At 56.9% G+C, this 54,689-nt stretch carries 49 protein-coding genes and 2 pseudogenes; 28 read left to right on the top strand and 23 right to left on the bottom strand.

What is annotated here, in order from left to right; genetic code table 11:
- From ACMWLG_RS21680 to ACMWLG_RS21695, 4 genes and pseudogenes are all read left to right on the top strand, one after another.
- Window positions 1-334: pseudogene (locus tag ACMWLG_RS21680) on the top strand (hypothetical protein); the annotation flags it as partial.
- 33 nt (window positions 335-367) lie between these two features.
- Complete coding sequence (locus ACMWLG_RS21685; protein WP_045620183.1) at window positions 368-607, top strand: hypothetical protein; 240 nt, start codon at window positions 368-370, stop codon at window positions 605-607.
- Window positions 608-855: 248 nt separating this feature from the next.
- Window positions 856-1,887 (top strand): annotated as a pseudogene (locus tag ACMWLG_RS21690) (IS630 family transposase).
- 244 nt (window positions 1,888-2,131) lie between these two features.
- A complete protein-coding gene (locus tag ACMWLG_RS21695) occupies window positions 2,132-2,587 on the top strand; it encodes a SymE family type I addiction module toxin (RefSeq protein WP_080338432.1) in 456 nt (151 codons plus the stop codon).
- A gap of 44 nt (window positions 2,588-2,631) precedes the next feature.
- Here ACMWLG_RS21695 and trpS read toward each other — a convergent pair whose 3' ends face one another.
- Window positions 2,632-3,633 carry a tryptophan--tRNA ligase gene (gene trpS / locus ACMWLG_RS21700; protein ID WP_045620184.1) on the bottom strand — a complete coding sequence of 334 codons (1,002 nt, stop codon included), beginning with the start codon at window positions 3,631-3,633 and terminating at the stop codon, window positions 2,632-2,634.
- Between the two features lie 199 nt (window positions 3,634-3,832).
- Between trpS and fosA the strand changes: the two genes are divergently transcribed.
- A complete protein-coding gene (gene fosA / locus ACMWLG_RS21705; protein WP_045620185.1) occupies window positions 3,833-4,258 on the top strand; it encodes a FosA/FosA2 family fosfomycin resistance glutathione transferase in 426 nt (141 codons plus the stop codon).
- Here fosA and ACMWLG_RS21710 read toward each other — a convergent pair.
- On the bottom strand, window positions 4,244-5,251 hold the full coding sequence (locus ACMWLG_RS21710) for a LacI family DNA-binding transcriptional regulator (protein WP_045620187.1): 1,008 nt from the start codon (window positions 5,249-5,251) through the stop codon (window positions 4,244-4,246). The genes fosA and ACMWLG_RS21710 overlap by 15 nt on opposite strands.
- A 185-nt stretch (window positions 5,252-5,436) precedes the next feature.
- Between ACMWLG_RS21710 and ACMWLG_RS21715 the strand changes: the two genes are divergently transcribed.
- Both ACMWLG_RS21715 and ACMWLG_RS21720 read left to right on the top strand, forming a co-directional pair.
- Window positions 5,437-6,525 (top strand): cellulase family glycosylhydrolase, encoded by a 1,089-nt coding sequence (locus ACMWLG_RS21715; RefSeq protein ID WP_045620188.1) that lies wholly within the window; start codon window positions 5,437-5,439, stop codon window positions 6,523-6,525.
- 50 nt (window positions 6,526-6,575) lie between these two features.
- A complete protein-coding gene (locus ACMWLG_RS21720; protein WP_045620189.1) occupies window positions 6,576-7,970 on the top strand; it encodes an MFS transporter in 1,395 nt (464 codons plus the stop codon).
- A 40-nt stretch (window positions 7,971-8,010) separates the two neighbouring features.
- On the opposite strand, the gene ACMWLG_RS21725 is transcribed toward ACMWLG_RS21720, so the two are convergent.
- The 6 genes from ACMWLG_RS21725 to ACMWLG_RS21750 form a co-directional block, all read right to left on the bottom strand.
- The gene (locus tag ACMWLG_RS21725; RefSeq protein WP_028015355.1) at window positions 8,011-9,309 is read right to left on the bottom strand and encodes an McrC family protein; all 1,299 of its coding nucleotides are present in this window, start codon (window positions 9,307-9,309) and stop codon (window positions 8,011-8,013) included.
- A complete protein-coding gene (locus tag ACMWLG_RS21730; RefSeq protein ID WP_045620191.1) occupies window positions 9,306-11,366 on the bottom strand; it encodes an McrB family protein in 2,061 nt (686 codons plus the stop codon). Before ACMWLG_RS21730 ends, ACMWLG_RS21725 begins: the two co-directional genes overlap by 4 nt.
- Before the next feature lie 129 nt (window positions 11,367-11,495).
- Complete coding sequence (locus ACMWLG_RS21735; RefSeq protein WP_045620193.1) at window positions 11,496-12,317, bottom strand: alpha/beta fold hydrolase; 822 nt, start codon at window positions 12,315-12,317, stop codon at window positions 11,496-11,498.
- A 36-nt stretch (window positions 12,318-12,353) separates the two neighbouring features.
- Window positions 12,354-13,973, bottom strand: a complete 1,620-nt coding sequence (locus tag ACMWLG_RS21740) for an MFS transporter (protein WP_045404555.1) — start codon at window positions 13,971-13,973, stop codon at window positions 12,354-12,356.
- Window positions 13,970-14,377 carry a DoxX family protein gene (locus ACMWLG_RS21745; protein WP_045404554.1) on the bottom strand — a complete coding sequence of 136 codons (408 nt, stop codon included), beginning with the start codon at window positions 14,375-14,377 and terminating at the stop codon, window positions 13,970-13,972. Before ACMWLG_RS21745 ends, ACMWLG_RS21740 begins: the two co-directional genes overlap by 4 nt.
- The gene (locus ACMWLG_RS21750) at window positions 14,377-16,248 is read right to left on the bottom strand and encodes an amidohydrolase (RefSeq protein WP_414763029.1); all 1,872 of its coding nucleotides are present in this window, start codon (window positions 16,246-16,248) and stop codon (window positions 14,377-14,379) included. Before ACMWLG_RS21750 ends, ACMWLG_RS21745 begins: the two co-directional genes overlap by 1 nt.
- A gap of 218 nt (window positions 16,249-16,466) precedes the next feature.
- On the opposite strand from ACMWLG_RS21750, the gene ACMWLG_RS21755 reads away from it, so the two are divergent.
- From ACMWLG_RS21755 to ACMWLG_RS21775, 5 genes are all read left to right on the top strand, one after another.
- Window positions 16,467-17,153: a hydrolase gene (locus ACMWLG_RS21755; RefSeq protein WP_045404549.1), complete on the top strand. Its 687-nt coding sequence runs from the start codon at window positions 16,467-16,469 to the stop codon at window positions 17,151-17,153.
- A gap of 61 nt (window positions 17,154-17,214) precedes the next feature.
- A complete protein-coding gene (locus ACMWLG_RS21760) occupies window positions 17,215-17,436 on the top strand; it encodes a DUF1427 family protein (RefSeq protein WP_024909508.1) in 222 nt (73 codons plus the stop codon).
- Window positions 17,433-17,696 carry a XapX domain-containing protein gene (locus ACMWLG_RS21765; RefSeq protein ID WP_024909507.1) on the top strand — a complete coding sequence of 88 codons (264 nt, stop codon included), beginning with the start codon at window positions 17,433-17,435 and terminating at the stop codon, window positions 17,694-17,696. Before ACMWLG_RS21760 ends, ACMWLG_RS21765 begins: the two co-directional genes overlap by 4 nt.
- Before the next feature lie 20 nt (window positions 17,697-17,716).
- Complete coding sequence (locus ACMWLG_RS21770) at window positions 17,717-18,097, top strand: response regulator transcription factor (RefSeq protein WP_041911343.1); 381 nt, start codon at window positions 17,717-17,719, stop codon at window positions 18,095-18,097.
- Window positions 18,098-18,106: 9 nt separating this feature from the next.
- The gene (locus ACMWLG_RS21775) at window positions 18,107-23,689 is read left to right on the top strand and encodes an ATP-binding protein (protein WP_045404546.1); all 5,583 of its coding nucleotides are present in this window, start codon (window positions 18,107-18,109) and stop codon (window positions 23,687-23,689) included.
- 3 nt (window positions 23,690-23,692) lie between these two features.
- Here the strand turns inward: ACMWLG_RS21775 and ACMWLG_RS21780 are convergent, their stop codons facing one another.
- Window positions 23,693-24,310 (bottom strand): response regulator transcription factor, encoded by a 618-nt coding sequence (locus ACMWLG_RS21780; protein WP_045357388.1) that lies wholly within the window; start codon window positions 24,308-24,310, stop codon window positions 23,693-23,695.
- Between the two features lie 185 nt (window positions 24,311-24,495).
- Window positions 24,496-24,882: a VOC family protein gene (locus ACMWLG_RS21785; protein ID WP_023310242.1), complete on the bottom strand. Its 387-nt coding sequence runs from the start codon at window positions 24,880-24,882 to the stop codon at window positions 24,496-24,498.
- Window positions 24,883-24,970: 88 nt separating this feature from the next.
- Here ACMWLG_RS21785 and ACMWLG_RS21790 point away from each other — a divergent pair, with 88 nt between their 5' ends.
- Both ACMWLG_RS21790 and ACMWLG_RS21795 read left to right on the top strand, forming a co-directional pair.
- Window positions 24,971-25,573: an ATP-dependent Clp protease proteolytic subunit gene (locus ACMWLG_RS21790; RefSeq protein WP_023310243.1), complete on the top strand. Its 603-nt coding sequence runs from the start codon at window positions 24,971-24,973 to the stop codon at window positions 25,571-25,573.
- Between the two features lie 135 nt (window positions 25,574-25,708).
- Window positions 25,709-26,830 (top strand): cupin domain-containing protein, encoded by a 1,122-nt coding sequence (locus tag ACMWLG_RS21795; RefSeq protein ID WP_045357385.1) that lies wholly within the window; start codon window positions 25,709-25,711, stop codon window positions 26,828-26,830.
- Between the two features lie 61 nt (window positions 26,831-26,891).
- On the opposite strand, the gene ACMWLG_RS21800 is transcribed toward ACMWLG_RS21795, so the two are convergent.
- Window positions 26,892-28,310, bottom strand: coding sequence for a PLP-dependent aminotransferase family protein (locus tag ACMWLG_RS21800; RefSeq protein ID WP_045404543.1), 1,419 nt, complete (start codon window positions 28,308-28,310; stop codon window positions 26,892-26,894).
- Window positions 28,311-28,486: 176 nt separating this feature from the next.
- Here ACMWLG_RS21800 and ACMWLG_RS21805 point away from each other — a divergent pair, with 176 nt between their 5' ends.
- The gene (locus tag ACMWLG_RS21805) at window positions 28,487-28,648 is read left to right on the top strand and encodes a DUF1127 domain-containing protein (protein ID WP_045404540.1); all 162 of its coding nucleotides are present in this window, start codon (window positions 28,487-28,489) and stop codon (window positions 28,646-28,648) included.
- Between the two features lie 41 nt (window positions 28,649-28,689).
- Here ACMWLG_RS21805 and ACMWLG_RS21810 read toward each other — a convergent pair whose 3' ends face one another.
- Window positions 28,690-30,078: a PLP-dependent aminotransferase family protein gene (locus tag ACMWLG_RS21810; RefSeq protein ID WP_045404538.1), complete on the bottom strand. Its 1,389-nt coding sequence runs from the start codon at window positions 30,076-30,078 to the stop codon at window positions 28,690-28,692.
- Between the two features lie 101 nt (window positions 30,079-30,179).
- On the opposite strand from ACMWLG_RS21810, the gene ACMWLG_RS21815 reads away from it, so the two are divergent.
- Window positions 30,180-30,659 (top strand): carboxymuconolactone decarboxylase family protein, encoded by a 480-nt coding sequence (locus tag ACMWLG_RS21815; protein ID WP_014882392.1) that lies wholly within the window; start codon window positions 30,180-30,182, stop codon window positions 30,657-30,659.
- Here ACMWLG_RS21815 and ACMWLG_RS21820 read toward each other — a convergent pair.
- Window positions 30,646-31,548 carry a LysR family transcriptional regulator gene (locus ACMWLG_RS21820; protein ID WP_045404537.1) on the bottom strand — a complete coding sequence of 301 codons (903 nt, stop codon included), beginning with the start codon at window positions 31,546-31,548 and terminating at the stop codon, window positions 30,646-30,648. The genes ACMWLG_RS21815 and ACMWLG_RS21820 overlap by 14 nt on opposite strands.
- Window positions 31,549-31,648: 100 nt before the next feature.
- Here ACMWLG_RS21820 and ACMWLG_RS21825 point away from each other — a divergent pair, with 100 nt between their 5' ends.
- The 7 genes from ACMWLG_RS21825 to ACMWLG_RS21855 all read left to right on the top strand — a co-directional run bounded on the left by ACMWLG_RS21825 (window position 31,649) and on the right by ACMWLG_RS21855 (window position 37,347).
- A complete protein-coding gene (locus ACMWLG_RS21825; RefSeq protein ID WP_045404536.1) occupies window positions 31,649-33,064 on the top strand; it encodes an aldehyde dehydrogenase family protein in 1,416 nt (471 codons plus the stop codon).
- Between the two features lie 152 nt (window positions 33,065-33,216).
- Window positions 33,217-33,540, top strand: a complete 324-nt coding sequence (locus tag ACMWLG_RS21830; protein ID WP_023310251.1) for an antibiotic biosynthesis monooxygenase family protein — start codon at window positions 33,217-33,219, stop codon at window positions 33,538-33,540.
- Window positions 33,533-33,928: an amino acid-binding protein gene (locus tag ACMWLG_RS21835; RefSeq protein ID WP_045404534.1), complete on the top strand. Its 396-nt coding sequence runs from the start codon at window positions 33,533-33,535 to the stop codon at window positions 33,926-33,928. The genes ACMWLG_RS21830 and ACMWLG_RS21835 overlap by 8 nt, the downstream gene beginning before the upstream one ends.
- The gene (locus ACMWLG_RS21840; protein WP_045404530.1) at window positions 33,903-34,598 is read left to right on the top strand and encodes an ArsR/SmtB family transcription factor; all 696 of its coding nucleotides are present in this window, start codon (window positions 33,903-33,905) and stop codon (window positions 34,596-34,598) included. Before ACMWLG_RS21835 ends, ACMWLG_RS21840 begins: the two co-directional genes overlap by 26 nt.
- 148 nt (window positions 34,599-34,746) lie before the next feature.
- Window positions 34,747-35,217, top strand: coding sequence for a MarR family winged helix-turn-helix transcriptional regulator (locus ACMWLG_RS21845; protein WP_023310254.1), 471 nt, complete (start codon window positions 34,747-34,749; stop codon window positions 35,215-35,217).
- Window positions 35,214-36,281, top strand: coding sequence for an HlyD family secretion protein (locus ACMWLG_RS21850; RefSeq protein ID WP_100245668.1), 1,068 nt, complete (start codon window positions 35,214-35,216; stop codon window positions 36,279-36,281). Before ACMWLG_RS21845 ends, ACMWLG_RS21850 begins: the two co-directional genes overlap by 4 nt.
- A complete protein-coding gene (locus ACMWLG_RS21855) occupies window positions 36,271-37,347 on the top strand; it encodes a DUF2955 domain-containing protein (protein WP_045404524.1) in 1,077 nt (358 codons plus the stop codon). Before ACMWLG_RS21850 ends, ACMWLG_RS21855 begins: the two co-directional genes overlap by 11 nt.
- Here ACMWLG_RS21855 and ACMWLG_RS21860 read toward each other — a convergent pair.
- Window positions 37,344-38,615 (bottom strand): DUF445 domain-containing protein, encoded by a 1,272-nt coding sequence (locus ACMWLG_RS21860; protein WP_045404523.1) that lies wholly within the window; start codon window positions 38,613-38,615, stop codon window positions 37,344-37,346. The two genes, ACMWLG_RS21855 and ACMWLG_RS21860, sit on opposite strands and share 4 nt — an antisense overlap.
- Window positions 38,616-38,857: 242 nt before the next feature.
- Between ACMWLG_RS21860 and ACMWLG_RS21865 the strand changes: the two genes are divergently transcribed.
- The 3 genes from ACMWLG_RS21865 to tssD are packed head-to-tail and all read left to right on the top strand — an operon-like array spanning window position 38,858 to window position 40,221.
- Window positions 38,858-39,223, top strand: a complete 366-nt coding sequence (locus ACMWLG_RS21865; RefSeq protein ID WP_045404521.1) for a tlde1 domain-containing protein — start codon at window positions 38,858-38,860, stop codon at window positions 39,221-39,223.
- Entirely contained in the window at window positions 39,220-39,729 is a 510-nt protein-coding gene (locus tag ACMWLG_RS21870) for a hypothetical protein (protein ID WP_023310259.1), read from the top strand. The genes ACMWLG_RS21865 and ACMWLG_RS21870 overlap by 4 nt, the downstream gene beginning before the upstream one ends.
- Entirely contained in the window at window positions 39,730-40,221 is a 492-nt protein-coding gene (gene tssD, locus ACMWLG_RS21875) for a type VI secretion system tube protein TssD (protein WP_045404518.1), read from the top strand. It begins immediately after the preceding gene.
- A gap of 59 nt (window positions 40,222-40,280) precedes the next feature.
- Here tssD and ACMWLG_RS21880 read toward each other — a convergent pair whose 3' ends face one another.
- The 7 genes from ACMWLG_RS21880 to ACMWLG_RS21910 all read right to left on the bottom strand — a co-directional run bounded on the left by ACMWLG_RS21880 (window position 40,281) and on the right by ACMWLG_RS21910 (window position 50,251).
- Window positions 40,281-41,213, bottom strand: coding sequence for a hypothetical protein (locus tag ACMWLG_RS21880; protein ID WP_045404516.1), 933 nt, complete (start codon window positions 41,211-41,213; stop codon window positions 40,281-40,283).
- Between the two features lie 63 nt (window positions 41,214-41,276).
- Window positions 41,277-44,540 (bottom strand): type I restriction endonuclease subunit R, encoded by a 3,264-nt coding sequence (locus tag ACMWLG_RS21885; protein WP_045404514.1) that lies wholly within the window; start codon window positions 44,538-44,540, stop codon window positions 41,277-41,279.
- 96 nt (window positions 44,541-44,636) lie between these two features.
- Window positions 44,637-45,923: a restriction endonuclease subunit S gene (locus ACMWLG_RS21890; RefSeq protein ID WP_045404512.1), complete on the bottom strand. Its 1,287-nt coding sequence runs from the start codon at window positions 45,921-45,923 to the stop codon at window positions 44,637-44,639.
- Window positions 45,913-47,532 carry a type I restriction-modification system subunit M gene (locus ACMWLG_RS21895; RefSeq protein WP_045404510.1) on the bottom strand — a complete coding sequence of 540 codons (1,620 nt, stop codon included), beginning with the start codon at window positions 47,530-47,532 and terminating at the stop codon, window positions 45,913-45,915. Before ACMWLG_RS21895 ends, ACMWLG_RS21890 begins: the two co-directional genes overlap by 11 nt.
- Window positions 47,533-47,581: 49 nt before the next feature.
- Window positions 47,582-48,763, bottom strand: coding sequence for a restriction endonuclease (locus ACMWLG_RS21900; protein WP_045404508.1), 1,182 nt, complete (start codon window positions 48,761-48,763; stop codon window positions 47,582-47,584).
- 121 nt (window positions 48,764-48,884) lie between these two features.
- Entirely contained in the window at window positions 48,885-49,460 is a 576-nt protein-coding gene (locus tag ACMWLG_RS21905; protein ID WP_414763030.1) for a LysE family translocator, read from the bottom strand.
- 47 nt (window positions 49,461-49,507) lie between these two features.
- Complete coding sequence (locus tag ACMWLG_RS21910; protein WP_045404504.1) at window positions 49,508-50,251, bottom strand: helix-turn-helix transcriptional regulator; 744 nt, start codon at window positions 50,249-50,251, stop codon at window positions 49,508-49,510.
- A gap of 151 nt (window positions 50,252-50,402) precedes the next feature.
- On the opposite strand from ACMWLG_RS21910, the gene ACMWLG_RS21915 reads away from it, so the two are divergent.
- Complete coding sequence (locus ACMWLG_RS21915) at window positions 50,403-51,773, top strand: NAD-dependent succinate-semialdehyde dehydrogenase (protein ID WP_045404502.1); 1,371 nt, start codon at window positions 50,403-50,405, stop codon at window positions 51,771-51,773.
- A gap of 43 nt (window positions 51,774-51,816) precedes the next feature.
- On the opposite strand, the gene ACMWLG_RS21920 is transcribed toward ACMWLG_RS21915, so the two are convergent.
- Window positions 51,817-52,137: a hypothetical protein gene (locus ACMWLG_RS21920; RefSeq protein ID WP_028015390.1), complete on the bottom strand. Its 321-nt coding sequence runs from the start codon at window positions 52,135-52,137 to the stop codon at window positions 51,817-51,819.
- Window positions 52,137-52,682 carry a YfaZ family outer membrane protein gene (locus ACMWLG_RS21925; protein ID WP_023310269.1) on the bottom strand — a complete coding sequence of 182 codons (546 nt, stop codon included), beginning with the start codon at window positions 52,680-52,682 and terminating at the stop codon, window positions 52,137-52,139. Before ACMWLG_RS21925 ends, ACMWLG_RS21920 begins: the two co-directional genes overlap by 1 nt.
- 411 nt (window positions 52,683-53,093) lie before the next feature.
- Between ACMWLG_RS21925 and ACMWLG_RS21930 the strand changes: the two genes are divergently transcribed.
- Window positions 53,094-54,452, top strand: a complete 1,359-nt coding sequence (locus ACMWLG_RS21930) for an esterase-like activity of phytase family protein (RefSeq protein WP_045404500.1) — start codon at window positions 53,094-53,096, stop codon at window positions 54,450-54,452.
- The last annotated feature ends 237 nt before the right edge of the window (window positions 54,453-54,689 follow it).

Here is a 54,689-nt window from a genome sequence, read left to right on the forward strand (position 1 = left end):
TCGATGTGTTTGCGGGAAAAAAATCGGCCCAGATCCGCGAAATTTTAATCAGCGAGTCAGCTTGGGAAGAAATGACCTGCTTATTCGCACCTTCCTTAGTGGAGATAGTTCTGAACTTAATGCTAAATCTTCCTGGATAAAGCAAGTAACACGCTATGCTGACTTCTATTCAAATCAATTAAATTTGGTTCGCGATGCCCTGAAATTACCAAAAAAATGGAAACCAAATGGTATACATAAAATGATTATAACAACTTCAGTCTTTGGTGATATTTACCATCAAAAAGATTGTTATGTTATTGATAAAAATTCATTTTACAGCTTTATTGAGTGACTATCGAGTACAACGATTGAGTTAAGGAATGGTATGAAAACAATGATCAAGCCCGAAAGTGCTCATCTTTATCATGGTGAGATCACTATAGATAAGATGATGGCTTTTTTAAATACATTACCTTCTATTTCTATCAAGCGTCGAAGAGTTCAACAGCTTACATATCATGTGCAATGCGGTACATTGAAACTAACTTACCCATTTTTTGATATATGGCCTTCTCATGAGGAAGTATTAAATGAAAATGGCAGCGAAGCCATCGTAATGTTATAGCAATGTGGGGCTTCTATAAACTTTGTAGCACTTTAGTATGACTAAAGTATAAAATAGAGTCCCCTTCTATAGTTTTATAGGATGAGTATAAGTAGTCTTGAGATTAATCTTTGTTGTTAAAGGTATATTTCAATCCGCCTACATGCTAAATAGCTGCGCGGAATAGTAGATCACTTTGAGGGAACTCAGCCCGGATTGTGCGATCTGATCAATCGCCAAAAATCACAAATCACCAACCGGACTGAGCGATGCCGATCATAGCACCAATTCCCCGTGACGAACGAGGCCTGATGCAGAAAGCCATCCATAAAACGCACGATAAAAATTATGCCCGCAGACTGACTACCATGCTGATGCTGCACCGGGGCGACCGCGTCAGCGACGTTGCCAGAACGCTCTGCTGCGCCCGTTCCTCTATTGGGCGCTGGATTAACTGGTTCACGCAGTCGGGTGTTGAAGGGCTGAAATCATTACCTGCCGGGCGTGCCCGCCGCTGGTCGTTTGAGCATATCTGCACACTGTTACGCGAGCTGGTAAAACACGCTCCCGGCGATTTTGGCTAGCAGCGTTCCCGCTGGAGTACAGAACTGCTAGCAATAAAAATCAATGAGATAACCGGATGCCAGTTACATGCCGGAACTGTGCGGCGCTGGTTGCCGTCTGCGGGACTTGTATGGCGCAGGGCTGCGCCAACCCTGCGTATCCGTGACCCGCATAAAGATGAAAAGATGGCAGCAATCCATAAAGCACTGGACGAATGCAGCGCAGAGCATCCGGTCTTTTATGAAGATGAAGTGGATATCCATCTTAATCCCAAAATTGGTGCGGACTGGCAACTGCGCGGACAACAAAAACGCGCGGTAACGCCGGGGCAGAATGAAAAATATTATCTGGCTGGCGCGCTGCACAGCGGAACAGGTAAAGTCAGTTATGTGGGTGGAAACAGTAAAAGTTCAGTGTTATTTATCAGTCTGTTAAAGCATCTGAAAGCGACGTACCGACGGGCGAAAAGCATCACGCTTATCGTGGACAACTACATTATTCATAAAAGCCAGGAAACACAGCGCTGGCTAAAGGAAAATCCGAAGTTCAGGGTAATTTATCAGCCGGTTTACTCGCCATGGGTGAATCACGTTGAGCGGTTATGGCAGGCGCTTCACGATACGATAACTCGCAACCATCAGTGCCGTTCGATGTGGCAACTGTAAAAAAAAGTTCATCATTTTATGGAAACGGTCAGCCCATTCCCCGGAGGTAAGCATGGGCTGGCGAAAGTGTAGCGGTATTCGGCGCAGCTATTTAGAATTAAAAATACCTACCGTTATTTCCTGAATCCCCCTCGCAAATTTCAAATTTACCCCACGCCAAACCGCTGTATTTATATTCAGCCCTGTATAATGAGCACCAGAAATTAAGCCGAACGGCGAAGGAAGTATTGAAGAATATTTAACGAGGAATTCGCGATATGAAGGTGCTGCAACACCCCCATACCGCTAACCACAAACAACTAGACAGGAGTTGAAAATGGCTGCGACGAATTTTAAGCCCGAGTTTACTGTTTGCAACACAGAATCAGACGCTTTCACCGGCATGATTGAAAACCGCGAGCTGGTACGCAAAAACAGCGCCCGCCGACTGCACGGCAACCAGCCTAACGTGGCACCCGTCCATCCCCGCGCGGAAACGCCACAGGACAGTGCCGCCTGCTGCGAATTGTATGCGCGCATCGACATGAAATACCTTCTGCTGGGCGGCGACTGGTTGAACCGTGCAGGTTTCATCAACGGTATGCCCGTAAAAATCCGCGCCATGAAAGACTGCATTGTGATTGCGCCGCAGCATACAAGAGAATTATGGGGATGCCTGGAAGGTATGAATGTGGTGAATATAAATAAGCAGAAAGTCGCGCAGTGGCTGAAAACATTTCCGGGTGCATTAAATGACACCGGCGATATTCCGGTGATTAAGCGTAACGCCTGATAAATATCCCGGCCCTGCGCCGGGATTATTATTTAAGCTGCGTTTTAAAACACCGGCACCCCCAGCCCAACCTTCACCTCCCTCAACGTCGCCTGCGTCACCCCCTGCGCCCGTTCCGTCCCGCGCTTCAGCATCGCCATCAACTCCCCCTTATCCCGCATATACATCGCCCTCCGCTCCCGCATTGGCGCAATCAATTCCTGCAAACACCCCTCCAGCTCGTTCTTACAAACCCGGTCCCCAAGCCCGCCCGCCTGATAGTGCGCCTTCATCGCCGCCACTTTGTCCTTATCAGGATGAAACGCGTCGAGATAAGTAAACACCACGTTCCCCTCAATCTGCCCCGGGTCGCTCACCTTCAGGTGGTTCGGGTCGGTGTACATCGCGCTGACCGCACGGTGGATGGACTCTTCGCTGGCCGAAAGGTGCAGCGTGTTACCGAGCGATTTCGACATCTTGGCGCTGCCGTCGATGCCGGGCAGGCGGCTGGTGTCGCTCAGCATCGCCTTGCAGTGGCGCAGCACCGGGGCGGGCAGCAGGCTGTTCATCTTGTGCACAATCTCGTTGGTCTGCTCAATCATCGGCAGCTGGTCGTCGCCGACGGGCACGCACTCGGCCTTAAACGCGGTGATGTCCGCCGCCTGGCTGATGGGGTAGGCCATAAACCCGACCGGCAGCGAGCGGGCGAAGCCCTTCTGCGCAATCTCGTTTTTCACCGTCGGGTTACGCTCCACGCGGGCGACGGTGACGATGTTCATATACAGCATCGTCAGCTCGGCGAGGGCGGGCAGGGCGGACTGCAGGCAGATCGTGGTCAGGTTCGGGTCGATGCCGGCAGCGAGGTAGTCGGCCAGCACTTCGGGGATGTTGTCGCGGATTTTTTGCGGGTTGCTGCCGTTGTCGGTCAGCCCCTGCAGGTCGGCAATCAGCACAAACTGGCTGTGCGTCTGCTGGAGCGCCACGCGCTGGCGCAGCGATCCGACGAAGTGGCCGAGGTGCAGCGGGCCGGTTGGGCGATCGCCGGTGAGGATAGTTGGTGCGTTCATAAAGACTCCTTAATGGGCAGTTGCCGAAAGGGGTCTTAGATGTGAGAAAGCCGCCTTTCGGCGGCTATCTGAAAATGGGGAAAACTACTCCGTGCCGCCTTTAAGAAGGCAGCCACCAGCGGTTTACGGTGAGCACGGCGTGGTTTATTTTCATGCTTTTACCGTATCACGTCCGGCGCGAAAAACAAAAGGGCACGTCATGCTGCAATCACTCAACCACCTGACCCTCGCGGTCAGCGACCTGCAAAAAAGCGTCACCTTCTGGCACGAACTGCTGGGGCTTGCGCTGCACGCCCGCTGGAATACCGGGGCCTATCTCACCTGCGGCGATCTGTGGGTCTGCCTGTCGTACGACGAGGCGCGCCGGTACGTGCCGCCGCAGGAGAGCGACTATACCCACTACGCGTTTACCGTCGCGGAGGCAGATTTTGAACCGTTCTCGCAAAGGCTGGAGCAGGCGGGCGTCACCGTCTGGAAGCAGAATAAAAGCGAGGGAGCGTCGTTCTATTTTCTCGACCCGGACGGGCACAAGCTGGAGCTGCACGTGGGCAGCCTCGCCGCGCGGCTGGCGGCGTGTCGCGAGAAACCCTACGCGGGCATGGTGTTTACCTCAGACGAGGCTTGAGGCGCGCACCTTCAGCCTGCCCGCCAGCGTCACGTGCGTGGCGGCATCTTCCTGATTGCACAGGTACTCCACCGCGAGGCGTCCCAGCTCGCTGTAGGGCAGCTGGATACTGGTCAGCGGCGGGGTGAGCTGCTCGGAGATCTTCTGGTCGTCGTAGCCCGCCAGCAGCATGTCCTGCGGGATGCGCACGCCGTTCACCGCCAGCGCCTGATAGCAGCCAATCGCCAGCCAGTCGCTGGCGCAGAAGATGGCGTCCGGGCGCTCGGCCAGTTCCAGCAGAGAGGTAGTGGCGGTAAAGGACTCGCTGAACTGCCAGTTGGTCTGGCGCACCAGTCCGTCGTCGCACGCGAGTCCGGCCTGCTGCAGCGCCGCCTGGTAGCCCGCCAGACGCTGGCGGGAGGCCTCCATCCAGCTCTCGCCGGTGATGTGAGCGATGCGCGTCGCCCCGCAGGCGATGAGGTGTTTAGTCACCTGGAAAGCGTTGGCGTAATCGTCCGGGATAAACGACGGCAGCAGCGGCGAGCCGGGGTCGCGCTGGTTGAGCAGCACCAGCGGGATGCGGGTGCAGTCCTGGAAGGCCGTCATGTCCACCAGCGTGGTGACCGGAGACGCGAGAATAATCCCGGTGCAGTTGCGCTTCTCCAGCTGGCGAATGATGTTCAGCGCCAGCTCGATGTCGTCGCCGTAGTCGTAGACGGTGAGCAGGGTTTCGTTGCGCCACGCGGCTTCCCGCGCCTGGCTGATGGCGTCGATAAACGGGTCGAAGCTCTGCATGGAGCTCACCAGCAGGGCAATCTCTTCCTGGTTGCGCGGGGCGTGAACGGCGGGGAGGCGGTCGTAGCCGAGCTCGGTCGCGACGCCAATCACCCGCTGGCGGGTGTCGTCGCTGAGCTTGATGTTGCGGGACTGGTTGAGCACCAGCGATACCGTTGCCTGCGACACCCCTGCCGCCCGCGCAATATCGTTCATCGTCACTTTTGTTTTTCGCTTCATCCGTCCTCTCCCTTTCGCGACTTCGCATCATACCCTAACCGCACGCTTTAGCGCCGTCGATCACGTTTCTCATTCATCGAAGCGTGAACTTTGTGAGGGGCATCGCTTTTCTAAACGCCGTAATTTGCGCATTTATCCTGCAACTAATATTTATTAGCTAAATATTATCAGTAAGAGGATGCGTAATGAAAGAGCAGTGGAGCAGGGAGCAGGCACAGGCGTGGTATGAGCAGAAAGGCTGGCTGTGCGGGTTTAACTATTTGCCGTCGACGGCGGTGAACTGGACCGATATCTGGCAGGCAGAGACCTTCGATGCCGCAACCATTGACCGCGAGCTGGGCTGGGCGGCGGAGGCGGGCTACAACACCCTGCGCATCAACCTGCCGTTTATCGTCTGGGAGCACGACCGCGACGGGCTGATGGCGCGCATCGACCGGTTTTTGACGATTGCCGACGGTCACGGGTTCAGCACCATGCTGACCCTGATGGACGACTGCGGCTTCTCCGGCGACGAGCCGTACCTCGGCCCGCAAAAGCCGCCGGTGCCGGGCAAGCACAACAGCCAGGCGGCGGCGAGCCCGGGGCGCGACAAGGTGTGCGATCCGGACTGCTGGGCAGACATTGAACGTTATATCCGCGACGTCGTGCGCCAGTTCCGCGACGATAAGCGCGTGCTGCTGTGGGATCTCTACAACGAGCCGGGTAACCGCGGCATTTTCGCGACCGGCACGCAGGAGGTGCAGTACGACGCGAAGCTGGAGACCTTCGCCCACGCGCTGATGAAGCTCGCATTCCAGTGGGTGCGTGAAGAAGACCCGACCCAGCCGCTCACCGTCTGCGCCTGGCGTCTGCCGCCGGAAGAGGAGGGCGAGACGTTCTTCCGGCATCCGCTGGACCAGACCGCGCTGGCGCTCTCGGACGTGGTGAGCTTCCACGCCTACACCCACACCGGGCGGATGACGGCGATTATCCAGCAGCTGCAGACGCTCGGTCGCCCGCTGTTCTGCACCGAATGGCTGGCGCGCCACGTGGGCAGCACCATCGAAGAGCAGCTCCCGCTGATGTACGCGGCGAAGGTCGCGCCGTACCAGTGGGGGCTGGTGCGCGGCAAAACCCAGACCTGGCTGCCGTGGCCGGTGGTGATGAAAGAGTCCACGGACTACTGCCGCCTCTGGTTCCACGACGTGTTCGAGGAGAACGGCATTCCGTTCTCGCGCCGTGAAATCGCATTAATGCAGCAGCTGCGCAAGATCGCCCCGAAAGTTAAGGGCTAATAATATCGACCCGGCGGACCACCGCCGGGCAACCAGGCAGGCATATAACAATGGCAACGACAATGAAAATACCGTCTCGCGAGTTGTGGTCTTATTTTGGCTATGGTTTAGGTCAGTGTTTTAGCTTTGGTTTAGTGGGTTCGTTTATTAACTATTTTTACACCGACGTGCTGGGGATTTCGGCGCTGGCGGCGAGCACTATCTTCCTGATTGCCCGCGCGTGGGACGCGGTTCACGATCCGCTGTTTGCCAGCATCATGGACACCATTAACAGCCGGTTTGGCAAGTTTCGCCACTTTTTGCTGATCGCCCCTTTGCTAATCACCGGCGTCACGCTGCTGTCGTTCTATAAAATCGAAGCGGACATGACCACCAAAATCCTCTACGCCGGGGTGACGTATATCCTGTGGGGGACGCTGTACGCCATCTCCGATATCCCGTTCTGGTCGATGTCGTCGGTGATGACCAACGACTCCGCCCAGCGCACCCGCGCGGTAACGGCGGCGATGCTCGGGGTGAACGCGGGGATTGCCTGCGCCAACATCTTCTTCCCGAAGCTGGCGGCGTTCTTCGCCCAGTACAGCAACGATAAAGGCTATTTTATGGCGGCGCTGGTGATGATGCTGGTGGGTCTGCCGCTGATGCTCAACGGCTTTATGCAGATCAAAGAGCGCGTGCCGCCGAGCCCGGAAAAGGTGACCATCCGAGACACCTTCCACAACCTGCGCCAGAACAAGCCGCTGTTTATCGTCCTGCTGTCGTTCTTTTTCTGCGTGTTTCATAACGTGGCGGGCGGGCTGTATATCTACTTCTTTATCAACAACCTGGGTGACGGCAGCCTGCAGATGGCGATTGGCGTGATGGGGATTGTCGCGGCGGTGCTGTGCCTGATCGCGCCGATGCTGACGCGCCGGATGCAGAAGCGGAAGCTGTTTATGATCCTCTGCGGGCTGGACGTGGCGGTGCGCGTGGTGATGTGGTTTGTCGGGTATCAGCAGGTAACGATGCTGTTTATTCTGCTCGGCCTGAGCACGCTGTTCGTGATGATGACCAACATCCTCACCTCGTCGATGATTGCCGACACCATCGAGTACGCGGAGTACCACACCCACAAGCGCTGCGCGGCGATCACCTTCTCCGGGCAGACCTTTACCGGCAAGATGTCGGTGGCGGTGGGCGGCGGGCTAATCGGCGTGTTTCTGACGACGATCGGCTACGTGCCGCAGGCGCAAATTCAGAGCGAGAGCGTGCTGTCGGGGCTGTTCTTCGGGATCTGCCTGCTGCCGGCGATAGGGTCGCTGATCCGCATGGGCTTTATGTCGCGCTTTACCTTTACCGAGGAGAAGCACGCGGAGATTTGTCGGCTGCTGGCGGAGCGACGTCACGGCATGGAGCAGGATGAGGTCAGAAAAGGGGAGTTAACTCGTTCGGTTTCGGTTAATTAACATCAACAGACGCTTGTTAAGCAGGCGTCTGTTTCACTTGTTAAAGACTCAATGCTTTAGGGAGGCAGAGTGTCGATTTCTGGATGCTGGTTCCGATGGCAAAGGGGACGACCCACAGACGTAGCGCATGGCCCTGCGGATTATGAAGTTCAAAGGGATGGGGGAGAGCATCACGAAAACCGTCGTATTCCGGATAGATGAGTAACATATCGCCACGGCTATCGAGATATTTCACCCCGTAGGCCTGCATCTGATACAGATCATGTTGTGAAATATTAAAGCCAGGTTTATGAGGCTTAATCTTCTTCCATTTCGTATCGCAGATAACTGCAGAATGCGTCGTGTCGTTATGCGGGCGAAGCCAAATATCTGGTTTTAGCCTGAACATATTCTTCGTATGGTAGCGAGCCAGGCTGTGTGCTTTGGCCTGAGTATCAATCCGATAATGTCGATGATGGTGATGCCGCATCCATGCGGCAACGAAGGATTCAAAAACCGCTTCCATTGGAAAGAGTAGCGATATGGCATTAGCCTCCCCCTGCATACAGTGAGGAGACTCGCCCAGCAATATGAGTTTCGCCCAGTTTAGTGCCTGCTCATAGTGATGCATATGCCTGTCAAGGCGGACCTGACTAAAAGCATACGCGACATCTACCACGGACGGAATGGCCTCAAAGGTTGATCGTAACGACTGAAGTTGCCTGGCGAGTTCAGCGTTGCGGGTCAGGCGGGAGACATTATCAATAGCCGTTTTCAGTAGGCGGTTTTCGGGCCGATCGACGCTGTATTCGTCATATTCCACCTGAAAACAATCGCGCCGAACGCTGTTTTTAGTTATCTGCGCTGAAATCAGTAATTTGCCTTTCATCCAGGCCAGATTATCCTGCTGGCGAAGGTAGTCTCGTTTAAGACCCTGTTGGAGGATCGACTGAACGCTGCTGATAAATTGTTGAATAAAAATATCCATCAATGGCATACGCGAGGTCTGAATGCTGGCGGATGTCGTTGCAATATGTCGGAAGGTTTTCAGAGTACGCAGCATCATCATCAGCTGTTCACGTGCGTTATCATTGCCCGTTTTCGGTAACACTTCAATAAACGCACCGCCCGGGAGCGCAATTACGCCTACGTAGTTTTTGACCTGCAGTGCCTGAACCCGACCAATAGATCGAAGGGTAAGCAGCCGGCCGTCAAACTCTGCGTTATCACTTAAACAGCGTTGTACAAGCCATTGAAAAAGCGTATCCGGCAGTGCGATCGCATGCTCGACGCGGCCCCGATCGTTCTGGCTAATCACATGACCATGCTCAAAAATCGTCCAGTAACGGCCGGGTGTCATTCCTCGCTCTCCTGGCGAATGGATGCTGGGGCGTATATCTGGCGGTACGCAAGCGGATCATTCCACACCGGTTTCGACTCGCTGGAAAGATGATAGCTAATACCTGCTTCCTGCAAATCCTCAGCTGCATCAGCACCGAACAACCGCAGGAAGTTCCCTTCACTGTTTATCGATGAAACGAACTGTAAGCTATCGTCCTCTTTCTGGTTGTCTCCAAGAACCAGGCGAATTTTTTGCCAGTCGTTGTAGAAATACTCCTCCAATAACGGGAGGATTTTGTTTTTCATAATGCGTTTAAGTAGATCGAAGGCGGCGTCTTCGTCATGTTTAACCTGGATAACCGGCATGAAAAAGGCGTGCCCCAGCGTATGTTCATTGTCATACAACGCCTGGATCCTTGCGTTCAAAGTTTCCAGCAGGCGTTCAAGCTCAATTCCCTTGATCGTCGTGCCTGCCAGTAGGCTGGTGTCTGGTAACATCGGAACGAACTCAAAGCGGCGGCGTAAAGCGGTATCAAGCGCCGTCAGGGAGCGATCTGCGGTATTCATCGTACCGACAAGGTAGAGATTATTGGGAACACTAAACGATGTACCAGAATAGGGAAGTGAAACGCTGAGTTCCTCTGCTTCGCCTGCACGCTTAGAAGTTTCAATCAGCGTGATGAGCTCGCCGAAAATTTTAGAAATATTGCCGCGGTTAATTTCGTCGATAATCAACACGAAATTTTGCCGTTTACCGCCTGTTGACTGCGTAGGTGTGGCCGGAATCTCACTCTTTTCGACCAGATACGCGAGGATCCCTCGTACATAAGAAACGTTATGGATTTTGGCATTGTTATCCTGATACCAGGCGCGAATGTCCTTGAGGTACGCATTATAGCCCTGACCCAGATCCTCTTTTTTACTGTGCTCCGGGAAAATCCCAAAAGCGGTTTCACTTTTGTAGGTCACACGGAACGGATTGCCGTTGTGGGTGCGGAGCGTAATGCTCTCTCCTTCCGAAAGCCGCTCCTGTAACTGCACGAGTGCGTTATCCAAAGTCCGCAGCGCACCTGCGTTGCCAAAGGCGGCGTCATCACAAATTTGTTTAAAAATTCCCGGCTTGATGTCGTAACGTACGTTGCCGTCATCGGTAGTCTCTGCCCGCAATCCTTCGATAAACTCTTCGTAGCCGAAGCTCTGATGAAAAGTAATAAAGCGGATTCGGTTTTCACCCATCAGGCGGTCATAAATTTTCTTTAGCTCGCGTCGGCGTTCACTCTCTTCTTTTCCATCCAGTCGGGCATATGCCTGAGGCTCGCAGGCGCGCACGGCAATATCGATGGTTTTATAGGTTTTACCTGTACCTGGAGGTCCATAAAGGATGCGGTTTTTGGGGAGCTGAAGATCGTGGGGTTCGGAGCCTTGTTCGTCTTCATCATCACCCGTGCTGTCAGGCGTCACCAGGGTATCATTTTTCTCAAGGATGAAATGTGCGTACAGATGCCAGAGCGACATATTTAGCGTGATGGAATCAATCTCAGATCCGATGGCCTGGTTTAATGCCTCTTTAAGCTCCATGTTGAGGTCAAACCAATCGCCCTCGCCAGACAGGCCCAAATCAAAGCGGTTGTTACAGTAGTTATAGATCCGGAAAAATGCGTCAGTGTTGACGATATTGCTTATATGCTCTGGATACATAACGGCAAACGCACGATGACAAAGAGCCCAGTATACTTTTTTCAGGATCTTTTGGTCTTTGAGCGCCTTGAGTTGTCCAATCACCTGCTCATAGTTGGTACGTGTACATTCTTTAGACATCTGGCGAGAAAGCTCGCGTAGCTCCTCTATTGCGCCGTTAAATTCATTTATCGACATACCGCCTTGCTTGACACTGGCGACTCCATTGGAGCGATTGTACCAAAGCTCATAAAGCGTCTCGTCTGAGAAGTTGGGGCGTTCATTCTGAACTTGTTGACGGAGCGCGCGAAAAGACGGTCCCCACTCGGGGCTATAAGTATCGTTATTGGCCGTGTGAGAGGTGAAAAATGAGAGTACGTCGGTATGTTCCTGAACCATTACCTGCTCCAGAGCGAAAAGAGGAGAATATTTTCCTCATCTTATAAGAATTATCTGTGAAGCGTCACTGCCTGTTCAGGGAGGAATGAACGGGAATAGCTGACGCCTTTTGGCGTCAGCCCCGGGAACTTACAGCGACTTCACAAACGCCAGCAGATCTTCGTTGAGCTGGTCCTGGTGGGTCAGCGCGAAGCCGTGCGGCGCGTTGTCGTACACCTTCAGCGTGGCGTTTTTGATCATCTCTGCCGCCAGCTTGCCGGTGCTTTCAAACGGCACGATCTGGTCGTTACTGCCGTGGATCACCAGCGTCGGGACGTCGATTTTCGCCATGTCCGGGCGGAAGTCGGTTTCGCCGAACGCGGTCACGCAGTCGATGGTGCCCTTCAGGGACGCCAGCAGGGCGATGTTCAGCGTCTGGGTCAGGGCACCGGCGGAAACGGTCTGCCCGGCGTTGATACCGTAGAACGGGGTGGCGAAGTCGCTGATGAACTGGGCGCGATCCTTACGCAGCCCGTCGCGAATGCCGTCGAACACGCTCTGATCGACACCCTGCGGGAAGGCGTCGGATTTGCCGAAGATTGGCGTTACCGCGCCCAGCAGCGCCAGACCGGCCACGCGCGCGCTGCCGTAGTTGTTGATGTAGCGGGTCACATCGCCGCCGCCCATGGAGAAGCCCACCAGCGTCACGTCCTGCAGGTCCAGGGTGGTGATCAGGTCGTTGATGTCGGACGCAAAGGTGTCGTAGTCATAGCCATTCCACGGCTGATCCGAGCGGCCAAAGCCGCGGCGGTCAAAGGCGATGGCGCGGAAGCCGCGCTCCGCCAGGTAGTTCAGCTGGCTGTCCCACATGTCGCCGTCCAGCGGCCAGCCGTGGCTGAAGAGAACCGGTTTGCCCGCGCCGCCGTCCTTGTAGTAAATCTGCGTGCCGTCTTTTGCCTTAAACGTTGCCATAGTGTGTTCCTGTGCAGGTGATGGTTATGGTTATGGTTATACCGGCGCGACCAGGTAGCGAATTGCCGGTGATGTTGTGCCCTGATGAAAAGCCAGAACGCGGCTCTGCAGCAGGAGGTCATTCATGGTGTGGCGCTCCTGCTGGCGCAGATGCTCAATCCAGGAGCCCATCAGGAAGGTCTCGATAAACAGGCCGGGACGTTCGATATCCTCGTACACCGCCCAGCTCATCGCCCCGGCGCGGCGGCGCACCCGGCGCAGCTCGTGAACCGCCTCCAGGAAGGCCTTCGTATTCTGCGGGTCGATGATGTACTCGTGCGACACAAGCACCGGGCCGCGCTCGTTCGGCAGGTCAATCTCCACGCCGTCCAGCGGCTGGCCGCTGAGGTCGAGGTTCAGGTCGGGATCTTTGCCCAGCTTCCAGCGGAGCACCGTCGCGCTCGCCAGCACCATCCCCAGCGTGGCGACCACCAGCGATGTCGGGGTGCCGAAGCGGGAGGCGATCTGCCCCCAGATGGCGCTGCCCGCGGTCATCGAGCCGAAGAACACCGTCAGGTAGACCGCCAGCGCGCGGGCCTTCACCCAGCGAGCGGCGCTGCGCTGCGCGCCGAGGTTCAGTGTTGAGAGCACCGCAATCCAAGCGAAGCCGGTGAAGAACTCAAACAGGTTGAGCAGCCAGACGTGGCGCACGAACGCCAGCGCCAGCATGGTGAGGGCAAAGGTCAGGCTGGCGGCCACCATCAGGCGGTCGGCGTCGAGCCGCTGGCGCAGGCGCGGCAGAAGGATCGCCCCGGCAATCGCCCCCAGGCCAATGCACGCCAGCATCACGCCGTAGCCCGCCGGGCCTAAGCCCAGCTCGCGGCGCGCCACCAGCGGCAGAAGCGCCCAGCCCGCGCTGCCGAAAACAAAGAAGGCCACGGTGCGTACCAGCACGTTGCGCAGCACCGGCGCGGCGTGCACGTAGCGGATGCCGGAGCGCACCGCGGAGAAGAAGTGCTCCGGCGGCAGGTGCTGAATGGACGGTGCCGGACGCCAGCGCCACAGCACCCACGCCACGCCGACCACGGAGAGCGCGTTCAGGGCAAACACCATCCACGGCCCGGCGAGCGAGAGCAGAAAACCGCCCAGCGCGGGGCCAATTGCCCGACTGATGTTCACCCCGAGCGAGTTCAGCGCCACGGCGGCGCCCAGCTCGGGCTTGCTCACCAGATCGGGCACCACGGCCTGGAACGGCGGCGAGCTCATCGCCGCGCCCACGCTCAGCAGGAACGTCGCCACCAGCAGAACGGTGGGGGTGACGTGTCCGGTGAAGGAGAGCACCGTCAGCCCGGCGGCGGCGATGAACACCCACAGCTGGGAGAAGAGCAGGTATTTACGTCGGTCGACGATGTCCGCCATCACCCCGGACGGCAGGGCGAAGAGGAACATCGGCAGGCTGCTGGCCGCCTGCACCAGCGCGATATCTAAAGGATCGGCGCTCAGGGTCAGCATGCTCCAGTTGATGCCGACGTCGCTCATCCATGAGCCGACGTTAGAGACCACCGTGGCGATCCACAGCATGCGGAACACCGGCTGGCTCAGCGGCTGCCAGGGCGAAACCGTCGATGCGGGCGTCGTCTCGACGTGTGCGTCGCGAACGTCGTTAACCTGGGTCATGCGAACCTCTCCGCTGTCTTACGCTGCAGCCGCCACTGGCCCGGCCCGGTGAGGGCGAGGGTGGTGAAGATAATCAGCAGCAGCCAGCCAAACTGCCCTTCGGCAATCGACCAGTTGGGGTGGACCGCCAGCATCGCCACCAGCAGCACGGCGATAATCGGCAGGCACGCCAGGCGGGTGTACACGCCCGCAATGATAAACAGCGGGCAAATCACCTCGGCGACAATCGCCGGGATCAGGCTCGCCCAGGGCCCAAAGCCGAACGGATCTTCAATGCGCGTCAGCTCGTCGCTGAAGTGCAGCACCTTCGGCAGGCCGTGCACGTAGAGCAGCAGCAGGCTGCCGGTCAGGCGCAGGAAGAACAGCCCCAGGTCGACCCGGGGCAGAGCAAAGGTGTTTTTCATCAGAATGCAAAGCAGCTGCAGCCCAGCGCCCCCCAGAAAGCGTTATCGTCGGACACCGGCATCGCTGACGTGCGGGCGAAATCGTGCTGGTGGCTGTGAACCCCGCACGGGCCGCTGCAGTGGTGAGCCACACTCATACCCACGCGGGCGGCCAGCGGCGGCGCGCTGCGGTAGTGGCCCGGCACCTTGACCACCGGGGACCACTCGGGCAGAACCGGAATGGCCGGCGGCGCGAGCGGGCCAAAGCTGCCCGCGGCGTAGACGATGTCGCCGTTGACCACCGTGAGAACGGACTCGATGCCCTTGATCTCCTCTTCCGGCACGCGGAAGTAGTCTTTGCTCAGCACGGCCAGGTCGGCGAGCTGGCCGACCTTGATCTGCCCCTTCTGGTTCTGCTCGCTGGAGAACCACGCGCTGCCCTGGGTCCAGAGCATCAGGGCGGTATCGCGGTCCAGACGGGCGCTGTGGTCGTACATCTGCATTCCGCCGACGGTGCGGCCGGAGACCAGCCAGTAGAGCGCGGTCCACGGGTTGTAGCTCGCCACGCGGGTAGCGTCCGTTCCCAGGCCCACCGGCACGCTGGTCTCGAGCATTTTCGCCACTGGCGGCGTGTGGCGGGTGGCTTCGATGCCGTAGCGCTCGGCGAAGTACTCCCCCTGGAAGGCCATGCGGTGCTGGACGGCAATGCCGCCGCCGAGCGCTTTGATGCGGTCGATGTTGGCCTGTGACACAGTTTCCGCATGGTCGAAGAACCAGTGCAGGCCGTTGAACGGAATGTCGCGGTTCACCTTCTCGAACACGTCCAGCATGCGGCTGATGGATTCGTTATAGGTGGCGTGCAGGCGGAACGGCCAGCGGTGCTCCACCAGATGGCGCACCACGCGCTCCAGCTCGTCCTCCATGCCCGGCGCGAGATCCGGGCGCGGTTCGAGGAAATCTTCAAAATCGGCGGCGGAGAAGACCAGCATCTCGCCCGCGCCGTTGTGGCGGAAGAAGTCGCTGCCCTGGCCTGGCGTGAGCATGTCGGTCCATTTTTCAAAGTCTTCCAGCTCGTGGCCCGGGCGCTGGGTAAAGAGGTTGTAGGCGATGCGGATGGTCATCTGCTTTTTCGCGTGCAGCTCGGCGATCACCTCGTAATCTTCCGGGTAGTTCTGGAAGCCGCCGCCCGCGTCGATGGCGCTGGTCAGCCCCAGGCGGTTGAGCTCGCGCATGAACTGGCGGGTGGAGTTAACCTGCTGCTCCAGCGGCAGCTTCGGCCCTTTGGCCAGCGTGGCGTAGAGGATCATGGCGTTCGGACGGGCGATCAGCATCCCGGTCGGGTTACCGTTGGCGTCGCGCTGGATCTCCCCGCCCGGCGGGTTTGGCGTGTCTTTGGTGTAGCCGACCACCTTCAGCGCGGCGCGGTTGAGCAGGGCGCGGTCGTACAGGTGCAGGATGAAGACCGGGGTATCCGGCGCGGCGTCGTTGATCTCGTCCAGCGTCGGCATGCGGCGCTCGGCAAACTGGAACTCGGTCCAGCCGCCCACCACGCGTACCCACTGGGGCGACGGCGTGCGCAGGGCCTGCTCTTTCAGCATCCGCAGGGCGTCGGCCAGCGACGGCACGCCTTCCCAGCGCAGTTCAAGGTTGTAATTCAGCCCGCCGCGGATCAGGTGCAGGTGCGAGTCGTTCAGGCCGGGGATGGCGGTGTGGCCTTTTAAGTCGACCACTTTGGTGCCGTCGCCGTGGTGCTGCATCACCTCGGCGACGGTACCCACTTCCAGAAATTTTCCGTCGCGCACGGCAACGGCTTCCGCGACAGGATTTTCGCGATCGACGGTGTGAAACTGGCCGTTAACCAGAATGAGATCGGCTTTACCGAGGGTAACCATAAACTGCTCCTGACTGAGAGGGGAATGGTCAGGATTATGGGAACCGGTTTCGGCAAAGATCCAGTTATACAATAGGATAGGTATACCAAAGTATAACTATACCTAAGGTTAACTATACGAAGAGATAATTACGCGCAGGGACGGAAAACCGCAGGATGAGGGTGACTTTATCGTCGCGGCGCTCGCGGCGATTTCACCCTTAACCACTGGAAAATGCTATGACCTCTTCAAAGCTCGAAGTGTTAACCCCTGCGAACTGTCAGATCATCTTTATCGATCACCAGCCTCAGATGGCGTTTGGCGTGCAGTCGATTGACCGCCAGGTGCTGAAAAACAACACCGTGGCGCTGGCGAAAGCGGCTAAGGTGTTCAACATCCCGACCATCATCACCACCGTAGAGACCGAAAGCTTCTCCGGCAATACCTATCCTGAACTGCTGGATGTATTCCCGGGTCAGGACATTCTGGAGCGTACCTCCATGAACTCCTGGGACGACCAGAAGGTGCGCGACGCGCTGAAGGCCAACGGCAAGAAGAAGGTCGTGGTGGCCGGTCTGTGGACCGAAGTGTGCAACAACAGCTTTGCCCTGTGCGCGATGCTGGAAGGCGACTACGAAATTTATATGGTGGCGGACGCGTCCGGCGGCACCTCCAAAGAAGCCCACGACTACGCGATGCAGCGCATGATCCAGGCGGGCGTGATCCCGGTCACCTGGCAGCAGGTGATGCTGGAGTGGCAGCGCGACTGGGCGCGTAAAGAGACCTACACCGCGGTGATGGATATCGTGCGCGAGCACTCCGGCGCGTACGGCATGGGCGTGGATTACGCCTACACCATGGTGCACAAAGCGCCGTCTCGCCAGAAGAGCGAGCACCACACCTTAGCGCCGGTCCCGGCTCGCTAAGTTCCGCTGGCGGGCTGGTCCCTCATCCGGCTCGCCGCTGCCTCTTTCTCTGGAGTTCACAATGAGTACTGGGCTGATATCCCTTGCGGCAGGCGTGTTGATTGGCCTGATGTATGCCGTGCTGAAGGTGCGATCCCCCGCGCCGCCCGCGCTGGCGCTGATTGGTCTGCTGGGGATGCTGGCGGGTGAACAGGCGACGCGCCATCTCTTATCCCGCGACGGCGCCCCACCTCCTCAGGTGACCGTTCCGCAGGCGGCATCGCAGACGGGAGCGTCATCATGAAAGCATGGATAATTTCGCTGGTGTGCGGCGTGGTTGCTGGGGTAATTTACGCTCTGCTCGACGTCCATTCCCCGGCACCACCGGTTGTCGCCCTGCTTGGCCTGTTTGGCATGCTGGTGGGCGAACAGCTTATCCCGGTGGGACGACGTTTACTGAGTCGCGAACCGCTTACCCTCGCCTGGTTTCGTCACGAATGCGTACCGAAAATCAGCGGCACGGCGCCCCCTGCGCCCGCGAAGGACCCTCGCGACGTTAAATGACTGGTTAGAGGAATAACAGCATGACGCTGCCGTGGCGCATTGCCATCATTGATGACGAACGTTCCGTCCGCAGCGGGTTGAGTAATCTCCTGGAGTCGGAAGGCTATTCAACCGACACGTTTGATTCGGCAGAGGTATTTCTGAGCCATCCGCTTGCCCTGTCCGGCGCGGCGCTGGTGATCACCGATATCAAGCTCCGGGGCATGAGCGGCCTTGAGCTGTTTGACAAGCTGCGGCTGCTGGCCGTACCGCCTCCGCCCGTGCTCTTTATCTCCGGTCATGCTGATGAAAATATGCAGCGGTACGCTCTTAATCTGGGCGCCGCTGCTTTTTTGCGTAAGCCGATTAACATCGATATTCTGCTGGATCATATTCAGCGGGAGCTGGCCCGCCGACAATAAGGATCGCGGATGAACGAACACGAGCAGCCTGCATTCTGGCCCGCCCAGGGGAATCTTCATCAGGGGCGGGTTTTTGTCCTTAAAGAGGATGTGATTTTTACCGTGCTGGCGCAGGAGGGCGGAATCGCCTGGATGCACGCGCGACATCCTCACTCCGGCGGTTCGTTCATTATCGCCACCGCGGTGAGCGACGAAGAGGAAGAGCGGGCCACCCGGCTGCTTAAAAACGAGTTTGCGCTGCGCGACGCGCTGCAGGACAGCTGGGCCATCCGCGCCGTTGCGTCCACCCAGTACCGGGGGCGCTTCGCGCTGGTGTACGCCCCGTTTTCGTTTGAGCTGCTGGCGCGGCGCGCGGGCAGAGCGATCTCGGGGATCGCGCGCTTTCTCGAGATGGCGATCCAGATCTGCGTTCCCCTGCGCCAGATGCATCTGCAAAACCTGATCCACGGCGATATCAAGCCCGGCAGTATTTTTGTTCATCACGATGCCACCTGCCGTCTGGGCAGCTTTGGCCTTTCCAGCAGTCTTTCCGATGCCGTCACCCAGACCCGGCTTCCTGTTTCAGGGGGCACGCCCGCCTATATGTCGCCGGAGCACACCACCCGCACCCAGCGCCCCGTCGACGGCCGCAGCGATCTCTACAGCCTCGGCATGGTGCTGTATGAACTCCTGACCGGACGCCTGCCGTTTGAGCTGGGGGAGGACGAGCAGACCAACTGGGCGCACTACCATATTGCCTCCGCGCCGCTGGCCCCGGACGCGATCCGCCCGGACGTGCCGGGAATGCTGTCGACCATCATCCTGAAGCTGCTGGAAAAGCACCCCGATAACCGCTACCAGACGGTCGACGGATTGATTGCCGACCTTCGCCGCTGCCAGGCGACGCTGACCTGCGAGGGCGAAATCGTCGCCTTTACCCCCGGCCAGCAGGACCGCACCCCGGCGATCCATCTGGCGGACTCCCTGTTCGCGACGCATCCGCAGGCGAACGACGTTATTGCGGCGTTTGAGCGGGTGGGGCAGAGCCTGGTGCCGGAGCTGGTGACGATCGGCGGGCCGTCGGGGATCGGCAAATCTTCGATCATCGCGACGGCGCTCAAAACGCTGCAGCAGCGCACGGTGCTGCTGGCGGTGGGCAAAGTCGACCAGTTTTCGCCGTCGCTGCCCTACGGCGTATTAAGCTCCGCGTTCCGCACCCTGACGCTGCACCTGCTGGGGCTGCCCGCAGAGGAGGTGGCGAAGTGGAAAATCCGCCTGTCTCGCGCCCTGGAGGGGTACGAGGCGCTGGCCGTCAGCCTGGTGCCCGAGCTGGGCCTGCTGCTTGAGAGCAAGCCGCGCTTCTCGGCGGATACGTTTTCCATTGATGCCCGGGCGCGCTTCAGCCATATGGTGCTGGCGCTGGTAAAAACCTTTGCCTCGCAGGGCTGCCCGCTGGTGCTGGTGCTCGACGACCTCCAGTGGAGCGACGCCGCCAGCCTGCATACGCTTAAATACCTGCTGATGAACTGCGGCGCTGTTCCGCTGCTGGTGGTCGCGGCCCACCGGGATATCAGCGCCGTGTCCGACGCCGCCCTGCAGGCGCTGCTGGCGGGCCTGCCGGAGGCGGCACAAAACGCGAGCGAGATTGTTCCGCAGGCGCTTTCCGTGAAAGCGGTGGCGCGCTGGCTGGCGACGGTATTTCGCACCCGCAGCGCGGCGACGACCGATCTCGCCACGCTGATCCACGAGAAGACGGGCGGCAACCCGCTCTTTGTGCACGAGTTTTTCCGCCGCATCGTGGATGACGGCCTGGTAGTGCACAACAAATATCAGGACAAGTGGCACTACGATCTGCAGGCGATCCGCGCCAGGCATTACACCGAAAACGTCGTCACCCTGGTGCTGGAGCAGCTCGAAGAGCTGCCCGACGAAACGCGCCGCCTGCTGGGCAGCATCGCCTGCCTCGGCGGCACGGGCGAGATGGAGATGATCTGCCGCGTGGTCGGCATGTCGATGGCGGAAATGCGCTATGCGCTGCACCCGGCGGTGATGGCCCAGCTCATCGTGCTGGCGGAAAAAAAGTACGCCTTCACTCATGACCGGGTGCAGGAGGCGGCCTTTGCGCTGCTCGATCGGCATGAGAGAAGCCATATTCACCTGACCACCGCCAGCCTGCTTGCCGACGCCGCGCGTCAGGCGGCGGGGAATGAGCTGCTGTTCCGTGCCGTTCACCACGTCACGGCCGCGCTGGACAGCATCCAGCCCGCCCCGCAGCGGGAGATGTTCCGCGAGCTGAGCCTGCTGGCCGCGCGGCGCGCGAAGCGCTCGGGGGATTACCTTTCGGCGCTTGGCTATATCCAGACCGCCAGAGCGCTGGGCAACGCCGGGACGGTGTCGGACTTTATGCTCGATATCGAAGAGGCGGGCTGCGAGTTTGCGCTGGGGCATCTGGAGCGCACCCGCGAGCTGTGTGACGCCATTCTCGGCTGCCCAGGCGGGCTGACAGAAAAGGCGCTGGCGGCCAACCTGCTGGTGGAGGTGTACATTCGTCAGTCGGACAGCCGTCTGGCGCTGGAGGCGGCGCTCTGCTGGCTGGGGATTTTCGGTATTCAGATTAGCCGCTATCCGGAAGATGCCGACTGCGACGAGGCCTGGGCGCTCTTTTGCAACCGCACGGCCGACGCGCCGCAAAACCTGTTTGCCCAGCTGTCGCGGTTGGATAACCCGGAAACCGAAGCGGTGATGAACCTGCTCTACAGCGCCAGCATTTGCGCCAGCTTCATCTGCCCGCGCCTGCACTTTTTGCTGCTCTGCCGCATGATGCACCTGACCCTCGACCACGGCATTACCGGCGCCTCCACCACGGCGATGGCCTGGTTTGGCGTGCTGATTGGCCACCGCTACGCCGAGTACCGCCTCGGGTTCCAGTACGGCACCCTTGCCCGCGAGCTGGTGAATCGCCACGGCTACGACGCGTTCGAAGCCAAAACCCTGCTGCCGCTCGACCAGCTCAGCGTCTGGACCCAGCCTTTATCGTTTACCATCGAATGCGCGAAGGCCTGCTTCACCTCGGCGGTGACCCACGGGGATATGACGATGGCCTGCTTTGCGGCCTGCCACCAGGTGATTAACTTCCTCTCGCGGGGCGATCACCTGGACGGGGTGTTGACCAGCATCGAGCGCGGCCTGGCGTTCGTGCGTAAAACCCACTTCCAGGACGTGGAGACCATTCTGATGGTCCAGCGCGGCTACGTTGAGTTCCTGCGCACGCCGGTCATCGGCACCTGGACCGCGTCGCAGGTGCTGCCGGAGGCGCTGCTTCCCGCGTCGCCGGAGCAGGCGCCGGAGAAGAACTCCACCATGCTCTTCTGGTACTGGCTGTATCGCGGCATGGCGCACTTTACCTGCGGCGAATATGCCGACGCGCAGGCGGATCTCGAGATGGCGGGCTGGTACGCGTGGTCTGCGCCGGGGCATATCCATCTGCTGGATTACCATCTCTACAGCGCCCTGGCGCTGTCACGTCAGCTGACGCCGGAGAGCTTCTCGGCGAACCACCGCCGCAGCATTCACGCCCACTACGACAAAATCGCCCTCTGGGCGCGCGTTAATCCCGGCACGTTCGCGGATAAAGAGGCGCTGATCTACGCCGAAATCGTGCGTCTGGACGGGATGAACAGCATTGCGCTCGAGCAGTACGAGAAGGCGGTCCGGCTCTCCCGCGAGGGCGGGTTTAACCCGATCAACGCTCTGGCCCACGAGCTGGCGGGGCGCTTTGCGCTGGCCTGCGGCTACCCGACCGCCTCGGACGCCCACTTCCGCGGCGCAATTGCCGCCTGGGGACGCGCGGGCGCGCAGGCCAAGCTACGCCAGCTGGAGCAGGATTTCCCGCACCTGCTGGCCTCCGGGCAGGCCAGCGCCTACGACACGGTGGCTTTCGCCCAGAATGAGACCATCCGCGATCTCCAGAGCGTCATCAAAGCCTCCCGCGCGCTGTCGGAAGAAATCAACCTGGAGCGCTTAATCGAAAACCTGATGACTATCCTGCTCGAACGCGCCGGGGCGCAGCGCGGACTGCTGCTGCGCGTGAGCGAGAGCCTGATTCCGGAGATCGAGGCCAGCGCCTGGACCAGCACCGAGGGCGTGCGGGTGCGGATCCTGAAAGACGTGCCGACGGCGACCGACCTGCCGTTGTCGGTGCTGGCGGCGGTGATCCGCACCGGGCAGGAGATCCGCACCGGCAGGCCGGAGGAGTTCCATCCCTTCAGCCAGGACCCTTATCTGGTGACCTCGGGGGCGGCGGTGATGTGCGTCCCGATGTTCAAACAGGCGCGGCTGGTGGGCGTGCTGTACCTGGAAAACCGCCTGATGCCGGAGGTCTTCACCGCCGAGCACTCGCGCGTGGTGAGCCTGCTGGGCGCGCAGGCCGCGGTATCCCTGGAGACGGCGCGGCTGTACGCCGAGCTGCTGGCGGAGAACATCCAGCGCCGCCGGGTGGAGAAAGAGCTGCGATCCAGCCAGACCTCGCTGATGCTCGGCGAGCAGATCAGCCACACCGGCAGCTGGCGCTGGGAGCTGGAGCAGGATCTGATGTTTGTCTCGGAAGAGTACGCCCGCATTCTCGGCCTGCCCGAGCGGCAAAAGACGATCTCCATGGCGGAGTTTTTGACCTTCGTCCATGAGGACGATTACGCCCGCATCAGCGCCATCGTCACCCAAAGCGTGCGCGACGGGCTCTCCATGCGCGCGGAGTTTCGCGTTAAGCGTACCGACGGCTCCACGCGCTACATACTCGGGATTGGCGATCCGGTGGGCGTGGGCAGCGAGGTGAATGAGTATTACGGCATCATCACCGATATCACCAGCCAGCGCGCCGCGGAGGATGCGATGCGGGTTGCGCAGGCGGATCTGGCGCGGGTGTCCCGGGCCACCACCGTCGGACAGCTGACCTCCTCCATTGCCCACGAGATCAATCAGCCGCTGATGTCGATCGTCTCGAACGCCGGGGCGAGCCTGCGCTGGCTCAACCGCGAGCCCGCCCGGCTGGATAAAGTGCGCGAAGGGCTGGAGGAGATCGCCGCGGAAGGCGCGCGGGCGGGGGAGATCATTCGCAGCATTCAGTCCCTGACCCGCAAGCAGGATCCCACCTTCTCGCGCATCGACATGCACTACCTGATCCACCATATCATCACGCTCTCGCGCAGCGAGCTGGAGCAAAGACACATTAGCGTTGATTATCTGTTAAGGGCGCAGGACAGCTTTATCACCGGCGATAGCGTGCAGATCCAGCAGGTGCTGCTCAATCTGGTGATGAATGCGGTTGAGGCGATGACCGAGGTGAAGGATCGCGCCAGTACCATTACCCTCAGCACCGCCAACGCGGACGGGAAAGTGATCGTCGAGATCGCCGATACCGGGAGTGGCATTGAGCCCGAGCGGCTGGAGCAGATTTTTGATTCGTTCTACTCCACCAAAGCGCAGGGGATGGGGATGGGGCTGACCATCAGCGCCAGCATCATCGAGCGCCACTGCGGGAAGCTGAGCGCGCGCCGCCGGGAGCCGTACGGCACGGTGTTTGCGTTTGCGCTGCCGCTGGCGGCGCAGGAAGGGTAAGCGTTACTCCGCTGGCAGGCTTGAGGTCAGGCGCTCAACGGCCCTGACCAGCTCCGCCACGGAGCGCACCTGCATTTTCTCCATCACGCGGCGACGGTGCACCTTCACCGTGATCTCGCTGACGCCCAGCTCGGCGGCAATCTGCTTGTTCAGCATGCCGCTTATCGCCAGCGTCAGCACCTCGTGCTCGCGCGGGGTGAGGGACATGTGGCGCTGCTTCAGGGCGTAGTGCTCTTTATTGCGCTCGGCGTTGTGTTCCGCCAGCTGAAGCGCGGACTCGATGGCGTCGATAAGCGCGGTGGATTCGACGGGCTTGGTGAGAAATTCGTACGCGCCGCCTTTAATGGCGCGCACCGACATCGGGATAGTGCCGTGGCCGGTAAGAAAAATAATCGGGATTTCGCGCCCGCTGTCCTTAAGGGCATCAGCCACCTCAAAGCCCGAAATGGCGGGCATTTGCATATCGAGGACCACGCACGACGGGAGCTCTTCAAAGCGGTGTTGAAGAAACGCTTCTGCCGATGAAAAGCCGACGGCGTTCAGGTCCGCCGAATCCAGCAGCCCGATCACGGACTGTCTGACCGCGTCATCGTCATCAACCACATACACAATGTGTTCCATTCACCGCCCCGGTGCTGATTTACATGTCGAGGATGCAAACAATCCCGCCGGTTACGTAAGGGACTGTTTATGCTGACTTTCATCTTAACACATTAACTATCATTATCATTTAACAATATGATAACCGTATGAAGATGAAGTATAGCGATACGTGACCGGGGCGGTTAAGGAACGAAACGCTGATTTTATGCACCCACAAGCTCGATGCGGTTGCCGTCCGGATCCGCAATTACCGCTTCATAGAAGCCGTCCCCGGTCATGCGCGGGGCGCTGAGCAGCGTGCCGTTTGCCTGTGCCCGCCCGGCCATGCTGTCGACCTGCGCTTTGCTGCCGACGTTGATGGCGATATGCGCCCAGCCGATAAACTCCGGGTGCGCAGGGGCGTCGGGCAGATCCGGCAGCGTCATCAGCTCGATGGTCGGCCCGTTATCCAGCGTAATAAAATGTGATTCGAAACCGGGACGATTTTTACTGACGTAGCGTTCGTTACTGCGGCCACCAAACACCGTTTCCCAGAACTGAACCTGCGCGTTCAGGCTGCGGGTCCAGAGTGCGACATGGGCAATATTCATAAGCTCCCTCGTTATTTGTCTGTGAGGACTTTCACCGGTAAAACAGGCTACACTCTGGTTTTGAGCGCGACAAGCTGAGGAAATAACAATGCACTACACACTGAAAGATAGCGACAAGGAAAAAGCGGAAGGGTCAAACGGCGCGGGCGCTCTGCAGCAAAAACTGCTGGAGTCTCGTTCGATTGTGATCTCCGGTGAGATCAACCAGGAGCTGGCGCAGAAGGTCATCACCCAGATGATCCTGCTGCAAAGCGTCAGCAACGATCCGATCAAGCTGTACATCAACAGCCAGGGCGGCCACGTGGAAGCGGGAGATACCATCCACGACTTCATCAAATTCATCCGCCCGGAAGTGCACGTCATCGGCACCGGCTGGGTGGCGAGCGCCGGGATCACCATCTTCCTGGCGGCGAAGAAAGAGCACCGCTACTCGCTGCCAAATACCCGCTTTATGATCCACCAGCCGCTCGGCGGCGTGCGCGGTCAGGCGACGGATATTGAGATCGAAGCGCGCGAGATCATCCGCATGCTGGATCGCGTGAACAAGCTGATCGCCGACGCCACCGGCCAGCCGCTGGAAAAAGTGAAAAAAGACACCGATCGCAACTTCTGGATGTCTCCGGCAGAAGCGCTGGACTACGGCATCGTGGGTAAACTGATTACCCATTATGACGAGCTGAAGCTGGATTAAGTTTTCGCGGCGTGTTTGAGTCGGGTGGCGGCTTCGCCTTACCCGACCTACACGCCCTCGTTTGACCCATGACAAGTTCCCCCTCTGCCTTCTTGCCTATAATCGCGCCTGTTTCCCCTCTCACTGGTGCTACCCATGGCGTATCAACTGAACCTGAACTGGCCGGAATTTCTTGAGAAATACTGGCAAAAACAACCCGTAGTGCTGAAAAATGCCTTCCCGAATTTTGTCGACCCGATTACTCCGGACGAGCTGGCAGGGCTGGCGATGGAGCCGGAAGTCGATAGCCGTCTGGTGAGCCATTTCAACGGCAAATGGCAGGCCAGCAATGGTCCGTTTGAGCACTTTGACGATCTGGGTGAAACCGGCTGGTCGCTGCTGGCGCAGGCGGTGAACCACTGGCATATGCCTGCCGCGGAGCTCGTGCGTCCGTTCCGCGTCCTGCCGGACTGGCGGCTGGACGACCTGATGATCTCCTTCTCCGTGCCGGGCGGCGGCGTGGGTCCGCATATCGATCAGTACGACGTATTTATCATTCAGGGGATGGGTAGCCGCCGCTGGCGCGTTGGCGACAAGCTGCCGATGCGTCAGTTCTGCCCGCATCCGGCGCTGCTGCATGTCGATCCGTTCGAGCCGATCATCGACGAAGATCTGGCCCCGGGCGATATCCTCTACATCCCGCCTGGATTCCCGCACGACGGATTTACCCATGAAACGGCGCTCAACTACTCCGTTGGCTTCCGCGGGCCGAACGGTCGCGATCTGATCAGCAGCTTCGCCGACTACGCGCTGGAAAACGATCTGGGCGGCGAGCACTACAGCGATCCGGATCTGACCTGTCGCGAACATCCGGGCCGCGTGGAGCAGTACGAACTGGATCGCATTCGTCAGATGATGATCGACATGATTAGCAAGCCGGATGATTTCACAAAATGGTTCGGCAGCTTTGTCTCCACCCCGCGCCACGAGCTGGATATCGCCGCCGCCGAGCCGCCGTACGCGCCGGAAGAGGTGCTGGACGCGCTGCAGGGCGGCGAAACGCTGTCTCGCCTGAGCGGTCTGCGCGTTCTAAACATTAACGGCAGCTTCTTCATCAACAGCGAACAGCTGGAGACGGTAGACGCGAAAGCGGCGGATGCGCTGTGCCGCTACACCGAACTCGGTCAGGCCGAGCTGGGCGATGCGCTGAATAACCCGGCGTTTGTTGAAGAGCTTACCGGGCTGATTAACCAGGGGTACTGGTACTTCGACGAGTAGTGCGGCACGGTTTTCTCCCTCTCCCTGTGGGAGAGGGCCGGGGTGAGGGCATCAGGCCGCGCTAGCCCTCCTCCATCGCAATCACAATCGCTTCACCCATCTTCTTCAACGCCTCGCGATTCTTCTCCGTCGGCGGCAGCGCCACGTTGATCCGCAGACAGTTGCGGTACTTCCCGGAGGCGGAAAACAGCGACCCGGCTGCGGCCTGGATCTTCAGCCGACACAGCTGCTTGCTGACGCACACCATGTCGACCTTCTCCGGCAGTTCAATCCACAGCAGGAAGCTTCCCTGAGGGCGCGTGACGCAAATCTCTGCCGGAAAATACTGCCGCACCCAGCAGGTGTAGGTTTCCATATTCTGCTGATAAATTTGACGCATACGGCGCACGTGGCGATGGTAATGGCCGTCGCGAATAAACGCCGCCACCGCCATCTGCGTGCCTGGTACGTTAAACCCGCCCGCGGCGTATTTCATGTGCATCACCCGGTCGTAATAGCGCCCCGGCACAATCCAGCCGACGCGCAGGCCCGGCGCCACGGTTTTGGTAAACGAGCTGCAGAGGATCACGCGGCCGTCGATATCCATCGAGTGAATGGTACGCGGACGCGGGTACTCCGCCGCCAGCTCGCCGTAAATATCATCTTCCACGATCACGATATCGTGCCGCTGCGCCAGGGCTAAGACCTGCTTTTTCCGCGCTTCCGGCATGATAAACCCGAGCGGATTGTTGCAGTTGGGTACCAGGATCACCGCCTTGATCGGCCACTGCTCCAGCGCGAGCTCGAGCGCCTCGATGCTGATCCCGGTTTCAGAGTCGGTGGGAATTTCAATCGCCTTGATGTCAAACCCGCGCAGCATCTGCATGGTGCCGTGAAACGACGGTGATTCTACCGCCACGATATCCCCCGGCTTGCACACCGAGAGCAGGGCGATCGACAGCGCGCCGTGGCAGCCGTTGGTGATGACAATCTCGTTCGCTGCCACGGTGGAGCCGCCGTCCAGCATCAGACGGGCGATCTGCTCGCGCAGCTCCAGGCGGCCGTCGAGCACGTCATAGCTCAGCATCTCGGCAGGGTTATGCTGCGCTATGCGGCTCATCTCGCGCCACAGGGGCTTCAGGCTCGGCTGGTTAATGTCCGGCGAGCCGCCGCCAAAGGAGATCATCTCTTTGTCGGCGCGGGCGTCCAGCAGCATCATCACCTCATCCCACTGGGTGACGTCCACGGGGCGCTGCACCGGTCGCGTCATGGCCGGAACCGGCGGCTGGGCCTTGCGCTGCGAGACAAAATAGCCGGAGCGCGGCTGAGGGGTGATCAGCTGGAGGTTTTCGAGGATCTGGTAGGCCTGCTGTATGGTGCTGATGCTTACGCCGTGCTCCTGGCTCAGCGCACGCACCGACGGCAGACGTTCGCCGCTGCGATACAGCCCTTGTTGAATGCGTTCCGCCAGAAGATTGGCCAGATGTTGGTAGCGCGTCATGCTGTATCCTTTGTTTTCACCATACAGATTATGAAACCAGTACAGATTGCTGCGAAAATTGGCATGCAGATACTGTTTTAGCGGATCTGTATGTTAAACAAAAGGTGTTTTTGCATCTGTATTGCACAGGCCGATTTCCGGGATGATAACCCCACTGACACAGTGAGGAGAGCATCATGGAATTCTACGAGAATCGTTCAAAACGTCCGTTTATTGTGTTTGTCTGGATCGGCAAAACGATCTGCCGCTGGTATCGCATCAACCGCACCCGCCGCATCCTGAGCCGGATGAGCGACGAGCAGCTTAAGGACGTTGGGTTGTCGCGGAATGATGTATGAGCCACGTCATCGCCGGGCGAGCGCAGCGCACCCGGCGATGTTCAGCTCAGCAGCGCAAGCGTCTGCCGCTTCGGCCTTTCCAGCAATTCCACCGCCTCTTCATACGACCGCACGTTGTTATAGCCCATCACCAGCCCGTAGCGTTTGCCCGACCCGCGATACCACTCCGAAAGCGCATTCACCTGCAGCTGCTGTTCCTGCCAGCAGCGTGCCACTTCCCGGTCACGGCTTCCTCTGGTCAGGAACGCCACGATATGCATCCCGCCGTCATTTTGCTCGGTGAAAAACAGATCGCCATACACCTCGCGCAGGGCTGCAATCATCCAGTCGCGGCGGGTCTGATACAGCGCGCGCATCTTTTTCAGGTGACGGAAAAAATGCCCTTCGTTGAGAAAGGCGGTGAGGATCTTTTGCGTCAGCACCGGCTGGCCGCTGGTGGTAATGTCCGCGCAGTCGGTAAAGGCCCCGACGGTGCTGGCGGGCATCACCACGTAGCCCAAGCGCAGCGACGGCATGATGGTTTTACTGAAGGTGCCCATAAAAATCACCCGGTCGTGCCGATCGAGACTTTTCAGCGACGGCAGCACCTTGCGGGTGTAGTGAAACTCGCCGTCGTAATCGTCTTCGATAATCCACGCCTCGTTCTGGCTGGCCCAGTCGAGCAGCTGCTGCTTGCGCGGCAGGGAGAGCGTTACCGCCAGCGGGCTCTGGTGCGATGGGGTGACGATGGCAAAACGCGCATCGCGATGGTGACGGAGCAGGTAGTCCGTATCGATGCCGCAGCGATCGACCGGCACGGTGTGCAGGCGCGGCACGATCCGCTTGAGCAGCTGCTGGCCCATAAAATAGCCCGGATCTTCAAACACCACCTTGTCGCTGCGGCTGGCAAGGGTGTCGAGGATCAGCCGCAGGCTGCCGCTGTAGCCGCTGGTGATCAGCACCTGTTCGGCGCTGCAGGACAGCCCGCGTGAAATATTAAGATAGCTGGCGATGGCCTGGCGCAGCGGATACCAGCCCAGAACGGGCGGATTGAGCATCTCCTCCTGACGCATGGCGCGCGTCGCCTGTCCCGCCAGCAGCAGCCATTTTTTATACGGAAAGCTGTCAAGGGCGGGGATGCCGGGGCGCAGAAACCCGGCCCGCTCGCGCTGGCTGATGAGCGATGCCGGAAGCGTGCCGGTGGGCTGTTCAGCAGGGGCACTCTTATCCGGCAACAGCAGATCCGGGTTGACCCGCGTGCCGCGCGCGCCCCGGCTCACCAGATACCCTTCCCCCGTCAGAATGGCATACGCCGTTTCGACGGTTTTACGCGCTACCTTCAGCTCTTCCGCCAGCACGCGGATGGCGGGCACCTTATCGCCCGGCTTCAGCACGCCGCGCGTGATGTTGTCGCGATAGCGGGAATAAATCTCGTGATAGCCCGGCTTCATGTCCTACCTCTTTTCACGATTTTTGTATCTTTTTACTATGTCATGAACGGCGTAGATTTGCCTCATCGCATGACACATGCCGCACAAAAAGAGGAAAGACAATGAGCACTCGCGTCAACCACCATAAAGTTACACCCGCCCTCGCCAACGCGCTGTCTGCCCTGAGCATGGAGGTGGCAAAAACCTCCATCGACCCGGCGCTGAAGCACCTGATCGACATTCGGGTGTCGCAGCTGAACGGCTGTACCTTCTGCCTGGATATGCACTCGAAAGAGGCCAAAATTGCCGGCGAGCGCGAGCTGCGCCTGTATCATCTGGCGGCCTGGCGCGAGTCCCCGCTGTTCAGCGCCCGCGAGAAAGCCGCGCTGGCCTTCACCGAAGCGCTGACCCAGATTGGCGTTCACGGCGTAAGCGACGCGCTGTACCGCAGCGTGGCGGAGCACTTCTCGGACGTGGAGATTTCAGAGCTGAACTTCGCCATCGTGGCGATCAACGCCTGGAACCGTCTGGGGATCACTTCCCGCATGGCACCCGGCTCGCTGGACGCGGCTTACGGGCTGAACAAGGCTAACCTGGAATAATCCCGCGCTCGCGGATCGTTGCCACCAGCGCCCGCAGGCCTGGCGGGACGTGGCGATGGCCGGGGTAGTACAGGCGCAGTCCGGCAAACGGCTGCGCCCAGTCGTTTAAGACGCTCACCAGCTCTCCACGCTCCAGCTCTTCCCGGATATACAGTTCCGGCAAAAATCCCACCCCTAATCCCGCTTTTACCGCCCGGATCGAGGCAAAAAGATCGGACGTCGCAAAGCGCGGCGGCACGGCAAGGGCGTACGTTTCCCCCCGACGGGCCAGCTCCCAGCGGTAGATCCCGCCGTGGGCCATGCGCATGCCAATCCCCTGATGCGAAAGCAGATCGTCCGGCGTCTGCGGAATGCCGTGGCGTGCAAAATAGTCCGGCGTGGCGGTGACCAGCTGGCGGATCTCCCCGGTCAGCGGCACGGCGATCATGTCCTGAGGCACGGACTCCTCAAGGCGGATCCCCGCGTCGTAGCCTTCCGCGACGATGTCGATCATTCGCGCTTCGCTGACGGTCTCTACGCGCATCTTCGGGTAGCGGATCATAAAGTCTATCAGCAGCTGGTCCAGAAACAGGGCGCCGATATGGTTCGGCACGTTCAGACGCAGCGTGCCGGCGGGTTCCCCGGTGTCGCTGTGGATCTCCTCGCTGGCGAGACGGATCTCCTGCAGGGCCGGGCCGATACGCGCCACGTAGCGCTGTCCGGCGTCGGTGAGCGCCACGCTGCGGGTGGTGCGGTTAAAAAGGCGGGTATCAAGGCGGCTCTCCAGCCCGGCGATGGCGTTGCTAACCGCCGTGGCTGACATGCCCAGCTCCTGCGCGGCGGCGCGAAAGCTGCCGCGCCGCACGACCGCCATCACCACTTCCAGCTCTGTCAGACCTGAACGATGCATAGATTATCCTGAAAATCGAAATAACCCTTGCAGCATAGCGTGGATTATCGCAACGGAGAAGCCGTGACAGACTGTGCTCACACAGCCTGAGGAGGTTTATATGCACACCATCGAACAGATCTTTATTAACGGCGAATTTATTACCCCGCACGGCACCGAGTGGTTTGATTTGTACAACCCGGCGACGGCGCAGGTCATCGGCCAGGTTCGTCTGGCGGATGAGGTTGACGCGGAGCGCGCCGTTGCGGCGGCGAAAGCTGCGTTTCCGGCGTGGTCGCAGACCACAAAGCAGGAACGCCTCGCGGCGCTAAAACGCATGCACGCCGCCGTGGCCGCCCGTCACGACGATCTGCTGGAAGCGGTCATTGAAGAGTACGGCGCGCCCGCCTCGCGCTCGGCGTGGATGGCAAGCTATCCGGCAGAGGTGATTGCTCAGGCCATCGAGGCGCTTGAGGCGTTTGAGTTTGTCACCCCCGCAGGTGCCGCAACGGTGCAGATGACGCCGCTCGGCGTGGCCGGGCTTATCACGCCGTGGAACAGCGATGCGGGGTTTATCTGCGGCAAGCTGGCGGCCGCGCTGGCGGCGGGCTGTACGGCAGTCATCAAGCCGAGCGAAATGAGCGCCCTGCAAACCCGGATTGTCACCGAAGCGCTGCGCGATGCCGCGCTGCCGCCGGGGGTGTTTAACATCGTCACCGGGCGCGGCGAAACCGTCGGTGAAACCATCAGCCGCCATCCGGACGTGGCAAAAATCTCGTTTACCGGCTCGACGAATACCGGCAAGGCGATCCTGCGCAACGCGGCGGAGAGCTTTAAGCGCGTGACCCTGGAGTTAGGCGGTAAATCGCCGACGATCCTGCTGGATGATGTGGATCTGGCGCAGGCGATCCCGCTGGTGATTCAGGCCGGGTTTATGAACAGCGGGCAGGCGTGCGTGGCCGGAACGCGCATTCTGGTGCCGCAGGCGCGCAAGGCTGAGATCGAAACCGCGCTGGCGCAGGCCGTGGCGGCGGTGAAATCGGGCGATCCGCGCGATAGCGCGACGGACGTCGGCCCGATGGTCAGCGAAAAGCAGTGGCAGCGGGTGCAGGGCTATATCCGTAAAGGTATTGAAGAGGGGGCGCGTCTGCTGGCGGGTGGTGAAGGGAGACCGGACGGCACGCGAGACGGCTGGTTTGTGCGCCCGACGCTGTTTGCCGACGTGAACAACCAGATGACGGTCGCCCGTGACGAGATTTTCGGCCCGGTGCTGTGCGCGATCCCCTATCGTGACGAGGCGGAGGCTATCGCCATTGCCAACGACACCGATTACGGATTGAGCGCGATGGTGCTGGGCGGCGATGCGAACCGCGCGCGACGCGTGGCGCAGCAGATTGTTTCCGGTCGCGTGCTGGTGAACACCCTGGCCCATGAGCCGAAAGCGCCGTTCGGCGGGTTTAAGCACTCCGGCGTGGGGCGCGAGATGGGCGAGTGGGGAATTCGGGCGTTTATGGAGCCGAAGTCGATTCTGAGCTAAAACCTGCCCGGTGGCGCTGCGCTTGCCGGGCCTACATCATCCCACTGGCCGGATAAGCGCAGCGCCATCCGGCACAACGCTTCGCTCTTTGCCGAAGCATCGTTCCTCTCTACCCTGCATTCTCTCCCCAACATCACTACGGAGAGACCATCATGATTGCAGTCATTTTCGAAGCCAAAGCCGCGCCCGCCCATCAGGCGCGCTATCTTCAGCTCGCTGCCGAACTCAAACCTTTGCTGGCGGACATCGACGGCTTTATTGATATTGAACGGTTCCAGAGCCTGACGACCGACGGCAAAATCCTGTCGCTTTCCTGGTGGCGGGATGAGGAGGCCGTCCGTAGCTGGAAGCAGAACGTCTTCCATCAGGCCGCGCAGGCCGAAGGGCGGGAATCGATTTTCGCGTACTACCGCATTCGGGTGGCGCAGCTGGTGCGGGAGTACAGTTCCGAAACCGGAGGGCACGCGGATGTATGACGTTCATGTGATTTTTAGCGACAGGCCCGGCGAGCTGGCGCGCTTTGGACAGCTGCTGGGGCGCAACGGCGTGGGGCTGGAGGGCGGAGGCGTATTTGGTACCGATGCCCATTTTCTGGTGGAAGACGGGGAAAAAGCGCGACGCGTGCTGCTCGACGCCGGGTTTACCGTGCAGGCGTTGCGTAAGCCGGTGATCCGGAAACTCAGGCAGGAGCGCCCCGGCGAGCTGGGTGAAATTGCGGCGGTGCTGGCGGCACGCGGCGTGTCTATCCTTACCCAGTACAGCGACCACGCGAATCACCTTATTCTGCTGACGGATGATGATAAGCTGGCCGCAGAGATCACCGAACCCTGGGCAACACATGTTAAAAACGAGCCTACCTCCTGAGAACGGCGCGGCGCTGGAACAGGCCATTGCCGCGGTGGCTGCCGCAATGGCCGATCCCTCGCGCGTAAAGATGCTGTGCGCGCTGATGGACGGGCGGGCGTGGACCGCCACCGAGCTGAGCGCGGCGGCAGAGGTTGCGCCGTCGACCGCCAGCGGGCATCTCGCCCGGCTGGTGGAGGGAAAGCTGATTACCTGCCTGTCTCAGGGGCGGCACCGCTATTATCGTCTGGCGGGGCACGACGTGGCGGAGCTGGTGGAGCAGATGATGGGGCTCTCCTGGAGCCGCATTACCCCGCCGGAAACGACCGCGCCGAAGGCCATGCGCGAGGCCCGAACCTGTTACGACCATCTTGCCGGAACGGTTGCGGTGCACATCTACGATTTTATGCAGGCGGAAGGCTGGCTGGAGGCTGACGGTTCAGCGCTCACGCTGTATGGCCGGGAGCAGTTTCTGAAGCTCGGCGTTTCGTTAAGCGCTCACCCGCGCCGCAAAGCCTGCTGTGCCTGTCTGGACTGGAGCGAGCGGCGGTTTCATCTTGGCGGTGAGGCGGGCGCGGCGCTGCTCATTCATCTGGAAAGCAAAGGGTGGATCCAGCGGGTGGCGGGATACAGGGAGGTGGTGGTGACGGCTTCAGGTAGGGCTGCTGTTAAGAGACTTTTTAGCCGCTAAACTTCGCTGCGGGCTGGTGCCCTCACCCCAGCCCTCTCCCACGGGGAGAGGGGGACGTCGTTTCGCAATTCCTGCTCTTTCGCCTCTCGTTTCTTGATACTTATCCTGATAACTATTATCGTGACCGCGTGTGACGAGAGGTTTCCCCATGAGCGAAGAAGAACTGTTTAGCCGCAGGCCGATGGGCATGCGGATGGCGATGATTGTGCGCCAGTGGCGTGCGGTAATCGACGACGCCATTCTCGATACCGGGTTAACCCAGTCGAGCTGGACGGTGATGATGCAGCTTCATCAGCTCGGGGATAACGTCTCCGTGAGTGAGCTGGCGGAGGTGCAGGGCATTGAACTGCCGCCGCTGATGCGCACCCTGGCACAGCTGGAAAAGCAGGGTTACCTGCTGCGCTCCGTATCGCCTTATGACAAGCGCATCCGGCTTCTGACGCTGACGCCTGAGGGAAAAGCCATATTAAAAAGGCTCACTCAGGTGATTGAGACCTATCAGGCGCGCGTATCGCAAAACATCGCGCCGGAACATATCGACATTTTCAGCGCCACCCTGAATCAATTCGCCTGCAATTTGCGGACTATCCGCGAAGAAGATAACAAGACCGAAAAATAATGACCCCTGAACAAAAGTTTGCCCGCTGGGTAAGGGTGAGTATTGCCTCTTTCCTGCTGATGTTTGTCTACTTTATCGTCGCGGATATCTGGATCCCGCTGACGCCGGACTCCACCGTGATGCGCGTGGTGACGCCGGTTTCTCCGCGCGTCTCCGGCTATGTGGCGGCGGTACATGTCCACAACAACAGCCAGGTGAAAAAAGGCGATCTGCTGTTTGAGCTCGACGACACGCCGTTTCGCAATAAAGTGGAAGCGGCGCAAATCGCACTTGAGCAGGCACGCCTTTCCAACGACCAGCTGGATGCGCAGATCGCCGCCGCGCAGGCCAGCCTGAAAACCGCCGTGCTGACCGCGCGTAACGACAAAGTGACCTTCGATCGCTACCAGAAGCTGAGCACCTTGCAGAACGTCTCGCAGGCGGATCTGGATAAGGTTCGCACCACCTGGCAGAGCAGCGAGCAGTCCGTCAGCTCCATCCAGGCCAATATCCATAACCTGCGTATTCAGCGCGGCGAGCGGGACGAGCATCGCAACGTGACGCTGCAAAAATACCGCAACGCGCTGGATGAGGCAGAGCTTAACCTCGGCTGGACGAAGGTCTACGCCCAGGCGGACGGCACGGTCAGTAACCTGCAGTTAAGCCCGGGCTTTTACGCCTCCTCGGGTTCCGCCGCGCTGGCGCTGGTGAACAACCAGATCGATATCGTGGCCGATTTTCGCGAAAAAAGCCTGCGTCACACCCATCAGGGCACCGATGCCGCCGTGGTGTTTGACGCCTTCCCGGGGCACGTTTTCCGCGCCCACGTGACCAGCAGCGACGCGGGGATACTGGCGGGTCAGGAGGCCGTGAACGGCCAGCTGTCCGAACCGGAAACCTCCAACCGCTGGGTGCGTGACGCCCAGCGCATGCGCATTCACGTTGCGCTGGACGAGGCGCTGCCGAAGCATCTGCCGACCGGCGCGCGCGCGACCGTGCAGCTCTATAACAGCGAGGGGCCGTTTGCGCGCTTTTTCTCCGGGATGCAGATCCACCTGGTGAGCCTGCTTCACTATGTCTATTAGCACCCTGGCGCGGGTGTTTACCCCGCACGGCAACATCGTCTATACGGCAAACGACTTTCGCCAGACCCTGCGTATCGTCTTCGCCGGGATGATTGCGCTGAGCATCTCCAGCTTTTACAACACCAGCTACGGCGTATTTTTCGTGGTCTATCCGATCATGCTCCTGTCGCTGGTGCCGGTGTTTAACCGCCACGTGGCGAAGCAGTTTATCTTCAGCGCCGCGCTAAACTGCGTCGAAATGATCTTCATTATCGGCTATCTGTCGCATTGGCCGGTCATTATGACGCTGGTGGTGTTCGCCCTGTACGTGATGCGCTTTCGCTTTATGAGCAAGGGGCCGCTGTTCCTGTTTGGCTCAATGGGCGTGGTGTGCCAGAGCGTGATGCTCAACTTTATGAGCTACCCCACCACCAGCTGGCACACGCTGCTGTTTTCCAACATCGAAGCGAGCGTGATGGCGGTGTGCCTGAGCGCGCTGATGAACTATCTCCTGCCTGACGTGGAGCCCCGCAGGCCGCCGCCGCTGATTGAGAAAGACGATGCCCGCGTGCGCCACGAGTCGCTGCTCTCCGGCACCGTCGCGACGCTGATATTCGTGGTGTTTCAGATTAGCGACTTAAGCGATTCGCTTTCGGCGCTGATGGCGGGGATTTTGATCCTGTTCCCGATGCACTATCGCGGTTCGGTGATGAGCTCTATCTGGCGCGTGGTCGGCGTGGTGCTGGGCTGTCTTTACATTCTGGTGGTGCAGCTGATCCTCTACGATCACAGCAGCCATATGCTGTTGATGATGCCCCTGATCGGCCTCGGGCTGGCGTTTGGCGCGCGACTCCACGTGATGGAAAAGGTGGGCGCGGGCGTGGGGTTTTCCAGCATCACCACCATCGGCATTATGTTCGGGCAGAACATGCACCCGGACACTGACCTGGTGTTCAGCGATCTCTATCGCATCACTTCCGTCACCTTTTCGCTGGTCGCAACGCTGACGATGGTCTTCCTGGTGCACCTGATCCTCAATCGCTTCGAAGCGACGCGCTACGTCATCGCGCCGCCCAAGGTAGATTAATGTCCCAGCACGGCAGGCAGCTGCGAGAGTAAAAACAGGATCAGGCCAATCGTCCCGCCGACCAGCGTGCCGTTGACGCGGATGAACTGCAGATCTTTACCGATGTTCAGCTCAATCTGGCGTGACATGTCTTTGGCGTCCCAGCTTTTGACCGTGTCGCTGATGTGGCGCGTCAGGAAGGCGGCAAAATCCGGCGCGAGGCGGTGCGCGGCCTGCTCCAGATGCTCGTTCAGCGACGCCCGCAGGCTGGCGTCGTTAGACAGCGTTTCGCCAAACCACAGCCCGGCGTTGGCGATGCGCTGCTTCACGCGCGAATCCTCGCTTTGCATATCCGCTTTCAGCCACTGGCGCAGGTCAGCCCACATCTCTCCCAGATAGCGGTTAAACGCCTCATCGTTTTTGAGGTAGTGCTTGATGTTGTCGGCTTTCGCCGCCATCTCCGGATCGTTTTTCAGGTTGTCGATAAGCTTCAGCGTGGCGCGGTCGAACGCCTGGCGGATCTGGTGCGTGCGGTCGTGGCTGATATCGTCCAGCAGCGTGTTCACCGCGTTCGACACCATCTCCGCGCTTTGATCGCCCAGCCACTCGGTGGGCAGCACCATCGCTTTGCGCGGATGCTCGGTCTTCAGCCAGTGGACAATCTGATCGGCAATAAAGTCCCGCGTGCTCTCCCGCTGAATCAGGGTAATCAGACGGTTGATGATCGCATCCAGCAGCACCTGGTGGCGGTTGTTTTTGGTCATGCTCTCCAGCATCACTGCGCTGGTTTCGGTGAAATCAACCTTGTCGATGGCCTTATGCACCGCCCGTTTGAGCAGGCGCTGAATGCGCCCGTCGTCCGTGAGTTCGAGAAAACCGCTCATCACCTGCATCAAATGCAGCCCGACGCGCTGGGCGTTGTCGGGCTTGCTGAACCAGGCGCCGATCATCTGCGCAGGTTCATAGCGGCGAATCAATGCGACCAGCGACTGGGTATCAAGAAACTTCTCCTGCACAAACTGGCCGAGATTGTCGCCGATACGGTCTTTATTGCGCGGGATAATTGCCGTATGGCGCGAGATAAATGGAATGGGCACCCGGCGGAACAGCGCAACCACGGCAAACCAGTCTGCGAGCGCGCCGACCATCGCCGCCTCGGCAATGGCCTTTACGCCGCGCACCCAGAAGGTCTGCGGCAGGAACAGGGTGGTGATAAACGCCGCGGCGGCAATCAGCAGCAGCGACAGCGCCAGCAGCTTGGCGCGTTTGAGTTCAGCTATTTTTTCCATGGGTTAAGGATAGAGGGAAGTTCACCAAAAATGCAAAGCTGGTGTAAGGGGGAGACTCATTCTCAGTGTGAACAAATGGCGTCTATATAAAAAATATATACATCTAAATTATCTATTATTAATTTTTCTATATTTTTTGTGCTTATTTATTTTCGGACGTAATTTTTTGTGACCGTCGTAGTCATTTTAACGCTCTCATTAGCCATAAGATAAAAGACTATTTATGAAAGGAGACGGTATTGATGACATGGAAGTATAAAGTTTCGACAGGGGTATTGAGTCATAATGGTGTGTTTGTCGCTAACTGCTACAGCGGAGCGGGTGAATCGAAAGATAAGCCAGAGTGTGAAGGTCAACGAAACAGAGGCCCCATTCCCAGAGGTATTTATTTTATTGCCGGGTGGAATAATCATAAAAGTGCAGAGGCTATTATTCTTGAACCTATAGCGGGGACCAATACCTTTGGTAGAGATCATTTTCAAATTCATGGGGATAAAAAAGGTCAACCGCCAGGCTCAGCATCAGCTGGTTGCATCATTATGAACGGTCAGGACAAGCGCCATATGATTTATGATTCGGGTGACACAATTCTGGTGGTGCGATCATGAAATATATCATTGTGCTCTTATTGTACTTCCCGTTGGCTTTATTTGCCAAAAGTCACACTCCAGAGCAACTTTTGCAGATGATAAACGAGAAAGGTGCCTGGCATGTAGTTGCACAATTATATGCTAATGATAGCGATGAGTCGGAATGGTGGAATCATGTTATCCCAGAGATTAGCAAAGGAAACCAGAAATGGTTAGCTGTCGCGAGTGCTCTTGAGCCGGGCGTGGACGCCAGTACGGCTGAAGACTTAAAAGCAGCGCTTTCTGAAGCTATCCCTCATAATCCTGCAGGCGTTTTAGCCATTTTAAAAGACGATAAACCGTTGCTCACTATTGAACAAGTCTGCGCTTTTGCTAATTTCCCTGAGACGGAAGCAGAGAGCAATAAGCTTTATGTAGATTCAATCAGGGAGATGTTTAAGGTTAACAGTCCGAAGGGTAAAAAATGTCTCGCCGTTATGATCGCCACCGTTGAACACTCTGTTCCATTCGATAAGGATATTTAAATGGCCATTCCGGGATATATGTCATTAACTGACGATGCGGGTAATATTATAAAAGGGAGCGTGAAAGTTACAGACCGTGAAAACCAAATTGAGGTTTTAGGGCTCTATCATAACGTAAGCTATAATTCTGACCTGCATAATGGCAGAGTGTTGAGCAAACGCCAGCATCGCCCTTTTCTCATTGAAAAGGAAATTGATGCCTCCAGCGTTTATCTCTATAAAGCGCTTAGCACGGGCGGTACGCTCAGGAAAGCAACTATCGACCTTTACAGAATCAATGATGCCGGTCACGAGGAAATCTATTTCACGATAACGCTGGAATCGGTAAAAGTCGTCACGCTGTTTTCATTAATGCATGACGTGAAAGAGACTTATCATGAAAAACAGGGGCATCTTGAGCTTGTTCTGCTTCGTTATGAAAAGATTGCCTGGCATTACCGTGACGGTAATGTTATTCATTCGGATGACTGGGATTATCGGTTAGGGGCTTGATTAATTGGCAACGGGAGACAGATGGTTTCCCGTTGCCAGAGTGCAATATCTGCTGTATATCAATCTTTTAACCGTGTTATTTGTTTTTTGTTAAAAATAGTAAAATTTAAATTCTTATAGATCTTCCCTTCACCCCAGTGGTTTGTTGTTGGGCGTACTTTACCGACAACAATAATCTCGTCTTTGGGTTCGAGGTTTTCAAAAAAGGTACTATCATTACAAGTTAAACCTGGTGCGAAAAACTCTTTGCTTTTATCCTCAAGCTCCAGTGTACATACCTCTCCTTTGAGGGTGTAGAAATTACATCTTTCACTATTAATGTATTCTTGCGATTTTTTAACCGTTATAAGAATTGCGACAGGATGAGCGATTTTTGCGGCCTTTTTAAAAAGAATGGGATAACGGTCTTCATCATAGAAAAAGTCATTCCAGCTAATTTTCTTGCCGTTATAATCTATCTTTACCAGGTCGGATAGTGTTTTCTTATCGCTGCTTTCCTCTATTTTTGCTCTGATTTTAGCAATGCCTGCAGCCGTGTTAAAGTAATCAGCGAGACACTTTTCTGTTTTCTTATATCGAATTCGCTTGCGTGCTTTCTCTTCCGGATCGGCTTCTTCCTCTGGTGTAAAACTGGCTTTTCTTAGAGCGGCGCTGGCTTCAATAAGGACGTTCATCCGGAAGATAAACGCTGAATCTTGCGCTTCGAGAAGAAGTTTTCCGTCCTCAATATTTTGTGAATGGGCTACAAGAGAAGTAATCGCTGATTTGACGCTATTTTTACAATTGAAACTATGTTCCTCATTCTTCTGTAAACGTAAAAATGCTGAAATATTCTTGCCGTTACGCTTGTGCGGCTTAACCCAACTGATTTTAGCGGGGCAGAACTCACATATCAGTCCCTCTCTATCACTCTCTTTAATATCTTTTACAGGAATGCGGGAGTGTATATTGCGCTCATCACGCGCGTAAAACATTTTTAATCCTTCGGCCATAATATGCTCCTTATAATTCCTGTCGCACTGGAAGAACAGACTTTGCCAAAATCATTTGACATATTACATTTTTATCGATCCCATATTTTCTTTAAAATTCTCTGCCTGCATCAGTACGCCCAGATAGACCTCGTCGTTTGCTACAGGAGGGAACTTATGTTTATGCAGTAAAAGAATTAACTCAACTTTAAGTTTGGCTTTGATGTCATCGCGTTTACTCCAGTCTGGGTACTTCGACGTGTTATCAACCACTGCTTTCATCTCTTTTGCAAGCGCCAGCATCTTGTCGTCTTCATAGGTAAACTGATACTTGTCTCGCATATGCGCCAGGATGTCGTAAAACGCTTTCTCTTCAATATCAATCCCTAAATCTGCATAAGTGCCCATTTCGGTTTTAATATCATAGATAATGTCGGTCATTTCCTGACTGAAATGTTCAAACTCTTCACCGTTCAGTACGTCGTCTTCCCGGCGCTCGTTATATTTGTCCATGATGGACTGGAAGCGACGGGTGAAGTTGATCCCCTGAAGCTGGTTAATTTTTTTAAAGTCGCTAATGGCTTTCTCCAGAAGCTTCTGCAGAAGCTGGATCTTTGTTGCGGGCAGCTTGATCTTATTAATACGCGCCAGATAATCCTCGTCGAAAATATCGATCGATTCCGCTTTCTTATCGCCAAGGAAAAATAGCTCTTCCACGCCATCTGCCTTTAATGCGTCAGAAATCATCTCTCGCACGCGGGCGTTCATCTGGGTAACGTCAGGTGCATCACCCTTAGTCAGCTTAAAGACAATGGAACGCACGGCAAGATAGAAATGGATATGATCACGCTCTGCCTGCGATAACGCCTCGCTGCCGCAGCAGACATCGTAGGCCGCCTTTAGGCGCTTCACCAGCCCCATAAAGCGACGTTCTATTTTCTGGGTTTGCATGACAAATTCTGCCGCCTGATTCAGACATGCCAGCTGAGCCTGAGGCTCTCCCGTAAAGTAAGCTCGGCTGTCGAAATCGTGGAACATCTGCGACATGAGGTCGAGATGGTTCTTCACCTCGATAACCGACTGCTGAATGTCCTCAAAGTTGGTAGCGTCAATACGGGAATACATCGCCAGTGCCTGGTTCATCTGGCGCTTGATGCCGATATAGTCCACCACCAGGCCTTTGCTTTTTCCTTCCAGCTTGCGGTTAACGCGGGATATGGTCTGGATCAGGTTATGTTTTTGCAGCGGCTTATCGATATAGATAGTGTCCAGTTCCGGGACGTCGAAACCGGTGAGCCACATATCGACCACAATAGCGATTTTGAAATTCGACTTCGCATTTTTGAACTGTTTATCCAGTTCTTTTCGATACTCTTTACTGCCCAACAGGTCGTATAGTTTGGCATCATCGTCTTTACCTCGCGTCATCACCATCTTGACCATTTCGGACGGTGGCAGCTCTTTCTGCTCTTGCTCGGTAAGCTCAACCCCTTCAGGGGCCTGTTTAACCTCAAACCACGCCGGACGACAGTCCTTCAACTGACGATATAAATCCCAGGCAATGTCCCGGCTGGCGCAGACAAACATTGCCTTACCTTTCACCGTTGAGCCTTCAGCGACGCGTTTTTCATAGTGTTTGGCAAAATCTTCCGCCAGCGACTTCAGGCGATCCTCATCACCGAGGATCGCGTTCATGGTGGCGCTGGCTTTTTTACTTTCGTCGATTTGCCACTCGTTAGTGCCCGCGTTAGCGCACTCTTCGTAGTACTTCTCAACCTCTTCCAGCTTGCTGGCATCCAGGATCACTTTTGCTGCGCGACCTTCATAGACGATACGTACCGTGATCTCATCCTGAACGGATTCGGTCATGGTGTAGCTGTCCACTACCGCGCCGAAGACATCCAGCGTGGCGTCTACAGGCGTGCCGGTGAAACCGACATAGGTGGCTGCTGGCAGCGAGTCGTGCAGATATTTGGCGAAGCCCCAGGTCTTGCGTACCTTTCCGCTCTCTTTATCGACGATCACTTTCTGATCCAGATTGACCTGGCTGCGGTGCGCTTCGTCAGAGATACAAATGACGTTGCTTCGCTCGGAGAGCAATTCGGTGTCTTCGGTAAATTTATGGATGGTGGTCAGGAAGACGCCGCCGCTGTTACGACCGGCCAGCTTTTCCCGCAGATCGTCGCGGCTGGTGACGGGCTCCACTGTATCGTCACCGATATAATTTTTTGCATTGCACATCTGCGTGGAGAGCTGATCGTCCAGATCGGTACGGTCAGTGATCAGCACGATGGTCGGGCTGGAAAACTCGACGCTTTTCATCAGCAGGCGGGTTAAGAACTGCATGGTGTAACTCTTACCGCAGCCCGTGGCGCCAAAGTAGGTGCCGCCTTTACCGTTACCGTAAGGTTTACGCGCTCGCTCGATGCTGTAGTAGAGCTTGCGCGCGGCGTAGTACTGCGGATAGCGGCAGCATATTTTCACTTCGTGTTTGGCTTTATCCGGGAAGCAGATAAAGTTCTTAATCACATCCAGCAGGCGTACCGGGTGAAAAAGCCCCTGAATCATTGAGTGCAGGGAAGGGATGCCGTCCTGCTCGCGGTTTTCATTACCGGTGACTTTACGCCAGGAGTAGAAATACTCGTACGGCGCGAACAGATTGCCCATGCGGTTATTCACGCCATCGCTGATGATGCACAGTGCGTTATAGACAAACAGCTGTGGAATGTCGCGACGATAGCGGGTGCATAGCTGCTTATACGCGTCGCCAATATTGGCTTCCTGCTCGCGTACGGCACTTTTAAATTCAAACACCACCAACGGCAGGCCGTTGATATAGAGAATACCATCCGGAATACGCGGCTGGTTTTCTTTGCCGGTGATGGTCAGCTGATTAACGATCTTAATGCGGTTCAGCGGCTGGATAAGATAGCTTGCTGGCGTTTCAGCAGCCTGTTGCAGTGGTACCTCTTCGCTATCGAATAACTCACGCAATGCGGCAGGCAGGTGCCGGGTATCGAGCAGTTCGATATAGAGATCTTTCTGCTGACGATCGTCGCGTTTAAACAGGAAGCCATTGGCCAGCCAGGTGCAAAAGATCTTATTGCTTTCGTAGAGATCGGAAGCGGGAAGGGTAGTGAACTGTTTAATCAGCCGCTGGATTTCATCTTCCGTAATACCGTCGGCCTGATAGCGGGATACGAGATAGTGGCGGAGATCGTCTTCAATAATCACCTGATCGAAGCTGGAACGCGGCACATTGTCGCCTGTCAGGTGCTGGTAGCCCTGCTCCTGTAGCAGTTCAATTATTGCCTGTTCTAACTTCGCTTCACTGAATGAGAGATGCATATCCCGCTCCGGCCCTGGCTGGTTTTCTGGTAATGGTTCCTGTAATAAGAGAAAACCTTACCAGAAAGCCCCTGATTTTACAGGGGCAAAAATGCGTTATGCGGCTTCTGTTTGTTTGATGATGTCGGGGAGATCCTCCAGGGACAGCTCGCCGGAGATGAGTTTGGGGAGCAGGGTGTCGCGGAGGTTAGAAAGACTTTCAATTTCATTGCAGTGAACAGAAATCATCCTTTCCCATTTCCCTGAAAACTCTTCAAATTTGTTAATCAGTTTTGTTGAAGGGCAAATTAGGGGAAGCTGTTTTAAATCTTTTTGATTTATGCTGCCAAAAACAGTGCCTTCACCATTAAAAATGGAAAAGTAATCAGATAAATTCCTTACGGAATAATATGTAAAAGCGATATTTCCTGATTTATGTCTTAATGCAGCCAAGCCCCGGCCGATTATACATTCTGTTGAGGCTAGGTTTGTAACTCCAACGGGAGCCCTAACACTTAGCAGAGTATCAAATTTTTTTGCTAGACGTTTAGGTTCAGTACAGTAAATACGTTTTGACGGGAATCGGAATCCAAAATCAGTTTTACCTTGGAAAAAAGGTAAGCCAATTTCATGTTCGTTATAGGTAGAGCCCGAGGGCGATTGTCCCATAGTAATGTTAAATTCTTTTCCTAGGCCGGAAACTTTCCAACTTTTTGGCGTCCAACCCAGCTCTGTTTCTTCAAATTCAGCCGGGAATAGTGCACGTATATCCGCCGGAAGCGGTTTGAAATCTGCACTGTTGCGTACTTTTTGACGCAGTTCGGCGCGAGATTGCATCGCTTCAGGGATTGAGTTTCCCGCATCCAGTGCGTTATCAATCACCGGATCGAAATCCACAAACCAAGATTTGAACAGGGTTTGGGACATTTGTTCCAGGGTTTGGTTGATTTTATTCGAATTAATTATTCTTTCTTCAAATGAAGACAATATTGCCCCAATTTTTTTCTGCAACTCTCTATCTTTTGTAGCAAGAACTTTATGAGGATATACGGCATTTCTATTTAAAGATTTTTGTGCGCTTCCTGAATTAAAATTATCAAAATTCACTAATTTTAAAAGATAATAGATATAGGTGATATCATTCCCTTTGAAATCAGTAATATATAAACAGGTATTCAGTGGCCAATAATCTTTTTCAATAAAGCTAACAACTCCCATTGAGTCACCACTTCGACCAACAATTACACCGGGACCAATAGCTTTTGCGATATTGTGAAATCCAGTAATTCCAGATGAACCCATTATGGGAACTGGACCATCAATCCTGTGCTGTGATGGTAGATCATGGCCTCGTTGTAAAGTGATTAATTCACCTAATGGTATGTATTCCCACTTACTCCCCATAACCCAGCGCCTCCAGGTTTTGGCGAATCGCGTTATCCAGTTCTTCCGCCAGCTTCATCTGTGTAAATAACGTCTTCGACAATTCCCGCATTTTGGCTTCAAATACCACGCTGTCATCTCCCTTTTCGGCGGCACCCACATAGCGGCCCGGAGTCAGTACATACTCTTTAGATCTTATTTCTTTAATGTCTGCAACCTTGCAGAACCCTGTCTTGTCTTCGTATTTCGCCAGCCTGCTGTCGCCGCGCTTAACGCGCTCGGCCAGCTCTTCCGGCGTGCTGCGCCAGGCATGGTAGGTGTCGGCGATGGTGGCGATATCATCCGCCGTAAGCTCTTTGGTGGTGCGGTTCATCATGGTGCCGAGATTACGTGCATCGATAAAAAGCGTTTCGCCCTGACGGTTACGATAGCCTTTGGCAGGATCGGCAGCCTTCGATTTGGTCATAAACCACAGGCAGACCGGGATCTGGGTGGTGTAGAACAGCTGGCCGGGCAGGGCGATCATGCAGTCGATCAGATCGTTTTCGATCATCTGCGCGCGGATCTCGCCTTCGCCGCTGGTGTTGGAACTCATCGAGCCGTTTGCCAGTACAAAACCGGCGGTACCGTTGGCCGACAGCTTGGAGAGCATATGCAAAATCCAGCCGTAGTTGGCGTTACCGGTTGGCGGCGTGCGATAGCCTGCGAAGCGCGGATCGTTGGTCAGCTCGGCATCGTTACGCCAGTCTTTGAGGTTAAACGGCGGGTTGGCCAGAATGTAGTCGGCTTTTAAATCCGGGTGCTGGTCGTTGAAAAAGGTGTCTGCCGGGCGCTCGCCAAGATTGGCGGACAGGCCGCGAATCGCGAGGTTCATCTTCGCCAGCTTATAGGTGGTGGCCGTCAGCTCCTGACCGTACAGGGCGATATCGCGGCTTTTACCCTGGTGGCTTTCGACGAACTTCACCGACTGGACAAACATCCCCGCCGAGCCGCAGCACGGGTCATAGATTTTGCCCTGGAACGGTTCGAGCATTTCGGTCAGCAGCGTCACCACGCATTTTGGCGTATAGAACTCGCCGCCGCCTTTGCCTTCGGTGGCGGCAAACTTGCCGAGGAAGTATTCGTACACGCGGCCGACCAGGTCTTCTTTCGACAGCGCTTCAACGTCAGTTTCATGCGCCAGCGTTTCGATGTTGTCGATAGTGTCGATCAGCGATGCCAGCTTCTTGGTCTCCAGATCCTGACGGCTGAAGTAGTTATCCGGCAGCGCGCCTTTCAGCGTCGGGTTGCGCTTCTCAATGGTCGAGAGAGCGGTATCAATCAGAACGGCGAGATTATCCTGCTTGGCGTTCTGTTTGATGAACGACCAGCGTGCCTCTTCCGGCAGATAGAAGATATTGTCCTGCTGATAGAAGACTTCCATTTCCAGGAAGTCTCCCTGGCCTTCGTCCTTCATTTTTTGACGACGGGCCTCGAACTTATCGCTGATAAATTTCAAGAACACGAGGCTCAGTACCACGTGCTTGTACTCAGAGGATTCAACGCTACCGCGAAGCTGGTTCGCAGTATCCCATAATGTGTCTTCAAAGCCTTTCTTTGCTTTGGCTTTTTTTGCTGGTGCTTTGGCCATGATGAACTCAATCAGGAAAAATTTGGCGTCTATTGTAGCGATTAAGACGTTAAATTTCGCCTTTTAATCCCTCTTCCAGTTCATCAAAAAGCTGTAAATCCACATCCAGCAACTCCACCGCATTACTGCGTCGAATGCCGACATTATTCTCAATCAGCAGTTCTAACAGCCGGTCACCATCTATCAAGGTAATCGGTGCGGCACCGGGATGCAGAGCCGCTTTTTCACAATTCCCGGCAAAACGCCCCGTGGTGATGAGTGTGCCCCGGATCGCGCTGTGATAAGGCAACGCGCCACGTAACTGGTCGATAACAGGGCGGGTAATATTGCTCTGCATACGCTTAACCTGCACCACTTCCGTGATGGTGGTAATGCCCACCTGTACTCTGCCGACGACATCGACACCCTTATCGCCCGACGCTTTGGTCACTTCCACCTGTTCATAACCCATCGCCTCCAGAAGTTGACCAATCAGATGCTCAAACTTGTAGGGATTCATGGTGCTGATCTGTTCGCGTAGCTGCTCTTTTTGCTGTTGGTTGTAACGCTTCACCGCGTCCAGAAGTTCTTTTCGCGGATCGGCTTTGCGGGCCGGTAAGGCATTCGCTAACCATGCGCGGCCCTTATCGGTGATGTAGTAGCTCATCCCTTCCCGGGCGACCATATCGCGATCGATCAGGTTATAGAGGCGCGAGTAGAGCGTGCTTTTGATGGAGCTGGTAGAAGCGAATTTTGAATGCTGGTGTAAAAAAGCCTGCCATTCCGGGAGTAAGTCAGCACGACGGGACATTTCACGTCCAGCCAGCAGTTCAAGAAGATGCAGTAACCCTTCTTTGTCGTCCAGCGTGCGTAATGTGGCATCATCATTATTCAGAAATTGCTGCCCGCTCTCGGTGGGTACCCAGGTATCTTTCGGCGTCGTTTCCATCAGTTCGAAGACCGAAGAGTTTAGAAACAAATAGCTACCGTAACTATGGCGCGGATTGAGGATGTGGTTATCCTGATTCCAGATCCGCAGCGCGATCTCAGCATCTTCGCCTTTCAGGCGTTCGTTGATCCACATATCAGGTTCGGACCAGTCAACCGGGTTTTGCGGCGTGCCGGTTTGTTCCTGAATTGCATTGATCATGTTACTTACAGAATTCACCGAATAGCCGGAGACGGCTTTCATCATTGCCTGAATCTGCGCATAGGTTGGAAAAAGTGGCGTAATAACTTTGTAATTTTTCACGTTGTTCCCTTAACGATTGCTGTGGCTTTAGCTTGCCACTTCAGGGAAGAAATACTAATAACTAAGTCACTTATTTTGTAAGGTAATAATGGCTTTATAGGTTTTCTATGCGGGCAAAACACTACTCCATAGCCAGCCGCCACAGCGAACGGCTGAGCTTCTGTTGTACCGCCGATAGCCCCAACAGCGACACCAGCGCTAAATCCCACGCCAGCACCACCATCACCATCCAGACGCCGCAGGTCGCCTGCTGAAGCAGCGTGACGTCCGGCCCCAGCAAGGCCGTCATCAGCGCCAGATAGAACAGCGCGTTCTTCGGGTTTAACAGCGCCGAACCGAGCCCCAGCAGGATCTGCTTTTGCAGCGACGGGAAGCGCTGGTGGGTTTCATTCAGCGCCAGCGACTGCTGGCGGCTGCGAATCAGATGCGATCCGATCCACATCAGGTACAGCGCCCCGCAAAGCTCGATCAGCGTAAACAGCCACGTAAACTGGCGCAGCGCGCTCCAGCCGATAATCACCAGCAGGATGTAAAGCCCGTTGCCCGCGGCGATGCCGAGGCACAGTCCGGCGCTACCCCGCAGCCGATAGCGCGCGGCGTAGCCCACCAGCAGGAAGAAATCCGGGCCCGGGCTTAGCAGGGCAACAAAATGCGCCAGCGCCAGGGCGAGAAAAGCGGAAGGGAATAACAGTTCCATAGCGACCTCATTTAACAATCCGAGGTCAGAGTACGGCGCTGCAGAACCTATTTATTGTTTAATATTGATCGGCCGGTGGCGTACTGGCGCGGCGTGGCGGCGGTATAGCTGACGAAGGTCTTATGAAAATGGCTCTGGTCGGCAAAGCCGCTCTGGTAGCCGACGTCTGCAATATTATCCCCGGCGCGCAGCCGCGCTTTAGCGTATTCCACGCGGGAGATGTTGAGAAAGCTGCCCGGCGTCAGGCCGGTGTCCTGCCTGAAGGTGCGGATCAGCGTCTCCTTGCGCAGCGAGAAGCGTTGGGCAAGCTCGTCGAGGGAAGGCGGGCAGGTGAGATCGGAAAGAAACGCCTGCTGAATCTGCTGGCTGGTTGCGCGAAGCGCGTCAGCGTTATCCACGGCGCGGGGAAGGGCAGAAAGCAGCGTTTCCAGTGATGCCGGAGACAGGGTCTCGACAACGTCCAGGTAATGGGCAAACAGGGTTGGGCTACGAATCACCTGTAGCGCCAGCGGAAGCCCGGTGTCGATGTAGAGCATATGGTAGCTGCGCGGTTGCCCGGCGACGGGGTTACAGCTGTGCGGCGCACAGGCTGGAATCACGATGAGGTCCCCGGGGTTAAGGATGTACTCTCTGTCATGACACACGCAGCAGGTCTGGCCCTCCACAATCGCGCCGATGGAGAGCTGAGAGTGACTGTGGCGTTTGTACGCCTGCGTACTCTGCCAGGTGCTGCGCAGCTCAAGGCCTGAGGTGCGGTGAAAAGTCTGGCGGATATGTCGGGTATCGGTCATGGGCGCTCCTTCTGAAGATTTTTTATACCATGTCAGCGACCCCTCTGGCAGCGCTTCATTAAGAACCTTCCGGATATACCCAACTTTACGTCCATAGCCAGTCATGTTGACTACCCTTAATACCCTAAGCGGTAAAACAAGGAGATTCGACATGGCTTATCAGACAGTAAATCCTGCCACTAACCAGCTCATCAAAGAATACCCCTCACATACCGACGCGGATATCGAAGCGGCGCTCCGCGCGGCCGATGCGCTTTATCATTCGGACTGGGCGAAAGGCGATATCAGCCAGCGCCTGCCGGTGCTCCATAAGCTTGCCGATCTGATCGACGAGCGCGTGGAGGATCTGGCTAAAATCGCCAGCCAGGAGATGGGTAAGCTCATCGAACAGAGCCGCGGCGAGGTGAAGCTGTGCGCACAAATAGCCCGCTACTACGCCGATAACGCGAAGCAGTTCCTGGCCCCGGTGAAGTACGACTCGGAGCTTGGGGATGCGTGGGTTGAGCATCACCCCATCGGCGTGCTGATGGCCGTTGAGCCGTGGAACTTCCCGTACTACCAGCTGATGCGCGTGCTGGCGCCAAACCTGGCGGCGGGGAACCCCGTCATCGCCAAGCATGCCAGCATCGTGCCGCACTGCGCCGAGACCTTTGCCCATCTGGTGCGCGAGGCGGGCGCGCCGGAAGGGGCGTGGACCAACCTGTTTATTTCGTCCGAGCAGGTGGCGAATATCATTGCTGACGATCGCGTGCAGGGCGCTGCATTAACCGGCTCCGAAAAGGCCGGCAGCGTGGTGGCCGCTCAGGCGGCGAAGCACATCAAGAAATCCACGCTGGAGCTGGGCGGTAACGACGTGTTCGTGGTGCTGGATGACGCAGACCTTGAGAAGGCCGTGAAAATTGGCGTTAACGCGCGGCTCAACAACGCCGGGCAGGTCTGCACCGCGGCGAAGCGCTTTATCCTGCATGAAAAGATTGCGGATGCCTTCCTGAGCAAATTCACCGAGGCGTTTAAGCAGGTGAAGATTGGCGATCCGCTGGACGAAAGCACCACGCTGGGGCCGCTGTCGTCTAAAGATGCGCTCGAAACGCTGACCAAACAGGTTAACGAGGCGGTGAAAAACGGTGCGACGCTGCACTATGGCGGCAAACCGGCGCAGCGCGACGGGAGTTTCTTCGAACCGACGATCCTGACGAATATCTCCCGCGATAACCCGGCGTATTTCGAAGAGTTCTTCGGCCCGGTGGCGCAGATGTACGTGGTGAAAAACGACGACGAGGCGGTCGCGCTGGCGAACGACTCCCACTACGGCCTTGGCGGGGCGGTATTCAGCCAGAATATCGAGCGCGCGAAGAAAATGGCGTCGCGGATTGAGACCGGGATGGTGTACATCAACTGGCTCACCGATACTGCACCGGAGCTGCCGTTCGGTGGCGTGAAGCGCTCCGGCTACGGACGCGAGCTGTCGGATCTGGGGATCAAAGAGTTTGTGAACCAGAAGCTGGTGGTGGTGCGTAAGTAAGAGATAATAAAAAACCTGCCAACCGGCAGGTTTTTTTAAGGGATTATTGCACTTCGATCTTGTCCCAGCCGCTTTTGAACATGCAGCTGTCGACTAACGTATCCCGGCGATATTCATTCGCGTCTTCAACCGTGTAGCTCGTGGAAATATCCTTTTTCTTGTTCTTTTTGTCCGTTTTTTCCGAGCTGGATCCGGTCACGACGTTATCCGGGGGCAGATCGATTAGCGCCTGCGCTTCGCATTCCGTGAGCTTTTTATTCATTTCCGCATCGCTGACGCCCGGTTTCACCCATTTGTACTGGACGCAGCCGGTGAGCATCAGCGTGAGGCTCAGAACGCAAAGCGCGGTTATGCGGTGTTTCATCAGAAGGTGACTCCACCGCCTACATATGCGCCGTCAATCAGCGTGTGGCCAGGACGACCGTCTTTGCCATCCACGCTCACGTGGCGGTAGCCCACTTTCAGGGTCACTGGCGTAATTGGCGTCCAGCTTACGCCGCCGTTAGCTTCAACGTAGTTTTTCACGCTGTTGTTCAGGCCTTCTGGCGCCACATAGCCTTCACCGTACACGTGGATGCTGTCGGTCAGGGCAACGTTTACGCCGCCGCCAATCGGGAACGCCACGCCGTTATCGCCTTTTTTCGGGCCGAGGTAGATGGCTTTTGCGCCCGCATTCAGCATCACCGGGCCAAGACCCAGGTTGTAGCCTGCGCCCACGCCCCCGGTCTGGGTACCGTCATCGGTGTTTTTGAGCCAGTTGCTTTCGAGATAAACACCGGATGAGGATTTCCCCATTTCCAGATTGAGGTTGGTAAAGTTTTTACCCTGCTCAACGGTGCCGCCCATCGCCAGTGCGGAACCCGATACGGCAGCCAGAGCAGAAAGAAGAAGGATATTCAGTTTTTTCATGTTTTATGCCTCGTCATTAAATTCATCTGGGCGCACCTTAACAAGCGATGTTAATGACTGCAAATGTGATATAAATCGCGGTTTTATACTGATATTGTTAACTTTTTTATTGAAGTTGTTGCAATGATGTTTGATTGTCGGGGTGTCAACAGGGGATGTTTTTAGCGTTTAGGAACCGTTTAGTTTTTTGACTAAACATAAACTGAACGAGGTGGGGATAGTGATTTGAGATGAATTAATTGGGTTTCTAATAATTTCCAAAAATGTTTCGCCTGTCACACAAAACAACAAAGCCTTACATTTAGAGCGATGAATATACGTTCAATCGCGCAGGCCGGTTTCCCTTCCATGTCATTTTTCTGACACGTTTATTCTTTACGTTGTTGGCTTCACTAACTGGATGCTAACAATATGAAAAGAAAAATTATTCCTGTACTAATCGGCTGTGCGCTCTCTTTCTCTGGCCTGGCGGCGCAGCCCACTGCTGAGCGCTATGTCGTCAGCTTCCCTGAAGGCTCCCACGTGAGCTACAGCGGCGCGTTTGCCAGCGCGTTTCCGAACGGACTGCCCGTGGGCATTGGCTCCGGCCTGCTGTTTACGGGCAAGCAGGGCGACGCCCTGACCTTTGCGACCGTGACCGATCGCGGTCCAAACGCCGATGCGCCAAAAATGGGTAAAAACGAAGCCAAAATATTTGTCACGCCAGATTTCGCGCCGCTGCTGATGACCATCCGCGTTCAGAACGGCAAAGCGGAGGCTGTTGATGCCCGCCCGCTGCATGATGATAAAGGCGAGATCAACGGTCTGCCGCTGCAAAGCGGCGTGATTGGCTCCACCAATGAAGTGGCGTTCAGCGATACCCTCAAGACCCTGAAGGGTGACAACCGCGGCATGGACACGGAAGGCATCACGCCGGACGGGAAAGGGGGCTACTGGCTGTGCGACGAATATGGCCCGTTCCTGATTAACGTCGACAGCAAAGGGAAGATCCTGGCGATCCACGGTCCGCAGGCGGCGGAAGGGGAGAAATCCATCGCGGGCGGCCTGCCAAACATTATCAAATGGCGCCAGGCGAACCGGGGCTTTGAAGGCCTGACCCGGATGCCGGACGGACGGATTATCGCCGCCGTGCAAAGCACGCTGGATATCGACGGTAAGAGCAAAAAGCAGTCCCTGTTTACGCGTCTGGTGAGCTTCGACCCGGCAACCGGGAAAACGGCGATGTACGGTTACCCTATCGACAGCGCGGCCTACAGCAAAAACAGCGACGCCAAAATCGGCGACATCGTGGCGCTCGATAACCAGCATATCCTGCTGATTGAGCAGGGAAGCGATAAAAACGACGGCATGCGTAACCTTATCTACAAGGTGGATCTCAGCAAGGCGAGCGACCTGACCGCCTTCGACAAGCCGGGCGAGTACCCGGAGTTTGATGATGAGAAAACCCTGGCGCAGCGCGGCATTACCCTTGCGGCAAAAACGCAGGTGGTCGATCTCCGCGCGCTGGGCTGGCAGCAGGAGAAGGCCGAAGGGCTGGCGCTGATCGACAGCAAAACGCTTGCGGTGGCGAACGATAACGACTTTGGCGTGAAGGTGGCGATGCAAAACCCGGTCGAGGGCAAGAAGCTCAAGGATTATCGGGTGAACGCGGAAGGCAAGCTGACGCTGGATGATAAGCCGGTGGAAACCACGCTCAGCGTGAAGCCGCTGAAAAAGCCGGAGTCGGACAGCGAGCTGTGGATTGTGACGCTGCCGGAAGCGGTGAAATAAGTTTACCCTTCTTGCTAAAGGCTGGGGTATCCCCACAAGATAATGCCTGCACAGACGGCTCCCTCTCCCTTGAGGGAGAGGGCTGGGGTGAGGGGGAACATACGGCTGTGGAGGTTATTCCGTTCACTCTATGTTCCTTGCTACTCTGTAACGGCATGACCTGTGAACGTGCCAGGGTGGCTCAGTCGCCACCACCCTGGCGACCCGGGCTCCCGGCGGTAAATCGCCGCTTCGCGG

This window comes from Enterobacter sp. 01-M-02-SI-ECC, assembly GCF_047530595.1.
Classification (GTDB): Bacteria; Pseudomonadota; Gammaproteobacteria; order Enterobacterales; family Enterobacteriaceae; genus Enterobacter; species Enterobacter cloacae_M.

Bases quoted from the DNA above. Each gene is read 5' to 3' on its own strand.
- ACMWLG_RS21685 (WP_045620183.1), top strand. From the start codon at position 368: ATGAAAACAATGATCAAGCCCGAAAGTGCTCATCTTTATCATGGTGAG.
- ACMWLG_RS21695 (WP_080338432.1), top strand. From the start codon at position 2,132: ATGGCTGCGACGAATTTTAAGCCCGAGTTTACTGTTTGCAACACAGAA.
- trpS (WP_045620184.1), bottom strand. From the start codon at position 3,633: ATGAACGCACCAACTATCCTCACCGGCGATCGCCCAACCGGCCCGCTG.
- fosA (WP_045620185.1), top strand. From the start codon at position 3,833: ATGCTGCAATCACTCAACCACCTGACCCTCGCGGTCAGCGACCTGCAA.
- ACMWLG_RS21710 (WP_045620187.1), bottom strand. From the start codon at position 5,251: ATGAAGCGAAAAACAAAAGTGACGATGAACGATATTGCGCGGGCGGCA.
- ACMWLG_RS21715 (WP_045620188.1), top strand. From the start codon at position 5,437: ATGAAAGAGCAGTGGAGCAGGGAGCAGGCACAGGCGTGGTATGAGCAG.
- ACMWLG_RS21720 (WP_045620189.1), top strand. From the start codon at position 6,576: ATGGCAACGACAATGAAAATACCGTCTCGCGAGTTGTGGTCTTATTTT.
- ACMWLG_RS21725 (WP_028015355.1), bottom strand. From the start codon at position 9,309: ATGACACCCGGCCGTTACTGGACGATTTTTGAGCATGGTCATGTGATT.
- ACMWLG_RS21730 (WP_045620191.1), bottom strand. From the start codon at position 11,366: ATGGTTCAGGAACATACCGACGTACTCTCATTTTTCACCTCTCACACG.
- ACMWLG_RS21735 (WP_045620193.1), bottom strand. From the start codon at position 12,317: ATGGCAACGTTTAAGGCAAAAGACGGCACGCAGATTTACTACAAGGAC.
- ACMWLG_RS21740 (WP_045404555.1), bottom strand. From the start codon at position 13,973: ATGACCCAGGTTAACGACGTTCGCGACGCACACGTCGAGACGACGCCC.
- ACMWLG_RS21745 (WP_045404554.1), bottom strand. From the start codon at position 14,377: ATGAAAAACACCTTTGCTCTGCCCCGGGTCGACCTGGGGCTGTTCTTC.
- ACMWLG_RS21750 (WP_414763029.1), bottom strand. From the start codon at position 16,248: ATGGTTACCCTCGGTAAAGCCGATCTCATTCTGGTTAACGGCCAGTTT.
- ACMWLG_RS21755 (WP_045404549.1), top strand. From the start codon at position 16,467: ATGACCTCTTCAAAGCTCGAAGTGTTAACCCCTGCGAACTGTCAGATC.
- ACMWLG_RS21760 (WP_024909508.1), top strand. From the start codon at position 17,215: ATGAGTACTGGGCTGATATCCCTTGCGGCAGGCGTGTTGATTGGCCTG.
- ACMWLG_RS21765 (WP_024909507.1), top strand. From the start codon at position 17,433: ATGAAAGCATGGATAATTTCGCTGGTGTGCGGCGTGGTTGCTGGGGTA.
- ACMWLG_RS21770 (WP_041911343.1), top strand. From the start codon at position 17,717: ATGACGCTGCCGTGGCGCATTGCCATCATTGATGACGAACGTTCCGTC.
- ACMWLG_RS21775 (WP_045404546.1), top strand. From the start codon at position 18,107: ATGAACGAACACGAGCAGCCTGCATTCTGGCCCGCCCAGGGGAATCTT.
- ACMWLG_RS21780 (WP_045357388.1), bottom strand. From the start codon at position 24,310: ATGGAACACATTGTGTATGTGGTTGATGACGATGACGCGGTCAGACAG.
- ACMWLG_RS21785 (WP_023310242.1), bottom strand. From the start codon at position 24,882: ATGAATATTGCCCATGTCGCACTCTGGACCCGCAGCCTGAACGCGCAG.
- ACMWLG_RS21790 (WP_023310243.1), top strand. From the start codon at position 24,971: ATGCACTACACACTGAAAGATAGCGACAAGGAAAAAGCGGAAGGGTCA.
- ACMWLG_RS21795 (WP_045357385.1), top strand. From the start codon at position 25,709: ATGGCGTATCAACTGAACCTGAACTGGCCGGAATTTCTTGAGAAATAC.
- ACMWLG_RS21800 (WP_045404543.1), bottom strand. From the start codon at position 28,310: ATGACGCGCTACCAACATCTGGCCAATCTTCTGGCGGAACGCATTCAA.
- ACMWLG_RS21805 (WP_045404540.1), top strand. From the start codon at position 28,487: ATGGAATTCTACGAGAATCGTTCAAAACGTCCGTTTATTGTGTTTGTC.
- ACMWLG_RS21810 (WP_045404538.1), bottom strand. From the start codon at position 30,078: ATGAAGCCGGGCTATCACGAGATTTATTCCCGCTATCGCGACAACATC.
- ACMWLG_RS21815 (WP_014882392.1), top strand. From the start codon at position 30,180: ATGAGCACTCGCGTCAACCACCATAAAGTTACACCCGCCCTCGCCAAC.
- ACMWLG_RS21820 (WP_045404537.1), bottom strand. From the start codon at position 31,548: ATGCATCGTTCAGGTCTGACAGAGCTGGAAGTGGTGATGGCGGTCGTG.
- ACMWLG_RS21825 (WP_045404536.1), top strand. From the start codon at position 31,649: ATGCACACCATCGAACAGATCTTTATTAACGGCGAATTTATTACCCCG.
- ACMWLG_RS21830 (WP_023310251.1), top strand. From the start codon at position 33,217: ATGATTGCAGTCATTTTCGAAGCCAAAGCCGCGCCCGCCCATCAGGCG.
- ACMWLG_RS21835 (WP_045404534.1), top strand. From the start codon at position 33,533: ATGTATGACGTTCATGTGATTTTTAGCGACAGGCCCGGCGAGCTGGCG.
- ACMWLG_RS21840 (WP_045404530.1), top strand. From the start codon at position 33,903: ATGTTAAAAACGAGCCTACCTCCTGAGAACGGCGCGGCGCTGGAACAG.
- ACMWLG_RS21845 (WP_023310254.1), top strand. From the start codon at position 34,747: ATGAGCGAAGAAGAACTGTTTAGCCGCAGGCCGATGGGCATGCGGATG.
- ACMWLG_RS21855 (WP_045404524.1), top strand. From the start codon at position 36,271: ATGTCTATTAGCACCCTGGCGCGGGTGTTTACCCCGCACGGCAACATC.
- ACMWLG_RS21860 (WP_045404523.1), bottom strand. From the start codon at position 38,615: ATGGAAAAAATAGCTGAACTCAAACGCGCCAAGCTGCTGGCGCTGTCG.
- ACMWLG_RS21865 (WP_045404521.1), top strand. From the start codon at position 38,858: ATGACATGGAAGTATAAAGTTTCGACAGGGGTATTGAGTCATAATGGT.
- ACMWLG_RS21870 (WP_023310259.1), top strand. From the start codon at position 39,220: ATGAAATATATCATTGTGCTCTTATTGTACTTCCCGTTGGCTTTATTT.
- tssD (WP_045404518.1), top strand. From the start codon at position 39,730: ATGGCCATTCCGGGATATATGTCATTAACTGACGATGCGGGTAATATT.
- ACMWLG_RS21880 (WP_045404516.1), bottom strand. From the start codon at position 41,213: ATGGCCGAAGGATTAAAAATGTTTTACGCGCGTGATGAGCGCAATATA.
- ACMWLG_RS21885 (WP_045404514.1), bottom strand. From the start codon at position 44,540: ATGCATCTCTCATTCAGTGAAGCGAAGTTAGAACAGGCAATAATTGAA.
- ACMWLG_RS21890 (WP_045404512.1), bottom strand. From the start codon at position 45,923: ATGGGGAGTAAGTGGGAATACATACCATTAGGTGAATTAATCACTTTA.
- ACMWLG_RS21895 (WP_045404510.1), bottom strand. From the start codon at position 47,532: ATGGCCAAAGCACCAGCAAAAAAAGCCAAAGCAAAGAAAGGCTTTGAA.
- ACMWLG_RS21905 (WP_414763030.1), bottom strand. From the start codon at position 49,460: ATGGAACTGTTATTCCCTTCCGCTTTTCTCGCCCTGGCGCTGGCGCAT.
- ACMWLG_RS21910 (WP_045404504.1), bottom strand. From the start codon at position 50,251: ATGACCGATACCCGACATATCCGCCAGACTTTTCACCGCACCTCAGGC.
- ACMWLG_RS21915 (WP_045404502.1), top strand. From the start codon at position 50,403: ATGGCTTATCAGACAGTAAATCCTGCCACTAACCAGCTCATCAAAGAA.
- ACMWLG_RS21920 (WP_028015390.1), bottom strand. From the start codon at position 52,137: ATGAAACACCGCATAACCGCGCTTTGCGTTCTGAGCCTCACGCTGATG.
- ACMWLG_RS21925 (WP_023310269.1), bottom strand. From the start codon at position 52,682: ATGAAAAAACTGAATATCCTTCTTCTTTCTGCTCTGGCTGCCGTATCG.
- ACMWLG_RS21930 (WP_045404500.1), top strand. From the start codon at position 53,094: ATGAAAAGAAAAATTATTCCTGTACTAATCGGCTGTGCGCTCTCTTTC.